56 protein-coding genes and 1 pseudogene (1 of these 57 cut by a window edge) are annotated in these 56,401 nt (G+C 71.5%); 18 read left to right on the top strand and 39 right to left on the bottom strand.

Translation table 11 applies throughout. The features are described 5' to 3' along the window. From DW297_RS04465 to DW297_RS04425, 9 genes are all read right to left on the bottom strand, one after another. A protein-coding gene (locus tag DW297_RS04465; protein WP_136029776.1) for an ABC transporter permease crosses the window boundary here: on the bottom strand, nt 1-1,198 show its 5' portion. The gene continues 263 nt to the left of window position 1, outside the view; only the first 1,198 of its 1,461 coding nucleotides appear in the window; the start codon lies at nt 1,196-1,198; its stop codon lies beyond the left edge, outside the window. Further along, on the bottom strand, nt 1,195-1,956 hold the full coding sequence (locus DW297_RS04460; protein ID WP_136029774.1) for an ABC transporter ATP-binding protein: 762 nt from the start codon (nt 1,954-1,956) through the stop codon (nt 1,195-1,197). The genes DW297_RS04465 and DW297_RS04460 overlap by 4 nt, the downstream gene beginning before the upstream one ends. Nucleotides 1,957-2,053: 97 nt before the next feature. After that, a complete protein-coding gene (locus DW297_RS04455; protein ID WP_136029771.1) occupies nt 2,054-2,689 on the bottom strand; it encodes a response regulator in 636 nt (211 codons plus the stop codon). Beyond that, on the bottom strand, nt 2,686-3,867 hold the full coding sequence (locus DW297_RS04450; RefSeq protein ID WP_136029769.1) for a sensor histidine kinase: 1,182 nt from the start codon (nt 3,865-3,867) through the stop codon (nt 2,686-2,688). The genes DW297_RS04455 and DW297_RS04450 overlap by 4 nt, the downstream gene beginning before the upstream one ends. Nucleotides 3,868-3,925: 58 nt before the next feature. Next, on the bottom strand, nt 3,926-4,717 hold the full coding sequence (locus DW297_RS04445; RefSeq protein ID WP_136029767.1) for a class I SAM-dependent methyltransferase: 792 nt from the start codon (nt 4,715-4,717) through the stop codon (nt 3,926-3,928). A gap of 37 nt (nt 4,718-4,754) precedes the next feature. After that, nucleotides 4,755-5,909, bottom strand: coding sequence for an AMP-binding protein (locus DW297_RS04440; protein ID WP_205814424.1), 1,155 nt, complete (start codon nt 5,907-5,909; stop codon nt 4,755-4,757). A gap of 23 nt (nt 5,910-5,932) precedes the next feature. After that, entirely contained in the window at nt 5,933-6,853 is a 921-nt protein-coding gene (locus DW297_RS04435; RefSeq protein ID WP_136029765.1) for a 1,4-dihydroxy-2-naphthoyl-CoA synthase, read from the bottom strand. Between the two features lie 73 nt (nt 6,854-6,926). Further along, a complete protein-coding gene (locus DW297_RS04430) occupies nt 6,927-7,910 on the bottom strand; it encodes a permease prefix domain 1-containing protein (protein WP_136029764.1) in 984 nt (327 codons plus the stop codon). A gap of 1 nt (nt 7,911) precedes the next feature. Then, nucleotides 7,912-8,244, bottom strand: a complete 333-nt coding sequence (locus DW297_RS04425) for a PadR family transcriptional regulator (protein ID WP_136029762.1) — start codon at nt 8,242-8,244, stop codon at nt 7,912-7,914. A 119-nt stretch (nt 8,245-8,363) separates the two neighbouring features. On the opposite strand from DW297_RS04425, the gene DW297_RS04420 reads away from it, so the two are divergent. Then, on the top strand, nt 8,364-9,350 hold the full coding sequence (locus DW297_RS04420; RefSeq protein WP_136029758.1) for an o-succinylbenzoate synthase: 987 nt from the start codon (nt 8,364-8,366) through the stop codon (nt 9,348-9,350). Here the strand turns inward: DW297_RS04420 and DW297_RS04415 are convergent. Further along, nucleotides 9,347-9,970: a TetR/AcrR family transcriptional regulator gene (locus DW297_RS04415; protein ID WP_136029756.1), complete on the bottom strand. Its 624-nt coding sequence runs from the start codon at nt 9,968-9,970 to the stop codon at nt 9,347-9,349. The genes DW297_RS04420 and DW297_RS04415 overlap by 4 nt on opposite strands. A 131-nt stretch (nt 9,971-10,101) precedes the next feature. Here DW297_RS04415 and DW297_RS04410 point away from each other — a divergent pair, with 131 nt between their 5' ends. The 3 genes from DW297_RS04410 to DW297_RS04400 are packed head-to-tail and all read left to right on the top strand — an operon-like array spanning nt 10,102 to nt 15,515. After that, nucleotides 10,102-12,936 carry an efflux RND transporter permease subunit gene (locus DW297_RS04410; protein ID WP_136029754.1) on the top strand — a complete coding sequence of 945 codons (2,835 nt, stop codon included), beginning with the start codon at nt 10,102-10,104 and terminating at the stop codon, nt 12,934-12,936. Further along, complete coding sequence (locus tag DW297_RS04405; RefSeq protein WP_136029751.1) at nt 12,933-14,906, top strand: YhgE/Pip family protein; 1,974 nt, start codon at nt 12,933-12,935, stop codon at nt 14,904-14,906. The genes DW297_RS04410 and DW297_RS04405 overlap by 4 nt, the downstream gene beginning before the upstream one ends. 18 nt (nt 14,907-14,924) lie before the next feature. After that, nucleotides 14,925-15,515: a 2'-5' RNA ligase family protein gene (locus DW297_RS04400; RefSeq protein WP_240744516.1), complete on the top strand. Its 591-nt coding sequence runs from the start codon at nt 14,925-14,927 to the stop codon at nt 15,513-15,515. A gap of 27 nt (nt 15,516-15,542) precedes the next feature. Here DW297_RS04400 and ccsB read toward each other — a convergent pair whose 3' ends face one another. Genes ccsB through DW297_RS04375 form a run of 5 tightly spaced genes read right to left on the bottom strand, consistent with a single transcriptional unit; the run spans nt 15,543 to nt 20,218 of the window. Next, nucleotides 15,543-16,523: a c-type cytochrome biogenesis protein CcsB gene (gene ccsB / locus DW297_RS04395; protein WP_136029750.1), complete on the bottom strand. Its 981-nt coding sequence runs from the start codon at nt 16,521-16,523 to the stop codon at nt 15,543-15,545. Between the two features lie 4 nt (nt 16,524-16,527). Continuing rightward, complete coding sequence (resB, locus tag DW297_RS04390; RefSeq protein ID WP_136029748.1) at nt 16,528-18,294, bottom strand: cytochrome c biogenesis protein ResB; 1,767 nt, start codon at nt 18,292-18,294, stop codon at nt 16,528-16,530. 37 nt (nt 18,295-18,331) lie between these two features. Further along, nucleotides 18,332-19,090 (bottom strand): cytochrome c biogenesis CcdA family protein, encoded by a 759-nt coding sequence (locus tag DW297_RS04385; RefSeq protein ID WP_136029746.1) that lies wholly within the window; start codon nt 19,088-19,090, stop codon nt 18,332-18,334. Nucleotides 19,091-19,106: 16 nt separating this feature from the next. Next, a complete protein-coding gene (locus DW297_RS04380; RefSeq protein WP_136029744.1) occupies nt 19,107-19,757 on the bottom strand; it encodes a TlpA family protein disulfide reductase in 651 nt (216 codons plus the stop codon). Between the two features lie 56 nt (nt 19,758-19,813). After that, a complete protein-coding gene (locus DW297_RS04375; RefSeq protein ID WP_136029742.1) occupies nt 19,814-20,218 on the bottom strand; it encodes a MerR family transcriptional regulator in 405 nt (134 codons plus the stop codon). A 52-nt stretch (nt 20,219-20,270) separates the two neighbouring features. Here DW297_RS04375 and DW297_RS04370 point away from each other — a divergent pair, with 52 nt between their 5' ends. Beyond that, complete coding sequence (locus tag DW297_RS04370) at nt 20,271-21,176, top strand: NAD(P)/FAD-dependent oxidoreductase (RefSeq protein ID WP_136029740.1); 906 nt, start codon at nt 20,271-20,273, stop codon at nt 21,174-21,176. A gap of 37 nt (nt 21,177-21,213) precedes the next feature. Here DW297_RS04370 and DW297_RS04365 read toward each other — a convergent pair whose 3' ends face one another. Then, nucleotides 21,214-21,855 carry a histidine phosphatase family protein gene (locus tag DW297_RS04365; protein ID WP_136029737.1) on the bottom strand — a complete coding sequence of 214 codons (642 nt, stop codon included), beginning with the start codon at nt 21,853-21,855 and terminating at the stop codon, nt 21,214-21,216. Between the two features lies 1 nt (nt 21,856). Beyond that, nucleotides 21,857-22,255, bottom strand: coding sequence for a DUF5684 domain-containing protein (locus tag DW297_RS04360; RefSeq protein WP_206251731.1), 399 nt, complete (start codon nt 22,253-22,255; stop codon nt 21,857-21,859). 117 nt (nt 22,256-22,372) lie between these two features. Here DW297_RS04360 and aspS point away from each other — a divergent pair, with 117 nt between their 5' ends. Continuing rightward, on the top strand, nt 22,373-24,154 hold the full coding sequence (gene aspS, locus DW297_RS04355) for an aspartate--tRNA ligase (protein ID WP_136029735.1): 1,782 nt from the start codon (nt 22,373-22,375) through the stop codon (nt 24,152-24,154). A 92-nt stretch (nt 24,155-24,246) separates the two neighbouring features. Here aspS and DW297_RS04350 read toward each other — a convergent pair whose 3' ends face one another. After that, nucleotides 24,247-25,029: a sulfite exporter TauE/SafE family protein gene (locus tag DW297_RS04350; RefSeq protein WP_136029787.1), complete on the bottom strand. Its 783-nt coding sequence runs from the start codon at nt 25,027-25,029 to the stop codon at nt 24,247-24,249. A 107-nt stretch (nt 25,030-25,136) separates the two neighbouring features. Between DW297_RS04350 and DW297_RS04345 the strand changes: the two genes are divergently transcribed. The 5 genes and pseudogenes from DW297_RS04345 to DW297_RS04325 all read left to right on the top strand — a co-directional run. Then, nucleotides 25,137-25,649: a GNAT family N-acetyltransferase gene (locus DW297_RS04345; protein WP_136029732.1), complete on the top strand. Its 513-nt coding sequence runs from the start codon at nt 25,137-25,139 to the stop codon at nt 25,647-25,649. Between the two features lie 159 nt (nt 25,650-25,808). After that, on the top strand, nt 25,809-26,954 hold the full coding sequence (locus DW297_RS04340; protein ID WP_136029730.1) for an ABC transporter substrate-binding protein: 1,146 nt from the start codon (nt 25,809-25,811) through the stop codon (nt 26,952-26,954). Beyond that, the gene (locus tag DW297_RS04335; protein ID WP_446724356.1) at nt 26,951-27,889 is read left to right on the top strand and encodes an ABC transporter permease; all 939 of its coding nucleotides are present in this window, start codon (nt 26,951-26,953) and stop codon (nt 27,887-27,889) included. The genes DW297_RS04340 and DW297_RS04335 overlap by 4 nt, the downstream gene beginning before the upstream one ends. Next, entirely contained in the window at nt 27,886-28,677 is a 792-nt protein-coding gene (locus DW297_RS04330; RefSeq protein ID WP_136029725.1) for an ABC transporter permease, read from the top strand. Before DW297_RS04335 ends, DW297_RS04330 begins: the two co-directional genes overlap by 4 nt. Continuing rightward, nucleotides 28,674-29,192, top strand: a pseudogene (locus tag DW297_RS04325) (ABC transporter ATP-binding protein); the annotation flags it as partial. The gene DW297_RS04330 and the pseudogene DW297_RS04325, both read left to right, overlap by 4 nt. A gap of 1,454 nt (nt 29,193-30,646) precedes the next feature. On the opposite strand, the gene DW297_RS04320 reads toward DW297_RS04325, so the two are convergent. Then, the gene (locus DW297_RS04320; protein WP_136029723.1) at nt 30,647-31,297 is read right to left on the bottom strand and encodes an MIP/aquaporin family protein; all 651 of its coding nucleotides are present in this window, start codon (nt 31,295-31,297) and stop codon (nt 30,647-30,649) included. Between the two features lie 255 nt (nt 31,298-31,552). Between DW297_RS04320 and DW297_RS04315 the strand changes: the two genes are divergently transcribed. Further along, nucleotides 31,553-32,908, top strand: a complete 1,356-nt coding sequence (locus DW297_RS04315) for an APC family permease (protein WP_136029721.1) — start codon at nt 31,553-31,555, stop codon at nt 32,906-32,908. After that, nucleotides 32,895-33,116, top strand: coding sequence for a multidrug transporter (locus tag DW297_RS04310; RefSeq protein WP_136029719.1), 222 nt, complete (start codon nt 32,895-32,897; stop codon nt 33,114-33,116). Before DW297_RS04315 ends, DW297_RS04310 begins: the two co-directional genes overlap by 14 nt. A gap of 62 nt (nt 33,117-33,178) precedes the next feature. Here DW297_RS04310 and DW297_RS04305 read toward each other — a convergent pair whose 3' ends face one another. From DW297_RS04305 to DW297_RS04270, 9 genes are all read right to left on the bottom strand, one after another. Continuing rightward, nucleotides 33,179-33,949: an SDR family NAD(P)-dependent oxidoreductase gene (locus DW297_RS04305; protein ID WP_136029717.1), complete on the bottom strand. Its 771-nt coding sequence runs from the start codon at nt 33,947-33,949 to the stop codon at nt 33,179-33,181. Then, nucleotides 33,946-34,158 (bottom strand): hypothetical protein, encoded by a 213-nt coding sequence (locus DW297_RS19170; RefSeq protein WP_240744515.1) that lies wholly within the window; start codon nt 34,156-34,158, stop codon nt 33,946-33,948. The genes DW297_RS04305 and DW297_RS19170 overlap by 4 nt, the downstream gene beginning before the upstream one ends. A 6-nt stretch (nt 34,159-34,164) precedes the next feature. Continuing rightward, entirely contained in the window at nt 34,165-34,560 is a 396-nt protein-coding gene (locus tag DW297_RS19165) for a hypothetical protein (RefSeq protein WP_240744514.1), read from the bottom strand. Between the two features lie 76 nt (nt 34,561-34,636). Next, nucleotides 34,637-35,647, bottom strand: a complete 1,011-nt coding sequence (locus tag DW297_RS04295; RefSeq protein WP_136029715.1) for a sugar ABC transporter substrate-binding protein — start codon at nt 35,645-35,647, stop codon at nt 34,637-34,639. 47 nt (nt 35,648-35,694) lie between these two features. Beyond that, complete coding sequence (locus tag DW297_RS04290) at nt 35,695-36,738, bottom strand: ABC transporter permease (protein ID WP_240744513.1); 1,044 nt, start codon at nt 36,736-36,738, stop codon at nt 35,695-35,697. Next, nucleotides 36,735-38,234, bottom strand: a complete 1,500-nt coding sequence (locus tag DW297_RS04285) for a sugar ABC transporter ATP-binding protein (protein WP_136029713.1) — start codon at nt 38,232-38,234, stop codon at nt 36,735-36,737. The genes DW297_RS04290 and DW297_RS04285 overlap by 4 nt, the downstream gene beginning before the upstream one ends. Then, nucleotides 38,231-39,286, bottom strand: a complete 1,056-nt coding sequence (locus DW297_RS04280; protein WP_136029711.1) for an NAD(P)-dependent alcohol dehydrogenase — start codon at nt 39,284-39,286, stop codon at nt 38,231-38,233. Before DW297_RS04280 ends, DW297_RS04285 begins: the two co-directional genes overlap by 4 nt. Then, the gene (gene xylB / locus DW297_RS04275) at nt 39,279-40,772 is read right to left on the bottom strand and encodes a xylulokinase (protein WP_205828227.1); all 1,494 of its coding nucleotides are present in this window, start codon (nt 40,770-40,772) and stop codon (nt 39,279-39,281) included. Before xylB ends, DW297_RS04280 begins: the two co-directional genes overlap by 8 nt. Then, the gene (locus DW297_RS04270) at nt 40,769-41,422 is read right to left on the bottom strand and encodes an SIS domain-containing protein (RefSeq protein ID WP_168442793.1); all 654 of its coding nucleotides are present in this window, start codon (nt 41,420-41,422) and stop codon (nt 40,769-40,771) included. Before DW297_RS04270 ends, xylB begins: the two co-directional genes overlap by 4 nt. 136 nt (nt 41,423-41,558) lie before the next feature. Between DW297_RS04270 and DW297_RS04265 the strand changes: the two genes are divergently transcribed. Beyond that, nucleotides 41,559-42,509 (top strand): sugar-binding transcriptional regulator, encoded by a 951-nt coding sequence (locus DW297_RS04265; protein WP_168387142.1) that lies wholly within the window; start codon nt 41,559-41,561, stop codon nt 42,507-42,509. Continuing rightward, the gene (locus DW297_RS04260; protein WP_136029704.1) at nt 42,509-43,129 is read left to right on the top strand and encodes a hypothetical protein; all 621 of its coding nucleotides are present in this window, start codon (nt 42,509-42,511) and stop codon (nt 43,127-43,129) included. Before DW297_RS04265 ends, DW297_RS04260 begins: the two co-directional genes overlap by 1 nt. Nucleotides 43,130-43,139: 10 nt before the next feature. Here the strand turns inward: DW297_RS04260 and DW297_RS04255 are convergent, their stop codons facing one another. Genes DW297_RS04255 through DW297_RS04245 form a run of 3 tightly spaced genes read right to left on the bottom strand, consistent with a single transcriptional unit; the run spans nt 43,140 to nt 46,804 of the window. Continuing rightward, complete coding sequence (locus tag DW297_RS04255) at nt 43,140-44,450, bottom strand: FGGY family carbohydrate kinase (protein WP_136029702.1); 1,311 nt, start codon at nt 44,448-44,450, stop codon at nt 43,140-43,142. A gap of 20 nt (nt 44,451-44,470) precedes the next feature. Beyond that, a complete protein-coding gene (gene corA, locus DW297_RS04250; RefSeq protein WP_136029700.1) occupies nt 44,471-45,487 on the bottom strand; it encodes a magnesium/cobalt transporter CorA in 1,017 nt (338 codons plus the stop codon). A 33-nt stretch (nt 45,488-45,520) separates the two neighbouring features. Beyond that, the gene (locus DW297_RS04245; RefSeq protein ID WP_136029698.1) at nt 45,521-46,804 is read right to left on the bottom strand and encodes a serine hydrolase domain-containing protein; all 1,284 of its coding nucleotides are present in this window, start codon (nt 46,802-46,804) and stop codon (nt 45,521-45,523) included. 99 nt (nt 46,805-46,903) lie between these two features. Here DW297_RS04245 and DW297_RS19160 point away from each other — a divergent pair, with 99 nt between their 5' ends. Together DW297_RS19160 and DW297_RS04240 are read left to right on the top strand one after the other, a co-directional pair. Then, nucleotides 46,904-47,218 (top strand): DUF2470 domain-containing protein, encoded by a 315-nt coding sequence (locus tag DW297_RS19160; protein WP_136044268.1) that lies wholly within the window; start codon nt 46,904-46,906, stop codon nt 47,216-47,218. Between the two features lie 54 nt (nt 47,219-47,272). After that, complete coding sequence (locus DW297_RS04240; RefSeq protein ID WP_240744512.1) at nt 47,273-47,920, top strand: biliverdin-producing heme oxygenase; 648 nt, start codon at nt 47,273-47,275, stop codon at nt 47,918-47,920. A 56-nt stretch (nt 47,921-47,976) separates the two neighbouring features. On the opposite strand, the gene DW297_RS04235 is transcribed toward DW297_RS04240, so the two are convergent. Continuing rightward, nucleotides 47,977-49,362 (bottom strand): ATP-dependent DNA helicase, encoded by a 1,386-nt coding sequence (locus DW297_RS04235; RefSeq protein ID WP_136029696.1) that lies wholly within the window; start codon nt 49,360-49,362, stop codon nt 47,977-47,979. A 115-nt stretch (nt 49,363-49,477) separates the two neighbouring features. On the opposite strand from DW297_RS04235, the gene DW297_RS04230 reads away from it, so the two are divergent. Beyond that, a complete protein-coding gene (locus tag DW297_RS04230; protein WP_136029694.1) occupies nt 49,478-50,551 on the top strand; it encodes a hypothetical protein in 1,074 nt (357 codons plus the stop codon). A gap of 9 nt (nt 50,552-50,560) precedes the next feature. Here DW297_RS04230 and DW297_RS04225 read toward each other — a convergent pair whose 3' ends face one another. The 7 genes from DW297_RS04225 to DW297_RS04195 all read right to left on the bottom strand — a co-directional run. Continuing rightward, nucleotides 50,561-52,585, bottom strand: a complete 2,025-nt coding sequence (locus tag DW297_RS04225) for a cytochrome c oxidase assembly protein (protein ID WP_136029691.1) — start codon at nt 52,583-52,585, stop codon at nt 50,561-50,563. An 82-nt stretch (nt 52,586-52,667) separates the two neighbouring features. Continuing rightward, the gene (locus tag DW297_RS04220) at nt 52,668-52,955 is read right to left on the bottom strand and encodes an HU family DNA-binding protein (protein ID WP_017203554.1); all 288 of its coding nucleotides are present in this window, start codon (nt 52,953-52,955) and stop codon (nt 52,668-52,670) included. 393 nt (nt 52,956-53,348) lie between these two features. Further along, nucleotides 53,349-53,654 carry a 30S ribosomal protein S14 gene (gene rpsN, locus DW297_RS04215; protein ID WP_017829734.1) on the bottom strand — a complete coding sequence of 102 codons (306 nt, stop codon included), beginning with the start codon at nt 53,652-53,654 and terminating at the stop codon, nt 53,349-53,351. Nucleotides 53,655-53,657: 3 nt separating this feature from the next. Beyond that, on the bottom strand, nt 53,658-53,828 hold the full coding sequence (gene rpmG, locus DW297_RS04210; protein WP_017203558.1) for a 50S ribosomal protein L33: 171 nt from the start codon (nt 53,826-53,828) through the stop codon (nt 53,658-53,660). Beyond that, nucleotides 53,828-54,064 carry a 50S ribosomal protein L28 gene (rpmB, locus tag DW297_RS04205; RefSeq protein WP_025102729.1) on the bottom strand — a complete coding sequence of 79 codons (237 nt, stop codon included), beginning with the start codon at nt 54,062-54,064 and terminating at the stop codon, nt 53,828-53,830. The genes rpmG and rpmB overlap by 1 nt, the downstream gene beginning before the upstream one ends. A 140-nt stretch (nt 54,065-54,204) precedes the next feature. Then, nucleotides 54,205-54,912, bottom strand: a complete 708-nt coding sequence (locus DW297_RS04200) for a DNA-3-methyladenine glycosylase (protein ID WP_136029780.1) — start codon at nt 54,910-54,912, stop codon at nt 54,205-54,207. A 16-nt stretch (nt 54,913-54,928) separates the two neighbouring features. After that, nucleotides 54,929-56,401: Ig-like domain-containing protein (locus tag DW297_RS04195; RefSeq protein ID WP_240744511.1), on the bottom strand; the 1,473-nt coding region annotated here is incomplete at its 5' end.

Raw genomic sequence — 56,401 nt, 5'->3', positions numbered from 1 at the left:
CCAGCAGCACCAAGCGGCGCACCTGTCCGTTGGAGAGGCCGATCGACCGGAGCAGCCCCAGCTCACGCCGACGCTGCACGACCCCGATCGTGAGCAGGTTGACCAGGCCGACCGCGGCGATCACCGCCGACACCGCCACGAGCACCATCATGATGGCCGCGAAGGCGTCGAACGGCGCGAAGAACTCCGGCGGGATCTCCTCGGTGGTCTGGCTCATCATGAGGCGCTTGGCGGACTCGAGGGCCACGGCGAACATGGTCACGAGGGTCACGCCCATCACGACGCCGATCGCCATGCGCGACGAGCGCTCCGGGTAGCGGAGGGCGTTCTCGGCCGCGAGCCGTGCGGTTGCGCTCGATCCGAACAGGCGACCGACGAGCCGCAGCACGGGCGGCATGAACAGCACCGACCCGAGCGCGAGCCCGGTGAACGACAGGATGCCGCCGAAGAACGCCACGACCACGCCGAGTGGGGTCACGAGCCCGAGGATCACGCCGCCCGCGAGCAGCGCGGCACCCGAGATCAGCAGCACCCACGCCCCCACGTGGCGCCCCGTCCGGCCCGAGACCTCATCGTGCGTGCGCTCGACCGCTCCGCCGAGCGCCTGCAGCGGCGTGACCGCGAGCACGCGGCGCGACCCCACCCACGCGGCCGCCCACGTCGTGAGCGCGACGCCGATCGCCGGGAGTGCGAGCGCGGGCTGCGCGAGTGAGAAGTCCGTCGGGGCGTTGGCGACGAACCGTCCCCCGATCTCGACGGCCGCCGCGGAGAGCGCGAGACCGGCGAGGAGCCCGATGGCGGCACCGAGCAGACCCACCATGAGTCCCTGTCGTCCGACCTGTCCGCGCTGCGAGCGCGCGGTGGCACCGATCAGGCGCAGCAGGGCGATCTGACGGGTGCGGCCGGCGATGATGGTCGAGAACGTGTTGGCCGTGACGATCGCGGCCACGTACATCGCCACCGCCGTGAGCAGCACCGAGAGGATCGCGACGACGACGGCGAGGGTGCCGCTGTCGCCGATGAACGGGTCGGACTGGAGCACCGCGCCGATGTAGGCGGTGATCTCGACGAGGAAGACGCCGAAGGCGGCGGACAGCGCCGCGACCAGGATGCTCGCACCCATGCCGCGGTCGCGCAGCCAGCCCAGGCGAGGACCGGTCGCCCTGGTCTCCGGGACGACGGTCGCGACGGCGGTCATGCCGTCACCTCGGCGGCCAGCATGTACGCGGAGATCTGCTCGGCGGTCTGGCGGGGGTGGTCGGCGACGATGCGACCGTCGCCCAGGTACAGCACCCGGTCGGCATGGCTCGCGGCGATCGCGTCGTGCGTGACCATCGCGATGGACTGGCCGTGCTCGCGGCTCGCGGAGGCGAGCAGGCGCAGCACCTCCCGGCCGGTCTTCGAGTCGAGGTTGCCGGTGGGCTCATCGGCGAACACGAGGTCGGGGGCCGTGGCGAGCGCCCTGGCGATCGCGACGCGCTGCTGCTGGCCGCCCGACAGCTGGTGGGGACGGTGCCCGAGGCGCGGCCCGAGACCGAGGGTGTCGATGAGGCCGTCGATGCGGGCCCGCTCGATCGCGCTCGGCCGGCGACCGTCGAGCTCGAACGGCAGCAGGATGTTGCCGAGGGCGTCGAGCGTGGGCACCAGGTTGAACGCCTGGAAGATGAAGCCGACGCGGCGGCGGCGGAGCAGCGTGAGGTCGAGGTCGCTCAGCCCCGTGATCTCGGTGTCGCCGATCCACGCCCGGCCCTCGGTGGGGCTGTCGAGCCCGGCCATGATGTGCATGAGCGTGGACTTGCCGGAGCCGGACGGCCCCATGATCGCGGTGAACTGGCCGCGGCGGATGCCGACGCTCACGTCGTCGAGCGCGTGGACCGTGCCCTCACCGGAGCCGTAGGTCTTCTTCAGGTGCTGGACGCGGGCGGCGAGCCCGAGGTCGCTGGTCGTGATCTCCATGTCCTCGACGCTATTTCCGCCGTCCAGGGCACCGCGTCGGCCATCGGGAGCATCCCGATACATCGGAAGGATGATCTCGCGGAGGACGCGGTCGCGCTCAGGCCAGACCGTGCTCGAAAGCGAACACCACCAGCTGCACGCGGTCGCGCAGCGCCAGCTTCGTGAGGATCCGGCTGATGTGTGTCTTCACGGTCGCCTCGCTCAGGAACTCCCGCGCCGCGATCTCCGCGTTCGACAGACCCCGCGCGGCGAGCGCGAAGATCTCCCGCTCGCGCTCGGTCAGCTCGCCGTACTGCGGCGGGACGGGGCGGGGCGCCTCGGCGAAGTGCGCGAACAGCTCGCGGGTCGCCGACGCCGCGATCACGCTGGACCCCGCGTGCACCGTGCGGATCGCCGCGAGCAGGAACTCCGGATCGGCGTCTTTGAGGAGGAAGCCGCTCGCGCCCTGCCGGATCGCGCGGGCCGCGGCCTCGTCGAGGTCGAACGTGGTGAGCATCACGATCCGCGGAGGCTCCGGCCGGGCGAGGATCTCCGCGGTCGCGGTCAGGCCGTCCATCACCGGCATCCGGATGTCCATCAGCACCACGTCGGGCCGCGTCGTGGCGACCACCGCGAGCGCCTCCCTGCCGTCGCCCGCCTCCCCCACGACCTCGAGGTCGGGCTGCGAGGCCACCAGCATGCGGATCCCGGCGCGGAACAGGGCCTGGTCGTCGACGAGCACGACTCTGATCACTGGGAGGCTCCGATCGGCAGGCTGCTCTGGACGACGAACTGCGCACCACGGCGCTCGGTGTGCAGACTACCGCCGACCAGCTGCGCGCGCTCCCGCATCCCGATCAGTCCGTGCCCGCCCGGTGCGGACGGCGGGGCGTCGGCCGCCACCGTGTTGCGCACCTGGATGTCCACGCGGTCGGGGAGCCAGGCCAGGTGCACGTCGACCGCCCCGTCGCCGTGCCGGATCGCGTTCGTCAGGGCCTCCTGCAGGATGCGGTAGACCGCGAGCTGGATCGCCCCCGGCGGCTCCCCCGGCGGCATCGGGTCGACCGTGACGCGCGGCTCGATACCTGCCTGGCGCACCTGCGCGAACAGCGTCTCCAGATCGGCGAGGGTGGGCTGCGGACCGTCGCCCTGGCGGTGCCGCAGCTGGGTGAGCAGCATCCGCACGTCGCTCAACGCACCGCGGGCCGTCTGGGCGATCGTGCCGAGGGCCTCGGTCGCCATCTCGGGCTTCACGGCCGCGGCGTACCGGGCCCCGTCGGCCTGCGCGATCACGACCGCGAGCGAGTGCGCCACGATGTCGTGCATGTCGCGGGCGATGCGCACGCGCTCCTGCTCCTCCGCCGCGAGCGCCTCGGCCTGCAGCTGCGCCGCCCTGGTGCGCCGCGACCGCAGCACCACGCGCCACAGCAGACCGCACACCCACGCGAAGCCGAGGGCCATGATGGATGCCGCGAGCAGCAGCGTGCCGCCCGTCACGAGCTCCCACCCGGTGCCGGTGCCGAACGCGACCCCGCTGACGAACACCATGTAGAGCGCCGCGATCACGCCGCCGACGATCACCGAGCCGAGGCCCCACCACAGCACGCGGCGCGACCCCCAGGCCGACGTGGCGTACAGCGCCAGCAGGATCGCGAGGTCGATCGGCAGCGGCCCGAAGCCGGCGAGCATCTGGACGATCGCGCCGGCCCAGGCGCCCACGAGCGCCAGCCCGGGAGACAGCCGGCCGATCGCCACCGCGCCGAACATCAGGAGCCCGGCGACGACCACCGCCGCCACCGCGGCGCCCGCGACCGGCTCTCCGGTGACCGGCGGCGCGTAGAACACCACCGACATCGGAGTGAAGATGACGAACAGCAGCACCGCCCCGACGATGTCGAGGATGAGCGCCGTGCGGGAGAGCGGCCGGATCACTCCCCCACGCTACGCGAGCACGCCGGGCGAGACATCCGTCTGCCGATGTATCCGCCGCTCACGCCCGCGCGAGGATCTCGCCGTGCGGCACGAGGAACCAGCCGTCGCCGTCGCCCGCCCACCGCCGCCACGCCTCGCTGATGTCGCGCAGGTCGGCCGGGGTCGCCAGGCCCTCGTCCACGAGCTGCCGGGCGAGGGCGGACTCCAGGATGCGGTCGGCCCACATGCCGCCCCACCAGTCGCGCTCCTCCGGGGTCGCGTAGCACCACGTGGACGCGGTCGCGGTGACCTCGCCGAAGCCCGCCGCGCGGGCCCACGCCAGCAGCCGCCGCCCCGCGTCCGGCTCGCCCCCGTTCGCACGCGCGGCCCGGCGGTAGAGGTCGAGCCACCGGTCGAGCTCCGGCAGCACCGGGAACCACAGGAAGCCCGCGTAGTCGGCATCGCGCGCGGCGACGAGGCCGCCCGGCACGGTCACACGCCGCATCTCCCGCAGCGCCTGCACCGGATCGGCCACGTGCTGCAGCACCTGATGCGCGTGCACCACGTCGAACGTGTCGTCGGCGAAGCTCAGCGCGTGCACGTCCTCCACCGAGAAGGAGAGGTTGTCGAGGCCGCGCTGCGCCGCCAGGTCGCGCGAGAGCGACAGCGCCGACTCGTCGATCTCGGTCGCGGTGACGTGTGCGACCGCCCCGGCGAAGTCGACCGTGATGCTGCCGGGACCCGCCCCGACGTCGAGCAGTCGCGTCTGCGCGGTGAGGTGCGGGCGGAGGTACGCGGCCGAGTTGGCGATGTCGCGCACGTTGTGCGAGCGGAGGACGGATTCGTGGTGTCCGTGCGTGTACGTGGCCATGCGCCCCAGTCTGGCAGGACCGCGGGCGGGCGACGCCTCAGTGCAGTTCCGCGACCGACCGGCGGATCGCCTCGCGGTCGGGCTTCCCCGACGACAGCACCGCGAGCTCGTCGACCAGGACGAGACGCGAGGGACGGGCGTGCGCGCCGATCTCGGCCGCCACCGCCTCGCGCGCCTGCCCCAGCTGTTCCGCCTCGCTGCGCCGCAGCACCTCGCCCCGCGGCGCGACGATCACCGACGCCTCACCCCAGCGCTCGTCCGGCACCGGCACCACCACCGCCTCGTGCAGCCCCGGCACGCGCCGCACGATGCCCTCCACCCTGTCCAGCGAGATGTTGATCCCGCCCGACACGATCACGTTGTCCGCCCGGCCGTGCACGCGCACGACCCCGTCCTCCACGAGGCCGAGGTCGCCCGTGCGGTACCACCGGATGCCGTGCTCGTCGTGCAGGAAGGTGCGAGCCGTGAGCGAGCCGTCGCCCAGGTAGCCCTCCGCGAGCATGGGTCCGGCGATGCGGAGCTCGCCGTCGACCACCCGCACCGCGACCGTGTCGAGCGGCACGCCGTCGTACACGCAGCCGCCGCTGGTCTCGGTCGAGCCGTAGGTGCGCACGATCCGCACGCCCAGGTCGCCCGCGCGCTCCCTGAGCGGCTCCGGCAGCGCCTGCCCGCCCACGAGGATCGCCCGGTACGCCTGCAGTGCCGCGCGCACGGCGGTGTCCTCCGCCGCGTCGAGCAGCGTGGCGATCTGGGCGGGCACGAGCGAGGTGTACAGCTCGGGAACACCCGCCGCACCCGCCGGGCGCAGCATGGCCAGCGTCGCCTCGGCAAACGACACCGGGGAGAAGCGTCCCTCGATCTGCCGCGGCTCCGTCCCGGCGAGGAGCGAGCGCACCATGACCTGGAGTCCGGCGACGTAACCGGCCGGGAGCGCGAGCAGCCACCGCCCCTCGCCGATGCGCGCGGCCGTGGCCTCGGCGCTCGCCCGCAGCGCCTCCGCGCTCAGGGCCACGCGCTTGGGGATGCCGCTCGACCCCGAGGTCGCGATGACCGCCGCTATGCCGTCCGCCACGTGCTCCGGAGCGCCGCCCAGCATGCCGAAGCCGAGCGCCGGGCCGCCGTCGAGCGCCCGCTGGAGTGCGTCCCGCAGCTGTCCCGTGTCTTCCGCGTCGGTCGGGATCAGGGCGGTCATGCGTGCCTCCGGGATGTGCTCGGTCAGTAGTGCCAGGGGAAGGAGGACCAGTCGGGCGCGCGCTTCTCCAGGAACGAGTCGCGACCCTCGACCGCCTCGTCGGTGCCATAGGCGAGACGGGTGGCCTCTCCCGCGAACACCTGCTGGCCCACCAGCCCGTCGTCGACCGCATTGAACGCGAACTTCAGCATGCGGATCGCGGTGGGCGACTTGGTGAGCACGGTGCGCGCCATCTTCAGCGCCTCGCGCTCCAGCTCGGCGTGCGGCACCACACGGTTCACAGCGCCCGCCTCGTACGCCCGCTGCGCGGAGTACTCCTCGGCGAGGAAGAACACCTCGCGCGCGAACTTCTGCCCGGTCTGGCGCGCCATGTACGCGGAGCCGTAGCCGGCGTCGAAGCTCCCCACGTCGGCGTCGGTCTGCTTGAACCGCGCCTCTTCGGCCGACGCGATCGTGAGGTCGCACACGACGTGCAGCGAGTGTCCTCCGCCGGCCGCCCATCCGGGCACGACCGCGATGACCACCTTCGGCATGAAGCGGATCAGGCGCTGCACCTCCAGGATGTGCAGGCGCCCGACGGCCGCACGCGACTGCCCGTCGACCAGGGCGGTCTCGGAGTCGGAGTACTTGTAGCCGTCGCGGCCGCGGATGCGCTGGTCACCGCCGGAGCAGAACGCCCAGCCGCCGTCCTTCGGGCTCGGGCCGTTGCCGGTGAGGAGCACCGCGCCGATGCGGGCGTCCTGCCGGGCGATGTCGAGGGCGCGGTACAGCTCGTCGACCGTGTGTGGCCGGAACGCGTTGCGCACCTCGGGCCGGTCGAACGCGATGCGGGCGACACCGCCGTCGCGCGACACGTGCGCGGTGATGTCGGTGTAGTCCTCGGCGCCGGGCGCGAGCACCCATTCGGACGGGTCGAACAGGTCGGAGACGAAGGCATCGGTCACGTCTCCCAGCCTATTCCCCGCCTCCGAGCGACGCGGAGTGCACCCACCCGGTCCGGGTGGGTGCACTCCCTGGTCAACGCCCCTGTCGGCGTGCCTTGCGCCAGCCGTCGACGATGTCCCAGCCGACGCCCAGTGCGATGCCGAATCCGAGCAGCACGGCGAGGATGCGGAAGATCCCGCCCTCGTCGGCGGCCTCGGCGTCACCGGCGGCGAATCCGTCGCCGCCCGCCGCGACGATGTGCGCGAGGAAGTCCGGGTTCACCAGGTCGCCGGTGAGGAGCAGGGTCAGGGTCCAGGCGAGGAAGGCCACGGCGAGGACCGTGTTCACCACGGCGAGCGCGGTGCTCCACCCGCGGCGACGGTAGACGACGATCGCGAACACGGCCTCGGCGACGATGAGGAGGAACAGCACACCGATCCCCCACGGCCACAGACCGGGGTCGAGGATGGGCAGTGCCTCGCCGTCGACCACCACGAAGCCGCGGAACCGATCCCAGAGCAGGGCGCCCACCGCGAGCCCGAGGAACACGAGCGAGGCGATCAGCTCGTTGCGGCCGACGCCGTCGTCCGACGCCTCGGGCAGCTGGTCGACGTCCCACTTCATCCCGGCGTCGGTGCCCGACCGTTCCAGGATGACGAACACGAGCGTGGTCCAGAAGCAGACGTGCAGGATGGTGCCCCCGGTGGCCAGGACGGCGCTGGAGATCACCTCGCCGACCGGGGCTCCCGCGATCGTCTGTCCGAGCGCCACGCCGCCGAGCGCGCAGACCGGCACGATCATCAGCAGCAGCTTCAGCAGCCGCCACCAGGCGAGGTAGTACCGCGGGCCGATCAGGTGCAGCGGGCGGTCGGCGTATCCCGCGGCGAGGGCTCCGGGATCCCCCAGCGCCGTCAGCGCGGCGCGCTCGGCCTCCTGCGGGTCCTCCCCCAGGTCGATGCGGGCCTCGACGGCGTCGGCGATGGACGCCTCGAGCTCGGCACGCACGTCGCCCTGCGTCTCGGGCGGCAGACTGCGGATCGTCGCGCTGATGTAGCGCTCGGTGAGAGTGGCGGTCATGTCAGTTCTCCTCGGTGGTGAGGGAGGCGATCGCGGCGGTGAGCGCGCGCCATTCGTCGGTGAGGGTGTCGGCCAGGCGCATGCCGGCCTCCGAGGTGCGGTAGAACTTGCGCGGCCGTGCCTCGTCGGTGTTCCACTCGCTCGTGAGGTACTCCTGCTTCTCCAGCCGGCGGAGCAGGGGGTACAGCGTGTTCGCGTCGGTCGCGAAGCCGCGGCGCTCGAGCTCTTCCAGCAGCCCGTAGCCGTAGCCCGCCGTGCGGAGCAGCTGCAGGCAGGCCAGCACCACGGTGCCGCGGCGCAGTTCCTGCAGGTGCGTGTCGAGCGTCTCGTTCATGTCGATCACATTACTGTGCGTCACACACCATTGTCAATGGCACGTGTTCGTGCGGCGTACGCTCCGGGTCGTCGGCGCGTGGATCCGTCCCCGCGCGGCCCGTGGCGCAGAATGAGGGCATGATCCCTCCGCTCGCAGAACTGCTCGACACGGCCAGGGTCGTCGCCCTCCCGATGCACACCCGGTTCCGCGGCGTCGACACCCGCGAGGCGCTGCTGTTCGAGGGGCCGGAGGGGTGGGCCGAGTTCTCGCCGTTCGTGGAGTACGACGACGCCGAGGCCGCCACGTGGCTCGCCGCCGCGATCGACTACGCCTGGCGCGCGCAACCGGCCCCCGTGCGCGATCGCATCGGCGTGAACGCGACGGTGCCCGCGGTCGAGCCCGGCCGCGTGCCGGAGGTGCTCGCCCGCTTCCCCGGGTGCCGCACCGCGAAGGTCAAGGTCGCCGAGCCGGGACAGCTGCTGGCCGATGACGTCGCCCGGGTCCGCGCCGTCCGCGAGGCCATGGGACCGGAGGGGCGCGTCCGCATCGACGCCAACGGGCTGTGGAACGTGGACGAGGCCGAGCACGCGGTGCACGCCCTGGCGGAGTACGACCTGGAGTACGTCGAGCAGCCGTGCGCGACCGTGCCCGAGCTGGCCGAACTGCGCACCCGCGTGAAGTACATGGGCATCCCGGTGGCCGCCGACGAGAGCATCCGCAAGTCGGACGACCCCCTCGCCGTCGCCCGCGCCGGGGCCGCGGACATCGTCGTGATCAAGGCGCAGCCGCTGAGAGGCGTCACCCACGCGCTGCAGATCGTGACGGCAGCGGGACTCCCGGCGGTCGTGTCCAGCGCGCTCGACACCGCGGTCGGTCTGTCACAGGGCGCCGCACTGGCGGCCGCGCTGCCCTCACTCGGCTTCGACTGCGGCCTCGGCACGGGCTCGCTGTTCCTCGACGACGTGGCCGACCTCCGCCCGGTCGACGGCGCGATCCCGGTCGGGCGCGTCACCCCGGACGCGGATGCACTCACGCGCCTGGCCGCGGCGGACGAGCGGCGCGAGTGGTGGCTGGCCCGCCTGGCCCGCTGCCACCACGAGCTCGCGACGCGGAACCCGGGCTAGGACTCGACGAGCAGTTCCACGAGGCGACCGAGCTCCTCGCCGCCGGAGTGGCGCAGCTCGGCGTCGTCGCGGCCGGCCATCGCTCCGCGCACGGTCATGCCCTCCCAGATGATCATGAGCATGCGCGCGGCGTCGGTCGCGGGCAGGCGCAGCCGCAGCGACCCGGCCTCGACGATGTCCTCCACGATCCGGGCGATGCTGCCGACCATCTCGCGCTCCTGCGCCAGATAGGCCTCACCGAACGCGGGATCGCGCAGCGCGCGGATGCGGATCTCGCTCATGAGCATCACGCCAAGCCGGTCGTCGCTGCCGAGCTCCATGATCTGCTGCACGAGGTCGGTCGGGTCGCACCCGTCGCCGAGCTCGCCCTCCGCGCGCATCTGCTCGACGCGCGTGCGCACGGCGGCCACGCGTGCATCGGCCACCCGCGCGGCGAGCATCAGGAACAGCTCGTCCTTGGAGTCGAAGTTGGAGTAGAACGCACCGCGCGTGAAGCCCGCGCGCTCGCAGACCGCCTCGACCGACGCCCCCTCCAGGCCCACCTCGGCGAACACCTGCGCCGCCGCGTCGAGCAGGCGCGCCCTCGTGTTCTCACGGCTGCGCGTGGCCGTTGCCGCCATGCGTTCCCTCCCGGTGCGATTCGCCTCGTGTTCACACCCGGCACACAGAATCGCGATGCCGGATCACCTTACGATACATCTATGTATTGGATACACCTGTGTATCCAGCTCACCCCCACCGAGGAGAACCCGTGTCCACACTCCTGTCGTCCCTCGGACGCTGGTCGTTCCGGCACCCCTGGCGCGTGCTGGTCTCCTGGCTCCTCGCCCTCGGCATCGCCGGCGCGGGTGCCGTCGTGCTCGGTGCGGGCACGGACAACACGTTCTCCATCCCCGGCACGGAGTCGCAGGCGGGCCTGGAGCAGCTGTCCCGCTCCTTCCCGCAGGTGAGCGGCACCAACGCGCAGTTCATCGTGGTCGCCGCCGACGGCGACAGCATCGACGACGACGCGTACCGCGAGCCCATCGACGACGCCGTGTCCGCCCTCGGCGATCTCGACCAGGTGCTGGCGGCGACCTCGCCGTACGACGAGATGGTCGACGGCATGATCAACGACGACGACACGGCGGCGATCGTGCGCGTGCAGTTCGACGGCGAGTCCACCGACGTGTCCGACGAGACGAAGGACGCCCTGCGCGCCGTGGTCGCTGACCTCGGCGCCGAGCTGCCCGATGGCGCCCAGACGTCGCTCGGCGGCGACCTGTTCGCGATCTCCATCCCGGGCGTCACGCTCACCGAGGCCGTGGGTCTGCTGATCGCCCTGCTCGTGCTCATCGTCACGTTCCGCTCGTTCGTGGTCGCCGGGCTGCCGCTGCTCACCGCGATCCTCGGCGTCGGCATCTCCATGGCGGGCATCTTCACCGCGACCGCGTTCGCCACCGTCTCGTCCACCACGCCGCTGCTCGCGCTCATGCTCGGGCTCGCCGTCGGCATCGACTACGCGCTCTTCATCGTCGCGCGGCATCAGGATCAGGTGCGCGATGGCGTCGACCCCGAGGAGTCCACCGCGCGCGCCGTCGGCACCGCCGGTTCCGCCGTCGTGTTCGCCGGCGTCACCGTGCTCATCGCGCTGATCGGCCTCGGCTTCGCCGGGATCCCCTTCCTCACCACGATGGGCATCGCCGCCTCGGTCGCGGTCGCGGTGGCCGTCGCGATCGCCGTGACCCTCACGCCCGCCCTGCTCGGCTTCCTCGGCCACCGCGTCGCCGGGCGCCCGAAGAAGCCCCGGGCGAAGACGTCGCGGAAGACGAAGAAGGTCAGGGCGGCCACGGCCCGCGCGGCGTCGGAGGCCGCCGACGGCGCCGAGGCGCCCCCGGCCGAACCCCGCCCTCGGGGCAGCCGCCGCTGGGTCGCCGGCGTCACCCGACGCCCGATCCTCGTGTCCCTCGCGATCGTGCTCGGTCTCGGCGTCGTCGCCGTCCCGGCACTCAGCCTCGACCTCGCGCTGCCGAACGCGGGCGTGCTGCCGAAGGACTCCGAAGCGCGGCAGACCTACGACCTCGTGGGCGAACAGTTCGGTCCCGGGTTCAACGGCCCGCTCATCCTCACCGGCACCATTGTCACCTCCACCGATCCGCTCGGTCTGATGGAGGACCTGGGCGACGCGGTCGCCGAGGTCCCGGGGGTCAAGGAGGTCGCGCTCGCCACCCCCAACGAGACCGCCGACACCGGCATCGTGCAGATCATCCCGGAGACGGCGCCCGACGACCCCGCCACCGCCGACCTCGTGCGCGAGCTGCGCAGCCACCACGACGAATGGCTCGACGAGTTCGGCATCGACCTGAAGGTCACCGGCTTCACGGCGGTCGGCATCGACATCTCCGACCAGCTCGGAGCCGCCCTGCTGCCGTTCGGCATCTTCGTGATCGGCCTGTCGCTCATCCTCCTCACGATCGTGTTCCGCTCGCTCTGGGTGCCGATCACCGCGGCCGCCGGTTACCTGCTGTCGATCGTGGCCGCGTTCGGCGTGGTGGGTGCCGTGTTCGAGTGGGGCTGGTTCGCCGACGCCCTGCACGTCGCGAAGGTCGGCCCCATCATCAGCTTCATGCCGATCATCCTGATGGGCGTGCTGTTCGGCCTCGCGATGGACTACCAGGTGTTCCTCGTCTCGCGCATTAGGGAGGACTTCGTGCACGACCCCGACGCGAAGAGCCCGGACCGGGCGACCCGTCGCGCGGCCGCGCTGCGCGCCGTGCGGAGCGGCTTCTCCGGCTCCGCGAAGGTCGTCACGGCCGCCGGACTCATCATGTTCGCGGTGTTCGTGGCGTTCGTGCCCGAGGGCGACTCGTCGCTCAAGCCCATCGCGCTCGGGCTCGCGGCCGGCATCGCGATCGACGCGTTCCTGGTGCGGATGACCCTGATCCCCGCGCTCATGGCGATCCTCGGCGAGCGCGCGTGGGAGATCCCGGCCTGGCTCGAGCGCATCCTGCCGAGCGTGGACATCGAGGGCGAGGCGGTGGAACGCGAACGACACCTCGCCGCGTGGCCCGGCGACGGCTCCGTCGTGGCAGCCGACGACCTGACGGTGGGCGGCGACATCGCCGCGCTCGACGGCCTGTCGCTGCGCCTCGCACCGGGGAGCGCGGTGGTGGCCACCGGGCTCGACGCCGCCACGCTGCGGGTGCTCGCCCTCACGATCGCCGGACGGGTGCCGCCGGGCGAGGGTCGCCTGCGTGTGGCGGGGCACCTGCTCCCCGGTCGCGCCGCGTGGGTGCGTGCCCACGTCGGCTGCGTGCTCGTGGACGACCAGGACGCGTCGGCCCCCGACCTCGCCGAGGCGCTGCGCGGACGCACCGAGCTCGTGGTGCTCGACGGCATCGACCGACTCGACGGCGCCGCCCGGGATCAGCTCGCGGCCCGACTGCGCGACACCGCGGCCCGCCGCCCCCTCGCCGTGTTCGCCACCGCGGTCGACGCGACCGCGGCGCGCTCCCTCCTCGCGGACGCCGGATGGTCGTCCGCCGACACCCTGGACCTCCGCGACCCGCACCGGGCCGCCGCCGACACCACCGAGGTGACCGCATGACCCTCCCCCTCGAGCGCGCGCGCTCCCGCAAGCCCATCACGTGGCTGACGATCCTCGGCGTGCTGCTGCTGCCCGCCGCGATCGGCGGCATCCTCATGGCCGCGCTGTACAACCCCACGGAGCGGCTGGAGTCGATGACCGCCGCGATCGTGAACCTCGACGAGCCGGTCGAGATCGACGGGCAGGTCACCCCGCTCGGACGACAGCTCGCCTCCGGGCTGGTCGAGGGCTCCGACGACCTCGACTCGAACCTCACGTGGGTCATCTCGAACGAGGAGGATGCGGCCGACGGGCTCGCGGACGGCTCGTACCAGGCCGTCATCACGATCCCCGAGGACTTCTCGGCCGCCGCGACCTCGGGCGGGCAGGCCGTGGCGGACGGCGGCGGCGATGCAGAGCAGGCGACGATCCGCGTCACCACCCCCGACGACGGTCTCGTCGCCGACGACCTCATCACGAGCCAGATCGCGAACGTCGCCGCGTCGACCCTCGGCACCATGCTGTCGGAGGCCACCACCGAGAACATCCTCGTGGGCTTCACCACGATCGGCGACCAGATCGGCGACGCTGCCGACGGTGCACTCCAGCTCGCGACGGGCGCCCGCGACGCCGCCACCGGGGCGGCGGAGATCCCCGACGGCGCGACACAGCTCGCCTCCGGCGCTGCACAGCTCGGCACCGGCGCCTCCTCGCTCGCGTCGGGGCTCGACACGATCGCGGGCAAGACGCGCGAGGCCGCGGCCGGCGCGGGGCAGATCGGCAGCGGACTCACCGCGGGTGCCGCGCAGCTCCAGGCCAGTGTCGCCCCGACGCAGCAGCTCGTCGGCGGGATCCAGTCCGCCGCCGGGTCGGCGCAGACGGCCGGCACCGACGCAGCGGCGCTCGCCCAGAGCCTCGGCGCCCTCGCGGCGAGCGCGTGCACGCCGCCCGTGACCGACCAGGCGCAGTGCGACCAGCTCACCGCGCTCGCGACCCAGGCCGGGTCGGTGGCGCGGTCGGCGGGCACCGCGGCGGGCATCCTCACCAGCCCGGAGGTGTCGGGCGGCGTGGCGGCGCTCCCCGGCACCCTCGGCACCCTCGCATCGAGCATGGGGCAGGCCGGGACCGGGGCGACCCAGCTCGCGGACGGCCTGACCCAGCTCGCCAGCGAGGGCATCGGCCCCTCGGCGGCCGGGGCACGGGCTCTGGCGACCGGCGCGACCCAGCTCACGGACGGCGCGAACCAGCTCGCGGAGGGTTCCACCGAGCTCGTCGCCGGCCTCGACACGCTCGCCACCGGCACGGGCGATCTCGCGGGCGGCCTGCGCACCGCGGCCGACTCGCTCCCCTCGTTCAGCGACGACGAGTCCACCTCGCTCGCGTCGGTGATCGCCGACCCGGTCGCGGCGGACGCCCCGGAGAACGCGATCTTCGGCCCGACCGCGATCCCGCTGCTCACCGCGGTCGTGCTGTGGTTCGGCGGCCTGGCGTCGTTCCTGGTGCTGCGCGCCCACACCGCCCGCACCCTCACCTCCCGCCGCTCCTCCGCGGCTCTGGCCCTGCGCGGGTTCTGGCCCGCCGCGGCCATCGGCGCCGCGCAGGGTCTGCTGGTGTCGCTCATCGTGCAGACCGTGGCGAGCTACGACGCCGCCCAGTGGTGGGCCTTCGCCGGCACGGCCGTGCTCGCCGGGGTCGCGTTCGCCGCCGTGAACCAGGCGCTCGTGGCCGTGTTCGGCGGGATCGGGCGCTGGATCGCCGCGCTCGTGGGCGTGCTCGCGGTCGCGACCGGCCTCATCTCGACCGTGCCCGACTGGCTCGCCGCGATCGGTGCCGCCCTGCCGACGGCTCCCGCGTTCACGGGCCTGATCTCCGCGAGCGGCCCGGCGGTGGCCGCGCTCATCGTGTGGGGCGTGCTGTCGCTCGTCGCCACGACCGTGGTGGTCGCGGTCCGCCGCACCACCACGGCGACCGCGGTCCTCGCCCCCGCCTGACTCCCCTAGGCTCCTGCCATGCGTCGACCGTTCATGGACACCCCCGAACAGCTCGCCGGCCTGGAAGGGCAGCAGTACGTCGTGCTGCGCCCCACCGCCGCGGTCGCCGAGACCTATCGGAATGTCCAGGACGCGTCACTCGCTCGCCTCGCCGCCCCGATCCGGCGCCCGCACACCGGTCACGTCACTCTGCGTGGATTCGCCGAGCCCGATCGGCGCGACGAGCTCGCGGCGCTGATCCGCACCTGGGCGTCGCAGCAGACCCCGATCGAGGTCAGAGCCGAGGCCACGGACGAGTTCTCCGCTCCATGGCAGATCCTGATCGTGCGTCTCGCCCGCACCGCGTCACTCGTCTCGGCGTACTCGACCCTGACGACCGCGCTGGACGAGACGGACTTCCGCCGGCTGGGCGAGCTGCCGCTGGAGGACTGGACCTTCCACCTTTCGGTGATCTACGGCAAGACTCTCGACCCGGCCGAGTGGAGACGATTCGCCGAGGCCGAGTCCCGCGTCTTCGAGCCCGCTGTCACCGAGACCATCACCGAGGCCGAACTGGTCTGGTACGACCGCGGCACCGAGCACGCCGAGGTCCTGCCGCTCGGCGGCTGAGACCTGGCGTTGCCCGGGGGCAGCGGATCAGCTCAGGCCGGAGTAGGCGTGCAGGCCCTTGAAGAACACATTGACGATCGTGAAGTTGAAGATCACCGCGGTGAAGCCGACGATCGACAGCCACGCCGAGGGGTTGCCGCGCCACCCGCGCGTCGCCCGCGCGTGGATGTAGCCCGCGTAGAGCACCCAGATCACGAACGTCCAGGTCTCCTTCACGTCGAAGCCCCAGAAGCGGCTCCACGCGTAGTACGCCCAGATCGACCCGGCGATGAGGGTGAACGTCCACAGGATGAAGCCGATGATCGAGAACATGTACGCCAGGCTCTCCAGGCGCTCCGCGGTCGGGAACGTGCGCAGGAAGCCCGGTCCCGTCTTGGCGGCGCCCTCGCCGAGCAGACGCTCGCGGCGGGACTGCATCAGCTGGATCACCGACAGCGCGAACGCCAGCGCGAAGAACGCGGTCGCCAGCGACGCCACGAACACGTGGATGATGAGCCACACGCTCTTGAGCGGGTCCATCAGCGGCGAGACCTCGACGTAGAAGTTCGTCGCCCCCAGCCCGAGGAGCACCACCACGAGCCCCGTGATGAACGTGCCGAGGAAGCGCAGATCGAGGCGCGTGAGCACCACGAGGTACACCGCGATGATGAGCAGCGTGCCGACCATCGCGAACTCGTACAGGTTGGCCCACGGCACCCGGCCGGCGGCGATGCTGCGGGTCACGGTGGCCGCGAGGTGGAACACGAACCCGAGCACCGTGAGCGACGTGCCGATGCGCGCCATCACGAAGCGCTGCGGGGCAGCGGTCGCGGCCGGGGCCCCGGTCGCGGGGGATGCCGCGCCACGGACGCCGCCCGCCGCCACCAGTTCGCCCTCCCGCACGGAGACGGCGTCGGCGGAGGCCTGGGAGCGGCGCGCGAGATCGAAGGCGTACGCCACGAAGGCGGCCGCATAGATCGCGATCGCGGTCCACAGCAGGACAGGCGAGATCACGGTGAGCTCGAGCATGGTGTCAGTCTACTTTCGTGGTGTCGGCGGCCGGGGGTGCGGTTTCCGCGGACGCGGTCTCGGCCTCCGCGTCGTCGGGGGTGCGGGCGACGGTGCCGCCCGCGGCGTCGAGCAGTCGGGCGTGACCGTCGCGGATGTCGTCAACGGCCCGCGCGAGCGTCGGGTCCTCGCCCCGGGCGAGCGCTGCGTACTCCAGCTCCACCGCGCCGTCGGCGGCCGTGGCCTTGACCCACACGCGCCGTCGCGGCACGAACAGCGCGAGCATGAGCCCGGCCAGCGCGAGGATGGCGAAGCCCAGCACGAACACGCCGGATTCGTCGCGGTGGATCTGCAGGGAGGCGAAGCGCTTCACCGACTGGGAGGCATCGGTCGCGCCCTCCGGCGACTCGTCCTCGAAGGTGACCGAGCCGAGCCCGTTCGGCAGCTCCGCGGTCTCGCCCGGCGCGAGCTCGATCGACTCGACGTCGGTCGAACGCCCCGTGAGCTTGGTCATGTCGGAGGTGTCGAGCACGTACACCGAGCGGGGCACCCCGTCGTTGATGCCGAGGTCGCCCGTGTACACGTCGAGCGTGAGGGTGGGGTTGGTCAGGTCGGGGTAGCCGGAGAAGAACGCACCGGAGTCGAGCACACCCGTCGTCGGGTAGAAGAAGCCGACGAGGCCCACCTGCTCGGCGAGGCCGTCCGGCACCTTGAGCACCCCGAGCGAGGTCATGTTCGTGTCCTGCGGGAGGAACGGGGTGCTGCCCGTGAACACGACCGTGCCCTCGGGGTCGCGCACGGTGACGGTCGGCGCATAGCCGTTGCCGAGCAGGAACACGTCGTCGTCGGCGACGCCCAGCGGCTCGTTCACCTTGACGGAGCCCTCGCGCTCCTCACCGTTCTCGAGGATGGTCATGTTGGCCGAGAAGTTCCCCGCCTGACCCGAGCCGGGCTCGCCGAACGGCTGGTACGTCACGTCGAACGAGTCGAGGCGCATCGAGTAGGGCGCGAACGCGTCGTCGGTCACGAAGCGGCCGCGGTTCATGGAGTCGTAGTCGAGCAGGGTGTTCGCGAACGTCTCCCCCTCCACCAGCACCCGCTGCCCGGTGTACGCGAAACCGCCGCCGACGCCGATCGTCACGAGCACGCCGACCAGAGCCAGGTGGAACAGCAGGTTCCCGGTCTCGCGCCAGTACCCGCGCTCGGCCGACACCGAGAACGTGCGGCCGCGGTCGTAGCGCTCCACGCGGTAGCCGAGCGCCTTGAGCTGCGTCGTCGCGACATCGATCGCGGCGGCCGCCTCCGCCTCCGCGTCACCGGTGCCCGTGCCGGAGCCGGCGACCGGGTCGCGCGTGACCGACCGGTGGTCCTCCAGGCGCTGGAGCCGGGCGGGAGTCCGCGGCGGACGCGCACGCAGCGCCTTCGCGTGGTGCTTGATGCGCGGGATCACGCAGCCCACGAGCGACGTGAACAGCAGCAGGTAGATGGCGGAGAACCACGGCGACAGGTAGACGTCGAACAGCTTCAGGCCGTCGAGGATCGGGAACAGGTCGGGGTTGTCGCGTTCCCACTGCGTGACGCCGTTCGGGTCGGCCATGCGCTGGGGGAAGATCGAGCCGGGGATGGCGGCGATCGCGAGCACGAGCAGCAGGATCAGCGCGGTGCGCATCGACGTCAGCTGACGCCAGCCCCACCGCAGCCAGCCGACGACCCCGAGCCGCGGCTGGGTGATCGAGTCGTCGCCGTCGACGTGGTCGGACGGACGGAGCGGATCGCTGGAGTCGCTGTTCACGGCACCCTTGTTCTTCGTGGTGGTGTGCTCTGCGCGGTCAGAGCGGGAGGATGACACTGCCGATCACCGCCGTCAGCCGGGACATGATGTCGGTCCACAGCCCGGTGACCATCAGCACACCGAGCAGGATGAGCATGACGCCGCCCACGATGTTCACGATGCGCACGTGGCGGCGCAGGAAGCCGATCGCCCTGGTCGCCCAGCCGAAGCCGAGGGCGACCAGCAGGAACGGGATGCCGAGGCCGAGGGAGTACGCCAGGCCGAGGAAGCCGGCGCGCACCGGGTCGCCGGCGTTGAACGACAGCGCCAGGATCGCGGCGAGCGTCGGCCCCATGCACGGCGCCCAGCCGATGCCGAGCGCGACACCCAGCAGCGGGGCGCCGATGATCCCGGCCTTGGAGTCGACGTGGAAGCGGAACTCGCGCTGCGCGAAGCCGAACAGGCCGAGGAACACCAGCCCCATCGCGATGATCACGACGCCGAGGATGCGCGTGATGAGGTCGCCCCAGCGCAGCAGGAACGCGCCCGCCGTGCCGCCGAGCACCGTGAAGAGGATGAACACGACCGTGAAGCCGAGGATGAACAGCAGCACGCCCAGCACGAGGCGACTGCGGGTCGCGGTCTGCGTCGTGCCGTCGGCCGAGCCCCGCGGGGCGACCGCTCCGCCCAGGAATCCGAGGTAGCCGGGGACGAGCGGGAGCACGCACGGCGACACGAACGACACGAGCCCGGCGAGCATCGCCACGGGCAGCGCGAGCCAGAGGGCGCCGGAGCCGATGATGACGTCGGGGTTCACGGCGCCTCCGCGCGGGTCACGAGTCCTCCGCGAGGGCGTCCTTGACGAGCGTGGAGAGCACGGAGGTCCCGTCGATCGGCCCGATGATCTTCGCGGCCACGCGGCCCTGCTTGTCGAGCACGAGGGTGGTCGGGGTGGCCGAGATCGGCACGGCCTCCGCGAACGCGAGCTTGGCCTCCGCGGTGTCGACGTCGATCAGGCTCGGGTACGTGACGCCGTACTCCTCCGCGAACGCGGTGGCCGTGTCGGCCTGGTCGCGCGTGTTGACGCCGATGAAGGACACGCCCTGGTCCTCGTACTCCTTCCAGACGCTCTCCAGATCGGCCGCTTCGAGGCGGCACGGGGCGCACCCGGCGTACCAGAAGTTGACGACGGTGACGTCGCCGGCGACGTCGGCGCTGTCGAAGTCGTCACCGGTCTCGGTGACCCCGCCGAACTCGACGGGTTCGCCACGTTCGGCGACCGGGATCTCGACGATCGCGCCGTCCGCGGCGACGTAGCCGGTGTTCTCCCCGCTCAGGAAGGACTCGCTGACGGCGTCGGGGGCGCACGCGGTCAGGCCGACGGCGAGCACCGCGGCGAACGCGGCTCCGACCGCTCGGCGGGCATGCCGGGGGTGGGAGGTGCGGCCGCGGCGAATCGGAGGGATTCTGGGGGCGAGGGGCACGGCTCCGAGTTTACGCAGAGCATCCTATGCATCGGCCGGGTACCCCCCGGGGGGAATCAGAGGCGCGCGAGCACGTCGGCGACGCTCGCGCGGAAGCGCGGGCACGTCGCGATGTCGTGCGCACGGCAGCCCATCGCGTGCTCGGTCATCTCCCGCGAGCGCCGCATCTCCTCCATGCGCCGGTCGAGGTCGTCGAGGTGCTGCTGCAGCACCTGGTGCCGGCCCGCGCTGCCGTCGTCGAGCAGCACGGCGATCTGCTCGAGGCTCATGCCGGCCGCCTTGCTGCGCTGGATCACGGCGATCCGCACGACCTCGTCCTCGCCGTAGCGTCGCCGACCTGCCGCATCACGCGGCGGGCGGAGCAACCCGACCGACTCCCAGTGCCGCAGCACGTGGGTGGGCAGGTCGAAGCGGGCGGCGACCTCGCCGACGGACCAGGGGTGGCTGTCGCTTGACTTCATGTTGACATGAAGTCACACACTGGCGAGGAAGGCAAGAAGAGAGGACGACACCATGCACGACGCGATCGTGATCGGGGCGGGACCGGCCGGGCTCCAGGCGGCCCTGACCCTCGGACGCATGCACCGCTCGGCGCTGCTGCTCGATTCGGGCGAGTACCGCAACGGGACGGTGCAGCACATGCACAACATGATCGGCGAGGACGGCACACCCCCGGCGGAGCTGCGCGCCCGCGCCCGGCGGGAGCTCACCGCCTACGACACGGTGACCGTGCGCGACACCGCGGCGCAGCGCATCGAGGGTTCCGCCACGGAGGGCTTCCGCGTGACGCTCGCCGACGGCTCGGTCGAACGCGGACGACGCGTGGTGCTCGCGACCGGCGTGGCCGACGACCTTCCCGCGGTGCCGGGACTCGCGCCGCTGTGGGGGCTGAAGGCGTTCACCTGCCCGTTCTGCGACGGCCACGAGCACGCCGGTCGTCCGATCGCGATCCTCGGCCCCGCCCCGCGCGCGGAGCACCTGATCGGACTGCTCGGGCCCGTCGTCGGCGACATCACCGTGGTGCCGGTGGACGCGCCGCTCGGCGACGACGACCGCGCTCGGCTCGAGGGCCTCGGGGTGCGGGTCGCCGGGCCTGCGGCCGAGGTCTCGGAGCACGGCGCGGGGGTGCGCGTGCGCACGGCCGACGGCGACCTCGACGTGGCCGGGGTCTTCGTCGCCGCGGCCTCGGCGCGCCAGCGCGCCCCCTTCGCGGCCGACCTGGGACTGCGGATGCTCGACTCCGGTTCGATCGAGATCGACGAGCTCGGGCACACCTCGGTCGGCGGCGTCTTCGCGGCGGGCGACCTCGCCCATCGCGCGACCCTCCCCGGGCCGATGGCCGCGGTGCTGCTCGCCGCCGCGGCCGGTCAGCTCGCGGCGATCGGCGTCATCCGGTCACTGCTGGAGGACGCCCGCTGAGACCGAGGCCACGGGCGCGTGCGGTGACGGCGGCGGGTCAGACCGCGCCGACGTCGACCGCGTCGCCCGTGGCGGCGGGCTCCGCGTAGGCGACCTCGCGCCACACGTCGCCCACGCGCTCGAACGAGGTGACGCTCGACAGGGCGCAGCGCCGCGTGCGGGGGTCGTGCTGCAGCGGAAGCCCCGCCACGCGCAGGTGCGTGATCCAGATGGGCGCCTGGTGCGACACCATCACGATGTCGCCCTCGGTCGTGCTCTCCAGTGCGGCCGTCCACGCCTCGTCCATGATCCCGAGCATGCGCTCCGCGATCGACGCGTACGGCTCGCCCCAGCTGGGGACCGACGGCTGCCGCAGATGCCACCAGTTGAGCGGGTTCATCAGCGACCGGCGCATGCGGGTGCCCTCGAAGACGTTCGTCGGCTCGATCAGACGGATGTCGATCTCCGGCACCAGGTCGAACCGCTCGGCGAACGGCTCCGCCGACTCCTGCGCGCGCTCCAGCGGTGAGGCGTACAGCGCCGCCACGGGGTCGCCGAGCTGCGCCACGTGCGCGGCCGCCGACGCCGCCATCCCGCGGCCCGCGCGGCTCAGGTGATAGTCGGGCAGCCGGCCGTACAGCACGCGGGCGGGGTTGTGCACCTCACCGTGCCGCACGAGGTGCAGTCGCGATACCCCCACGTCAGATCTCGCGGTAGCGGGAGTCGCCGAAGCCGAGGATGAAGTATCCGATGAACGAGAACACGAAGAGGAGGAAGAAGGAGAAGACGCCGCCCTTGCCGAAGCGGGCGCCGACCTTCACGGCCACGACGATCGCGAGCACCACGTTGGCGATCGGCACCAGGTAGAGCAGGACCCACCAGCCCGACATCCCGGCGATGCGCAACAGGAAGATCGCGTTGACGATCGGGATGAGGGCGAGGATGCCCGGATATCCGGCCTTGGTGAACACCTTCCACCAGGCGACGGCGAGGAGGATGTAGAAGATCAACGCCACCACGCCGGTGGTCCCGGAGAGGATCTGGCCGAGGAAGTCGGGGACGACCGGGACGTCGGCCGCGGGGACGAGAGCGAGGTTCATGGGGGCACCTTCCGTTCACAGACACCCTACTGAGGGACGGGCCGTCCCGTGAGAAGGGGTCGCGCACCCCCGTAGACTGGGCGGGTTCTCCATTTCCCAGATCAGAAGGAATACTCCGTGCTGCGCACCCACACCGCAGGCTCCCTGCGCGCCGAGAACATCGGTCAGACCGTCACCCTCACCGGGTGGGTCGATCGTCGTCGTGACCACGGAGGCGTCGCGTTCATCGATCTGCGGGATGCCTCGGGCATCGCCCAGGTGGTCATCCGCGACGAGGAGGTCGCCCACCCGCTGCGCAACGAGTTCGTGCTCAAGGTCACGGGCGAGGTCTCGCGCCGCCCCGAGGGCAACGCCAACCCGAACCTCCCGTCGGGCGAGATCGAGGTCATCGCGGCCGAGGTCGAGGTGCTGAACCCCTCGGCTCCGCTCCCCTTCCAGGTCTCCACGGCGCTGGCCGACACCGAGACCGTGGGCGAGGAGGCGCGTCTCAAGTACCGCTACCTCGACCTGCGCCGTCCGGCCGCGGCCTCCGCGCTGCGTCTGCGCTCCGACGTGTACAAGGCCGTCCGCGACGTGCTGCACGCCGACGGCTTCACCGAGGTCGAGACCCCCACCCTCACCCGCTCCACCCCCGAGGGCGCCCGCGACTTCGTGGTGCCGGCGCGGCTGCACCCGGGCAGCTGGTACGCGCTGCCCCAGTCGCCGCAGCTGTTCAAGCAGCTGCTCATGGTCGGCGGCGTGGAGAAGTACTACCAGATCGCCCGCTGCTACCGCGACGAGGACTTCCGCGCCGACCGGCAGCCCGAGTTCACGCAGCTCGACATCGAGATGAGCTTCGTCGAGCAGGAAGACGTGATCGCCCTCATGGAGTCGCTCATCGTGGCGATGTGGAAGACGATCGGCGTGGAGGTGCAGACCCCGCTGCCGCGCATCACCTACGCCGAGGCGATGGCGAAGTACGGCTCCGACAAGCCCGACCTGCGCTTCGGGCTCGAGCTCGTCGAGGCGACCGAGTACTTCGCGGACACCCCGTTCCGGGTGTTCCAGGCCGAGTACGTCGGCGCGGTGCGTATGCCCGGCGGCGCCTCGCAGCCGCGCAAGGTGCTCGACGCCTGGCAGGACTGGGCCAAGCAGCGCGGCGCCCGCGGTCTCGCCTACGTGCTGTTCAACGAGGACGGCACCCTGGGCGGCCCCGCCGCGAAGAACCTGTCCGAGGCGGAGCAGGCGGGTCTCGCGGAGTTCGTCGGTGCCGAGCCGGGCGACTGCGTGTTCTTCGCCGCCGGATCCGCCAAGGAGAGCCGGGCGCTGCTCGGCGCCGCGCGCGTGGAGATCGGCCGCCGCCTGGGTTACCTGAACCCGGACGAGTTCGCGTTCACCTGGGTCGTCGACGCCCCGATGTTCGAGCCCGCCGCCGACGCGGTGGCCTCGGGCGACGTCGCGGTGGGCGCGGGCGCCTGGACGGCCGTGCACCACGCGTTCACCGGCCCGAAGCCCGAGTTCGAGGACACGTTCGACACCGACCCCGGCTCGGCCCTCGCCTACGCGTACGACATCGTGTGCAACGGCTCCGAGCTCGGCGGCGGCTCAATCCGCATCCACCGCGAAGACGTGCAGAAGCGGGTCTTCGAGGTCATGGGCATCAGCGACGAGGTCGCGCAGGAGCAGTTCGGCTTCCTGCTCGACGCGTTCTCGTTCGGCGCTCCCCCGCACGGCGGCATCGCGCTGGGCATGGACCGCGTGCTGCAGCACCTGTCGAAGACCGAGTCGATCCGCGACGTCATCGCCTTCCCGAAGTCGGGCAACGGGTACGACCCGCTGACCTCCGCGCCCGCCCCGATCACCCCGGAGCAGCGCGCCGAGGCCGGTGTGGACTACGAGCCCGACGACGACGCGGCCTGAGCCGCTCGCGCACGATCAGGCACTCGCGCCGGTTCGGGCGGTTCCCCACGGAACCTGCCCGACCCGGCGTCGTCGTGTGAGCCGCGGACGGTTCAGCGGAGCGAGGCGAGAGCCGGGACGATGTTCTCGTTCCACACGTCCACGCCCAGCTTCGCGATGAGCGCGACGACCACCACGAGGAACACCACGCGGATGAACGTGGTGCCGCGCGAGATCGCCATGCGCGACCCCAGGTAGCTGCCAGCGACGTTCGCGACCGCGAGGATGCCGCCCAGCAGCCACAGCACCGACCCGTGCGGGATGAACAGCAGCAGCGCGCCCAGGTTCGTGGCGAGGTTCACGATCTTCGCCTTCGCGCTGGCCTGCAGGAAGTCGTAGCCGAGCAGCGCTACGAGGGTGATCACCAGGAACGTGCCGGTGCCCGGGCCGATCATGCCGTCGTAGAAGCCGATGCCGAGGCCGGCGAGGCCCGCCATGAGGTGGTGCTTGTGGCCGTGGAAGCGCAGCCGGGTCGCGGCGCCGAGCTGCGGGCGGAGCGCCGTGAACAGGGCGACCGCGAGGAGTGCGACCACGATGATCGGCTTGAACGCGGCGGGCGGGAGCACCGTGGCGACCGCGGCTCCCCCGAACGAGCCGAGCATCGCGATCACCGCCATGGGCAGAGCCGTGCGGATGTCGGGTTTCGCGCGACGGTAGTACGTGACACTGCTCGTCGCCGTGCCGAACACCGACGCGAGCTTGTTGGTGGCCAGGGCCTGCACCGGCGCGATACCGGGGATCAGCAGCAGCGCGGGCAGTTGCAGCAGCCCCCCGCCGCCCACGACCGCGTCGATCCAGCCGGCGCAGAACGCCGCGACGATCACGAGGATCAGCATCCCCCAGGTGAGCTGCTCGAGCCCGAGCACCGTGCCGATATCCACCCGGCCATGATTCCAGAGAGTGCACCCTCCTCCCGCATCCGCGCCCCTGAGAGACTGGTGCCATGCTCGACGCCCTCCCCCTGCCCTTCCCCTTCCCGTCGCGCGTCGGCGAGGCCGTCCTGCGGCGGGCCACCCTGGACGACACCGATGCGGTGATCGCGCTGCTCGCCGACGACCCCATCAGCGCCGCCCGCGGTGATGTGGCCTCCGACGAGGATCGCCCCGCCTATGAGCGCGGCCTGAGGGAGATCCTCTCCGAGCCCTCGAACGACCTGCTGGTGGTCGAGCTCGGCGGGGCCGTCGTCGGCACGCTCCAGCTCACGTCGATCCCCGGCATGGCACGGCGCGGTGCCCGTCGCCTGCTGGTCGAGGCCGTCCGCGTGCGCAGCGACCTGCGTTCGGCGGGTCTCGGCGGGGCCGTGATGCGCTGGGTCGGGGAACAGGCCGCGCCCGCGCTCGGCGCCGCGATGGTGCAGCTGACCTCCGATGCCGCACGCACCGACGCGCACCGCTTCTACGAGCGTCTCGGCTACGTCGGCTCGCACCGCGGCTTCAAGCTCACCGTCCCGCACTGACCGGCGACCGCGCCGGCCCGCCTGTCGGTCCCGCGCCCGCGCGCCACCCATCGGACACCGTCCGTTCACCGCGGCCGCCATGAGCGGCAACCTCCGGCTCGTAGTGTCCTCTCGCAACCCGACCCCGGCGAACCCGCGCCGGGCACCGAGAGGATACTCATGGCACGCTTCACCCGCCGCGCGCGCATCGGCGCCGGCATCGCCCTCGCCACCACGGCCGCGCTCGCACTGAGCGCCTGCTCCGGCGCCGCCGACGCGTCGGGCTCCGGCTCCGGAGAGCCCGACGTCGACGCGTCGGCGGCCACGTCGGTGGCCGACTTCGGCACGTTCGCCGATCTGGAGGCCGCCGCCAAGGCCGAGGGACAGCTCAACGTCATCGCGCTCCCGCGCGACTGGGCGAACTACGGCGAGATCCTCGATCTCTTCGCCGAGAAGTACCCCGAGATCACGATCAACGAGGCCTCGCCCGACGTGTCCAGCGCGGAGGAGATCCAGGCCGCCGAGACGAACAAGGGCCTCGACACGGCGCCCGACGTGTTCGACCTCGGCCTCACCGTGGCCCTGCAGAACACCGACGCCTTCGCGCCGTACACGGTGCAGACGTGGGACGACATCCCCGACGAGCTCAAGGAGCCCAGCGGGCTGTTCGTGGGCGACTACGGCGGGTACATGTCGATCGGCTACGACTCGTCGAAGTACGACGCACCGTCCGAGCTCGACGACCTGCTCTCCGCCGACTACAAGGGCGCGGTCGCGATCAACGGCGACCCCACGCAGGCCGGTGCCGCGTTCGCCGCGGTGGGCCTCGCGACCGTGCAGTCGGACGGCACGCTCGACGACTTCCAGCCGGGCATCGACTTCTTCTCCGAGCTGCAGAAGGCCGGCAACCTGCTCAAGGTCGACGTGACCACCGCCACCATCGCCAGCGGTGAGACCCCGGTGGTGTTCGACTGGGACTACCTGAACGCCGCCCACACGGCCGACAACCCCGACTGGAAGGTCGTCGTGCTCGACGGCACCGGTTACGCCGGCTACTACAACCAGGCCATCAACGCCGACGCCCCGCACCCGGCCGCCGCGCGACTGTGGCAGGAGTTCCTCTACAGCGACGAGGTGCAGAACCTGTGGCTGAAGGGCGGCGCCCGTCCGGTGCGCATGGAGGCCATGACGGAGGCGGGCACGATCGACGCCGACCTCGCCGCCGCGCTGCCCGAGGCACCGGCGGAGACCGTCGTGCCGACCGAGGAGCAGTCGACGAACGCCGGCACGCTGCTCGGCGAGAAGTGGGCCGCGGCGGTCCAGTGACGACCGTCGTCGCACCGGGGGCGGACGTCGCGGCGTCCGCCTCCGCCACCACCGCCGGGCCCGCGCGTGATGCGGGGGCCCGGCGGTCCGCGCCGTCGTTCGCGTGGCTGGGGCTGGTCCCCTTCGCGGCCTACGTGGTGCTGTTCCTCGCCGTGCCGACGGTGCTCGCCGTCGGCTCGGGGTTCTTCGATGACGACGGCGCGGTCACGATGGCGAACGTGGAGGCACTGGGCGACCCCGTGGTCCTGAGGACGTTCGCGAACTCGGCCGGGCTGTCGCTGCTCACGGCCGCGGTCGGAGCGGTCGCGGGGGCCCTGGTCTGCTACGCGCTGCTCGGCGCTCCGCCCGAGGGCGCCGTGCGCCGGGCGGTCGATGCAGCAGCCGGGGTGCTCGCCCAGTTCGGCGGGGTGATGCTGGCGTTCGCGTTCATCGCCACGATCGGCATCCAGGGGGTGGTCACGGTCTTCCTGCGCGACACGCTCGGCGTCGACATCTTCGCGAACGGCACCTGGCTCTACGAGCTGCCCGGGCTCGTCCTGCCCTACATCTACTTCCAGGTGCCGCTCATGGTCATCACGTTCATGCCCGCCCTCGCCGCCCTGCAGCCGCAGTGGGCCGAGGCGAACCTCACGCTGGGCGGCACGCGGGCGAGCTTCTGGCTGCGCATCGGCCTGCCCGTGCTCGCGCCCTCGTTCCTCGCCAGCCTGCTGCTGCTGTTCGCGAACGCCTTCTCGTCGTACGCGACCGCCGCGGCGCTGGCCAGCCAGGGCTCGCAGATCGTGCCGCTGCAGATCCGTACCGCCCTCACGAGCGAGACGCTGCTGGGGAGGGAGAACCTCGCCGGGGCGCTCGCCCTCGGCATGATCGTGGTGGTCGGCGTGGTGATGGGCCTGTACTCGCTGATCCAGCGCCGGGCTGCGCGGTGGCGCTCGTGAACCGTCTCGCCCCGTCGCGCACCACGCGCTGGGTGATCGGTGTGCTCGTCGGCGCGTTCTTCGCTGTACCGCTCGTGTCGACGTTCCTGTTCACGCTCCGTGGTGCCGACGGACCGTCGTTCGAGCACTGGGCCGCGCTGTTCGACCCCGCCGCGGCGGCCGCGCTCCGGCCGATCTGGACGGGACTCGGCAACTCGCTGATCCTCGCCGTCGTGACCGTCGCGATCGTCCTGCTGGTGCTCGCCCCGACGATGATCCTGGTGAACCTGCGCTTCCCGCGGCTGAAGCCCGCGTTCGAGTTCCTCGCGCTCCTGCCCATCTCGATCCCGGCGATCGTGCTGGTGGTCGGCCTCGCACCCCTCTATCTGCAGATCGGTCGTACCCTCGGCACCGGCACCTGGACGCTCGCGTTCGCCTACGGCATCACCGTGCTGCCGTTCGCCTTCCGGTCGATCCAGGCGGCGATCGACGCGGCCGACCTGCGCACGCTGTCGGAGGCGGCCCGTTCCCTCGGCGCGAGCTGGCCAGCCGTGGTGCTCCGCGTGCTCGCGCCGAACCTCCGCCAGGGGCTGCTGGCCGCGTCGCTGCTGTCGATCGCCGTGGTCCTGGGAGAGTTCACGATCGCCTCCCTCCTGAACCGTCCGGTGTTCCAGACGGCGATGCTCGTCGTGCAGAAGCAGGACCCCTACGCGCCGGCGATCTTCACCCTGCTGGCGCTGCTGCTCGTCTTCCTCCTGCTCCTCCTGATCGGCCGCGTCGCGCGCGGCTCCCGAAAGGCCCGCTCATGACCCTCGACCACGCCCTCCCCCGCACGAAGGACAACCTGCTGCTCGCGCGGGCCGGCGAGGGCACCCGCGTGCAGCTCCAGGGCATCGTGAAGCGCTACGGCGGCACGACCGTGCTGCACGGCGTCGATCTCGACATCGCGCCGGGCGAGTTCGTGTCGCTGCTGGGCCCGTCCGGATGCGGCAAGACCACGCTGCTGCGCGTGCTCGCCGGGCTCGAGGTCGCGGATGGCGGTGCGGTCCTGCTCGGCGGCGGAGACGTCTCTCGGGTGGCGACCAACAAGCGCGACATCGGCATGGTGTTCCAGTCGTACTCGCTGTTCCCGCACCTGCGCGTGGTCGACAACACGGCCTTCGGTCTGCGACGCCGCGGAGTCGGCCGGGCCGAGGCGGCACGACGGTCGCTCGACGCCCTGGCTCTCGTGGGTCTCGCCGACCTCGCCGATCGCTTCCCGCACCAGTTGTCGGGTGGGCAGCAGCAGCGGGTCGCCCTCGCGCGGGCGCTGGTCACCGAGCCCCCCGAGCACGGCGGGTTGGACTTGCCCACCACGTACGGCACGAGCAGGCCATCGAGCCTCAGCGGTGCATACACGGCGTCGCTGTTCTCCTGATCGAGACACTGGGCTGTGGAATCGTTCCAGTTCCAGTACTCGACCCACGACGCCTGGGGTGAGATGAGCGCACCCTGCTGCGGCACGAACAAGTTGCCGATCGAGAAGCTCGTGCCGTCGGCCGTGTCGGTCACCGTCGAGTTCCACCAGCCGGGGCGTCCGGGGATCTCCGCGACGCGGAAGACATACGTCCGACCGGTGGTCCACGGACGGAACACCCGGACGGATCGGCCGGGCGCACCGTCGGTGTCGCCGGCCATCACCCCGTGCAGGCTCGGATTGACCTCGGCGTCGGTCGCCCCCCAAAGGGAGAACAGCCACTGCCTTCCGTTCGTGTTCCCGTAGGTCTGCACGCCGGTGTAGCCGCCCGACGTTCCAGAGATCCCGAACTGGTGGCTCCAGAAGATGTTCGCGGTCATCGTCGGCATCACCCGCAGCAGCGTGCTGAACTCGGCGACTCGGCCTGCGGCCGTCGCGCGGGGGTACGCGTAGAGCCCGGGCACTCCGGTTCCGTTCGTGTCGGCCTTCGGGTCCGGGGGCACGTCCACGATCCGGAAGGGCGATGAGAGCGCCCGGTGATGCGCGGCACCGGCGCTGAACGAGCTGGCCGACACCAGGTCGGCCACGAGCACCGTCTGCGCGTTCCATCCCGTCGGGACGGCGGCGTTGCTCACCCCCGCCACCGAGAACGTCAGGTCCGCCGGCGCTGCGAGGTCGCGCGCGAGGCGGTAGACCGCGTACGCGAACTTCCGCAAGCCAGTGTTCGGGTTGTAGTTCTCCGTGTAGTACTCGTCGGGGTCTCGCACCCAGAGGCCGTCCGAGGTGCTCGCTCCGACGGCCGGACCGCGGAAGAAGGCGAAGCCCGACGGGAAGATCCCGGCGTCCGCGCCGATGAACAGGCGGGATCCCGCAGGAAGCGAGACCCCGGGCGCCAGCTGCAGACGGAAGCGCGCCTCCAGCAGGTAGTTCTCCGGCCATGTCGGATCGCCGGTGTCGCGATCGCTCCCCGCCGGAGGCGAGTCGAAGCCGACGAACGACACGGTCACTCCATCCGGGACGGAGTCCGCGGCCGCGGAGACCGGTGCGGCGGTGGAGGCGAGCGCCGCCATGGCCACCCAGGCCGCGCTCTTGGCGAAAGTCCGCCTGCTGATTTCTTCGGTTCCCATGCGAGGGTCCCCCTATCTCGGGTCGATCTTCGCCGGTCGCGTTCGACCGGCCCCCGCTCGGCCTCCGCAGGATGCCACGGCGTCAGAGAGCCCACCTGATCGCTCGCTGATTATTCTCCGGACGGTCGCCCCCTGACCCCTGACACACAGAAGCGCCGCACCCCCGAGGGGATGCGGCGCTCCGGTGTCACGGTGTCACTCGGCGGCGGCGATCTTCTTCGCGTCGTCGGTGTTGAGCACGCGGAACAGGACCGCGGCGATGATCGCGCCGACGGCCGGGGCCACGATGTAGAGCCACAGCGAGCTCCACGCGAAGTGGCCGCTGACCGAGAGGCCGAGGGCCACGGCGGGGTTGAAGCCGCCGCCCGAGATGGAGCCGACGGTCGCGGCGCCGATGAACACGGTGGCGCCGATCGCGAGGCCGTAGAACGAGTTGCCCGCGGTGTCCTTCGACGTGGCGGAGTTCAGCACGACCCACACGAGGATGAGCGTGAACAGCGCCTCGACCAGGAACGCCGGGCCGACCTCGATCACCATGGCCTTGTCGCCCGCGGGCCAGACGGCGAGCGCGGCGAGGGCGGCGAGCGCGCCACCCACGAACTGGGCGATCAGGTAGGCGATGAAGTCGGCGACGCTCAGGCCGCCGCGGAGGAAGACGCCGAGCGAGACGGCGGGGTTCAGGTGAGCGCCGGAGATGTGGCCCGTGGAGTACACGAGCACCATCAGGGTGAAGCCGATCGCGAGCGGCGTCAGCGGGCTGCCGCTGTTGACGGCCGCGATGATCGCGAGGACGAAGAGGAAGGTGGCGATCGCTTCGGCGATGGCCTTCCGCGGTGTACCGGTCATGAGTGTGCCCTTTTCTGTGGAACCGAAGGCGGCCACCCCGTCCGCTCGGCAATTCGTAGCCGACGACCCGCCTTGCGGCACTGAGGATAGCGGCCGCGGTGGGCCGGGAGGCGGAGCCGCGCGGTCTTTTCTGGGAAAACGCTGGACGGGGCGCTGTCACACCCGAGGACGGTGCCCGTCCGCGGTCTTCGCGCATGTTCCGCACCCCTGTCAAGCCCGTCGCCCGTGGCCGTCCGCTCCCCCTAGCGTGCGAGCATGACCTCCCAGACTGCGCCCGCGACCGAGGCGCCCACCAAGCTGCGGCGCGCCATCACCGGCCCCCTGCTCTACGCCTTCATCCTCGGCGACGTGCTGGGCGCGGGCATCTACGCGCTCATGGGCGTGCTGTCGGGCAAGGTCGGCGGCCTGCTGTGGGCACCCCTGGTGCTGGCGCTGCTGCTGGCGCTGCTCACGGCGGGCTCCTACGCCGAGCTCGTCACGAAATACCCGCGCGCGGGCGGGGCCGCGGTGTTCGCGGAGCGCGCCTTCCACAGCCCGCTGGTGTCGTTCCTGGTGGGCTTCAGCATGCTCGCGGCCGGGGTGACCAGTGCCGCCGGGCTGGCTATCGCCTTCGCCGGTGATTACCTCAGCACCTTCGTCGACCTGCCGACCATCCCCGTCGCGATCGCCTTCCTCGCGCTCGTCGGCCTGCTGAACGCCCGGGGGATCCGCGAGTCGATGGGCGCGAACCTCGTGATGACCGCGATCGAGCTCAGCGGTCTGGTGATCGTGATCGTCGTCGTCGCGATCTTCGTGGGCGGCGGCGGTGGCGACGTGTCGCGCGCGATGGCCGCGCCCCAGGGGTCGAACGTGGCGATCGCCGTGCTCTCCGGAGCCGTGATCGCGTACTACTCGTTCGTCGGGTTCGAGACCTCGGCGAACATGATCGAAGAGGTGAAGGACCCGCGCCGCACGTACCCGCGGGCGCTCTTCGCCGCCCTGATCACCGCCGGCGTCGTGTACGTGCTCGTGGGGCTCGCGAGCGCGATCGCCCTCCCGTCGTCCGAACTGCAGGAGTCCAGCGGCCCGCTGCTCGCCGTGGTGGAGGCGACCGGGGTGAACGTGCCGTCGTGGCTGTTCAGCCTCATCGCCCTCATCGCCGTGGCCAACGGCGCCCTGTTGACCATGATCATGGTCAGCCGCCTCACGTACGGCATGGCCGAGCAGAACCTGTTGCCGTCCGTGCTCGGACGCGTGCTGCCGAAGCGGAAGACCCCGTGGGTCGCGATCCTCACCACGACCCTCGTCGCGATGGGCCTCACGCTCGTCGGCGACCTGGCCACTCTGGCCGAGACCGTGGTGCTGCTGCTGCTCGTCGTGTTCCTCAGCGTGAACGTGTCGGTGCTGGTGCTGCGGCGCGACCGCGTGGAGCACGACCACTTCCGCGTGTGGACCTTCGTGCCGGTGCTGGGCGTCGGGTCGTGCATCCTGCTGCTCACCCAGCAGCGTGCGCAGGTGTGGCTGTTCGGCGCGATCCTGCTCGCGGTGGGCGGGGTGCTGTACGCCGTGGCACGCTGGACGCGTTCCCGTTCGACGACCGACGACCAGAAGGAGCATCATGAGCACGCCTGACCACGACCGCACCGGCGACGACCGCGAGAGCTTCGAGGAGAACCGGCACGACCAGCTCACCTCGGCTCCCGACGCGACCGAGGCCGACGCCGCCCCCCGCATCGACGTGAGCGAGCACGACGGCACCACGCGCGTCGACATCCGCGACGACGCCGAAGTGCGCCCGGGCCCCGGCCCCGGCATGCCCGAGGCCGACGGCGAGGACTGACCCCGCACGCACGAACGCCCGCTCTCCTCCCCCGGGAGCGGGCGTTCGCGTGTGCGCCGCGATCAGAACAGCGTGTAGCCGCCGTCGACCACGAGCACGGCGCCCGACATGAAGCTCGCCGCGTCGGAGGCGAGGAACACGACGGACGGGCTGACCTCACTGGGCGTGGCGTAGCGCTGCTGAGCCGAGTCCTCGATCCAGAAGCGGCGGAAGCGCGGCTCGTCCACCGGCGACATGTCGGTCTTGATGTATCCGGGCGCGACGGCGTTGACCCGCACGCCGGACGGGGCCCACTCGGCCGCGAGCGACTTGGTGAGGTGGTGCACCGCGGCCTTGGAGGCGTTGTACGCCGGCTGGAACTGCGGACGGTTCACGATCTGCGCCGAGATCGAGCCCACGTTCACGATCGACCCGGAGCCGCGGGCGACCATGTGCGCGCCGACGGTCTGTGACATCCACCACAGGGCCGTGAGGTTCGTGTCGATCACGTGCGACCACTCGTCGTCGGTCACCTCGAGCGCCGGACGGTGGATGCACGCCCCGGCGTTGTTGATGAGGATGTCGAGGCGTCCGCCCGCGGCGTCGATGGCCTCGGCGGCGATGCGGTCGACCGACGCACGGTCGGTCAGGTCGCCCAGCACCACCCAGGCCCGGCGCCCCACGGCCTCGATCTCCGCCGCGGTCTCGCGTGCCGCCGCTTCGTCGCGGCCGTGCACGACCACGTCGGCTCCGGCCTCGGCGAGCGCGCGGGCGAACTCCCGTCCGAGGCCGCGCGTGGCGCCGGTGACGAGGGCGGTGCGGTCGGTGAGGGCGAATGTGTCCATGACGCTCATGCGTCGTCTCCTTCGGTCGGGGTGAGGATCGCGTCGGCCCGGTGGCGGGTCGCGCGGATGAGGTCGGCGTTGGGGCCGTCGACGTGGGTCGCCCAGGCGACGGCGTCGTCGTGGGAGCGGCCGTGGGCCTCGTGACGGGCGACGAGGCGGCGCACGCGCAGTCCGTCGGGCACGTCGAGGTACCAGACCTCGTCGAGCAGCGGGCGCACGCGCTCCTAGCCGCCCGCGTCGTGCAGCAGGTAGTTGCCCTCCACCACGATCACGCGGTCGGAGGCGGAGAGCGGGAGGGCGCCGGCGACCGCGGCGTCGAGGTCGCGGTCGAAGCGCGGGGCGAGCACGGCCTCGCCCGCGCGGAGTCGGGTGAGCAGGGCGGCGAAGCCGTGCACGTCGAAGGTCTCCGGGGCGCCCTTGCGGTCGCGCAGTCCGAGACGGTCGAGGTGCTCGTTGGCGAGGTGGAACCCGTCCATCGGCAGCACCGGCTGCCCCAGGGCGGCGGCGAGCGTGGACTTGCCGGCGCCGGGCGGCCCGACGACGCCGAGCAGGAACGGACGTGCGTCGCGGGAGAGCTCGCGCACCCGGACGGGAGCGTCGGCGGCGGTCAGTGCGCGCATCGGGGTCTTTCGGGGAGGGGACGGGCGGGGGCACGGGCCGGGGGAACGGGCGGTCGCCCGCTCCCCCGACGCGGTGTCACTGGTCCAGCAGACCGGCCTCCTTGTACAGGTCGATGTACTCCTGCACGTTGTCCTTCGTGATCAGCGGGTTGCCGATGTCGACGTTGACCTCGTCCTCGGCGCCCGTGAGCAGGTCGTGCACGGCCTTGAGGTTCAGCTGCGCCAGCTCGCGGGCGTTCTGCAGCGAGGTCGCCGTCATGGTCCCCGCCTCGATGAGCAGCGTGGCCTCGGGGGTGCCGTCCACGCCGAACGCGAGGATGCCGTCGAAGCCGCTCTTGCCCTTCACGGCCTCGAGCGCGCCCGACGCCATGTTGTCGTTCATCGAGATGATCGCGTCGATCTGCGGGTTCGCGAGCGACCAGTCCTCCATGAGGGTCATGGCCTCGTCCTTGTTCCAGTTCGCGATGTCCTCCGCGACGATGTTCACGTCGGTGCGCTTCTCGAAGAACTCCTTCTGCCACGCGTCACGGCGGGCCGTGCTGTGGAAGTTGCCCGCCGGGCCGTTCAGCACCACGACGTTGGCGCCGTCGGGGATCTGCTCGACCGCGAGCTCGGCGACCACGGCGCCCTGCTTGTACGGATCGGCGTCGACCGAGTTGCCGCCGCTCAGGCCCTCGACGCGCGGGTTCGTGGTGATGGTCACGATGCCCGCGTCGATGGACTGCTGGATGTACGGCAGCTGCGCGTCGGCGTTGTTCGCCTGGATGATGATCGCGTCGAACCGGTTGGCGATCGCGTTCTCGATCATCTTGTTCTCGATCTCGTCGTCGGCCTGGCCGTCGAACACCTCGAGAGTGATGTCGTCGTAGTTGCCGGCTTCCTGCTTCATCTCGTTCGCGAGCCACGCGGCGAACGAGTCGGCCTGGGCGCGGGCGATGTACGCGACGCGGTACTCGTCCTTGTCCTCGGAGGCGCCTCCGCCGCCGTTCCCGGCCGGGTTCCCGGTGGTGACGGCGCAGCCGGCGAGGCTGATCGCCGCGGCGGCAGCGGCGCCGAGCGCGATGATCCTGCGGGTAAGACTCTTCATTGTCTTCTCCTGTTTTCTGTGGGTGGGTGAAGCGATGGACGGAGGGGTCAGGACGAGGTCCTGCCGCCTCCCGGATCGGATGCGGACGAGGAGGCTCCGACGGGGAAGGGGTCGCCCTTCGCGTCGGACTTGAGGATGGTGGTCTTCGCCTTGCCGCGCTTGCTGAAGACGTCGTAGGCGACGGCGACGACGATGATGGCGCCCATCACGATCTGCTGGATGTACGAGCCGATCCCGATGAGGTTCATGATGTTGCCGAGGATGCCGACGATCAGCGCGCCCGCGAGGGTGCCCATGACCGTGCCGACGCCGCCCGAGAAGCTGGTGCCGCCGATGATCGGGGCGGTGATGGCCTGCAGCTCGTAGCCGACGCCCGCGTTGGGGAGCCCGGCGTTGACGCGCGACATGAAGATCACGCCCGCGATGCCGACCAGGGCGCCGTTGACGAGGAACGCCTGGTACTTCACCCGCTCGACCGAGATGCCGGCAGCGCGAGCCGCCTCCTCGTTGCCGCCGACCGCGTAGACGGAGCGGCCGTAGCGGGTCTGGTTCATCAGGTACCAGATCACGATGGTGACGCCGATGAGCACCAGCACCGGGATGGGCAGCCAGCCGAGGTTGCCCTGGCCGATGAGGATGAAGTCGCCCAGCTGCAGCACGTTCTGCCCCTGCGTGAGCTCGAGCACCGCGCCGCGCGCCATCAGCATCATGCCGAGGGTCACGATGAACGCGGGGGTCTTCAGCGTCGCCACGAGGAACGCGTTGACGAGGTTGCAGAGCATGCCGATGAGGATGCCGGCGAGGATCGCGAGCAGCAGGTTGCCCGTCGACTTGTAGACCAGCACCGACACGACGCCCGCGAACGCCATGACGGCACCGGCCGACAGGTCGATCATGCCGCCGATGATGAGCGTCATCGCGCCGAACGCGAGGATCGTGATCACGGCGACCTGGCGGAGCACGTTGAAGATGTTGTCGGAGCTCAGGAAGTTCGGGCTCAGGAAGCTCGCCGCGACGATCACCACCAGCAGGATGATGTAGATCGAGAAGCGGTTCACCTCGAGTCTCTTCAGGTTCTGGAGCATTGTCATGCCACCTCGATTTCATTCATGGCGTAGGTGAGGATGGTTTCCTGCGAGAACTGATCGGGCGTCAGCTCCGCGGTGAGGCGTCCGGCCGACATCACGTAGATGCGGTCGCACATCCCGATGAGCTCGGGCAGCTCGGAGGAGATCATGAGGATGCCGCGGCCCTGGCGGGCGAGCTCGGTCATGATCTTGTAGATCTCGAACTTGGCGCCGACGTCGATGCCGCGGGTGGGCTCGTCGAGCAGCAGCACCTTCGGGTCGGCGATCAGCCAGCGGGCGAGGAGCACCTTCTGCTGGTTGCCGCCGCTGAGGTTCGCGATGCGCGTCTGCAGGCTGGGCGCCTTGACGTTCATCTTCTGGAAGTACTCGGTGACGAGCTTCTCCTCCTCGCGGCGCCGCGCGAAGCCACCGCGGATGACCTTGCGCAGGCTCGCCAGCGTGGCGTTCTTCATGATGCTCAGCTGCGGGACGATGCCGACCAGGCGGCGGTCCTCCGAGAGCATCGCGACGCCGGCCTTGATCGCGTGCGTGGGGTTCTTGATCTTCACGGTCTTCGTGTCGACCTCGATCTCGCCCGCGTCGAGCTTGTCGAGCCCGAACACCGCACGGATGACCTCGCTGCGTCCGGCGCCGATGAGCCCCGCGAGCCCGACGATCTCGCCCGCGCGGATGTGCAGGTCGATGTCCTCGAACATGTGCGCGGCGGAGAGCCCGGTGGCGCGGAACACGGTGTCGCCGATCTCGACCCGCTCCTTGGGGTAGGACTGGTGGTCGAGGTCGCGGCCCACCATCTGCGCGATCACCTGACTGGAGGTGATGTCCGCGGCGGGCTGCGAGCTGACGACGGTGCCGTCGCGCAGCACGCTGATGTCGTCGGCGAGCTCGAAGACCTCGTCCATCTTGTGCGAGATGTAGATGATCGACTTGCCCTGGGCGCGCAGGTCGCGGATCTTCGCGAACAGCGACTCGACCTCCTTGTGCGCGATGGCCGAGGTCGGCTCGTCCATGATCAGCACGTCGGCGCTGTGGTAGACCGCGCGCAGGATCTCCAGGGTCTGGATCTCCGACACGGTGAGGGTGCCCAGGCGTCGGTTGATCGAGAAGTCCAGGCCCTCCTCGGCGAGGATGCGGCGGGCCTCGCTGCGGATGAACCGCCAGTCGACCTTGCCGTACTTCATCGGCAGCCGGCCGAGGAAGAAGCTCTCCGCGATCGTCATGCCCGGCACGTAGTTGAGCTCCTGCGAGATCATCGCGATGCCGCGGGCGCGGGCGTCGATGGGGTTCTTGATCCGCACCTCCTCGCCGCGCACCCGGATCGTCCCGGCGTCGGGCTGGTAGATGCCGTTGATGATCTTCATGAGCGTCGACTTGCCGGCACCGTTCTCGCCGCACAGGGCGTGCACGGTGCCGGGGCGCACGTCGAAGGAGACGTCGTCGAGGGCCTTCACCCCGGGGAACGACTTCGACACCCCCTCGACCGACAGCAGCGTCTCGCTCATGACGCCGCCTTGACCGACGGCTCGTCCACGCGCCGGGTGCGGGGCAGGACGATGCGCTTGAGCGAGTCGATCGACCCCTCGCCCGACAGCGCCTCCTCGACCTGCTCGATGCCGTACACGTGGGTGACGAGCGAGTCGAGCTCGACCTGGCCGGACTCGAGCAGGGCGCGGGCGATCGGCCAGGTGCCGGTGTAGCGGAAGATGCCGGTGACGTTGAGCTCGCGCATCGCGACCTCGGGCACCGAGAGCGGGAACTCGTCGGCGCTGCCCACCAGCACCACGGTGCCGCCCGCGCGGGTGGAGCGGATGCCGTTGACGATCGCGGGGGTGGCGCCCGAGGCGTCGATGAAGACGTTCGCCGCCAGTTCGACGGTGGACTCCGCGGCGGGGTCGACCACGCGGGCGCCGTAGGAGGCGGCGAGCTCGCGGCGGGCCGGGTTGATGTCGGCGACCACGACGTCGACTGCGCCGAACGCCTTCGCGACCTGCGCGGCGATGATGCCGATGGGGCCGCCGCCGGCGATCAGCACGGTGTCGCCCACCTTGATGCCGCCCTTCTGCGCGGCGGCGATGCCCACCGACAGCGGCTCCATGAGCGCGGCGGCGTTGTCGCTGATGGCGTCGGGCACCTCGTAGGCGAAGTCGTCCTGGATCAGCACGTAGTCGCAGAAGGCGCCGTCGATCGGCGGGGTGGCGTAGAACTCCATCTGCGGGCAGAGGTTGTAGTCGCCGGCGCGGCAGAAGTCGCACCGGCGGCACGGGCGCTGCGGCTCGATGGCGACGCGCTGCCCGACGCGGGCGGGGTCGACGTCGGCGCCGACCGCGACGATCCGGCCGCTCACCTCGTGGCCGAGGATCAGCGGGCTCTCGACGACGTAGGGTCCGATGCGTCCGTGCTCGTAGTAGTGCACGTCGGATCCGCAGACGCCGACGCTCGCGACCTCCACGAGCACCTCGTCCGCGGCGGGCGTGGGGACGGGGCGCTCCTCGAGCACCAGGTCCTTCACCCCCCGCAGCACGCTGGCGGTCATCGTGGACGGGATCTCAGACATGAGTGTCCTCTCTCTCGGGGGAAAGCGGGTGGGCCGCGGCCGGCTCGGCCTGCAGGTCGGCGAGGTGCAGGTAGCGGTCCCACACGTCGCTGCGGTCGGCGGCGGGCTCGGTCACCGAGGTGGTGGCGGGGCGCCAGGCCGCGGTCACGGCGGCGACCGTCTCGCCGCGGTGCACGGCGGCGGCCTGGATCGCGGCGCCGCGCGCGGTGCCCTCCGGCGCGTCCACGGTGTGCACGGGCCGCTGCGTGAGGTCGGCGATCACCTGCCGGTAGGCGAGCGAGCGGGCGCCGCCGCCGATCGCGATGGTGAGGCCCGTGGTGGGGATGCCGAGCGCCGCGAGGGCCCGCTCCCCGCGGACGAGTCCGAGCGCGACGCCCTCGAACGCGGCGAGGGCGAGCTGCTCGCGTCCGGTCGCGGTGGTGAGTCCGGCGAGCATGCCCCGGGCGGACGGGAGCCGGGGCGAGCGCTCCCCGTCGAGGTAGGCGGCCAGCACGGGTCGCTCAGGGTCGAGCGGGGCGGCGAGGGCGAGGTCGGTGAGCTCGCGGTGGTCGACGCCGAGCAGCCGCGCGATCGTGTCGGTCACCTTGGTGGCGTTGAGCGTGCAGACGAGCGGCAGGTAGCCGCCGGTCACGTTGGCGACACCGTCGACGGCCCCGGTCACGTCGGCGACCGGGTCGGGCGTGGTCGCGAACACGACGCCCGAGGTGCCGAGGCTGTACGCCACGTCGCCCTCGCCGAGCCCGATGCCCTGGGCGGCGAGGTGCTGGTCGCCGCCACCCGCGCTGATCTGCGCGTCGCGGTCGATGCCGAGCGCGTCGGCCGCGGCGGGGAGGATGCGCCCGGCGGCCTCGTCGGGTCCGAGCACCTCGGGCAGCAGCGGCGCCCAGTCGCGCTCGCCCACCGCCTCGTCGAGGATGTCGGTGCGCCAGCGTCCCGTCGCGGCGGAGTAGTAGCCGGTGCCCGAGGCGTCGGAGCGGTCGGTCACGCGGCGCCCGGTGAGGCGGTACGTGAGCCAGTCGTGCGGCACGGAGAGGTGACGCGCGCGGGCGAGGGTCTCCGGCTCGGTCTCGGCCAGCAGCGCGAGCTTCGACACGGTGATGGCCGCCGACGGCACGATCCCGATCTGCTGCGCCCACCAGGCGGCGGGGTGACGCGCGAGCAGCGCCGCGGCCTGCGGGGCGGAGGTGGTGTCGTTCCACAGTCGCGCGGGGCGCAGGACGCGTCCGTCGGCATCCGACACGACGAGGCCGTGGCACTGCGCACCGACGCCGACCGCGACGATCCGCACGTCGGCGCCGCGGCGGGCCTCGGCCATCGCGGCGACCAGGGCCGCCCACCACGCCTCGGGGTCCTGCTCGCTGACGGGCGGGTGGGTCACGGGGTGGGGGGCGCGCCCGGTGGCGACGAGCGCCCCGGTGGCGGCGTCGCGCAGCTCGACCGTGCACGACTGGGTGGAGCTGTCGACTCCGGCGACCACGTCGATCATCGCGCGACCTCCTCGAACGGGGGGACGGTGAGGCGGGAGGGGTCGGCGGGGAGGTCTTCGAGGCGTCCGACGGCGCCCGCGGGGTGCGTGGTCATGAACTCCGCCCACGTGTAGCCGCGACCGCGCATGAGCACCTCGGCGAGCGCGTCGCCCCACGCGGACTGCGCGATCGTGATGCCGGTGGCCACGATGCCGCCGATGTCGGCCGAGGGCTGCACGGCCACGGCGACGCTGTGGTCGGCGAGCCGCGCGAGGGGGGTGTCGTGGCTGCGGGTGAGGGCGATCACGCGGGCGCCGCGGCCGCGGGCGATGCGGGCGAGCTGCACGACCTCGTCGGAGGCGCCGCCGTTGGAGATCAGCAGCACGAGGTCGTCGGCGGTGATGGCGCCGGAGGCCCCGTGCAGCCCGTCCATCGGGGAGAACGGCAGCGACGGCGTACCGGTGACGGACAGGATGTGCGCCATGCGCCGGGCGACCGTGCCGGAGGTCCCAGAGCCGCCGATGAACAGCTTGCCCGTGGCGGACAGGATCATCGAGGCCGCGGTGACCAGGGTGCCGTCGATCGTGTCGATCAGTGCGCGCACGGCCTCGGCCTCGGCCTGGAGCCGCCCGCGCGCTACCGCCAGGATGTCGTCATCGACGTTCAACACGTTCTCCCTCGATCGCGCCTCGCACATGCTGCGCTCATCTGTGATGCTTGGATGTACGTTTGAGCATAGGAACCGTCGCAAGCCGGAGGAAAGGCAGCCGTCACATATGTCACAGTTTCGTGATTTCAACGCTCAAATGAGCGATGCGACGAAGAGCGTGGATCAGGATCGCGCCCTCATGGCGGCCGTCGCCCGGGCGCACTACCTGGAGGACCGCTCCCGCGTCGACATCTCCGACGCCCTCGGCATCTCGCGCTTCAAGGTCGCCCGCCTGCTCAGCCGCGCCAAGGAGGAGGGCATCGTCACGATCGAGATCCACGACTGGGGTCTCCCCGACGTGGAGCTGAGCCAGCGCCTGCAGGACAAGCTCGGCCTGGAGCGCTGCCTCGTCGTGCGCTCGCACGGAGACGACGATGACGTGCGCCGCCAGATCGGCGCCGCCGCCGCCCGCGCGCTCAGCGAGACGCTGCAGGAGGACGAGGTGCTCGGCGTCACCTGGGGCCGCACGCTCACCGCCACCGCGAGCCAGTTCGCGCACCTGCCGCGCCTGTCGATCGTGCAGCTCACCGGTGTCGTGGCGGGCGACCTCGCCTCCTCCCCGATCGAGGTGGTGCGACAGACCTCGCGTCGCGCGGGAGGCGCGGTGTACCCGATCTTCTCGCCGCTCATCGTGGACGACCGCGAGACCGCGATGAGCCTGCGCCGGCACCCCGACATCCGCTCGGCGATCGACCTGTTCCCCTCCGTCACCACGGCGCTGCTGTCGGTCGGAGCATGGGACCCGCCCGTGTCGCAGGTGCGCGACGTGCTGCCCATCGACGACCTCGCCAACGCGCTCAGCAAGGGGTGCGTCGCCGACATCGCCGGCATCCTCATCCGCAGCGACGGGACCCCCGTCGACACGGAGTTCCAGGACCGCTGCATCAACATCTCGTACGAGCAGCTCCAGAAGGTGCCGCGCGTGGTCGCCGTCGCGGGAGGAGCCGCGAAGGCCGACGCGATCCGCACCGTGTCGCGGGTGGGACTGATCAGCGAACTGTTCACCGACCACGCCCTCGCCCAGGCCGTGCTGGCGGACGACGAGTGATGCGGATCGCCGGGTCGCTGTGGTCCGTGGCCCCGGACGACCGCCTCGACACCGCACTGCGACTGCGCGACGCGGGCCTGGGCCGGCTGCACTGGGACACCACCGACGGGCGGTTCGCCGCGGCCGGGGGCTTCACTCCGGACGACGCCGCCGCGCTGGCCGCGCAGACGGGCATGACGGCCGAGGCGCACGTGATGGCGCACCGCTCCGCGCGCGAGGTCGACGCGTGGGCCGACTTCTGCGACCTCGTGATCGTGCACGTCGAGAGCGCCGACTGGAAGGATGCGGTCGCGCGGATCGAACGCCGGGGCGTGCGCGCCGGGCTCGCCGTCTCCCCGCAGACGCCCGCGACGGCCGTGCCGCTCGACCTGCCCGTGCTGTGCATGTCGATCGTGCCGGGGCAGGCCGGGAGCACGTTCGACGAGCGGGTGCTGGCGAAGCTCTCGGCCCTCCGCGATGCCGCGCCCGCACGACCCCTCGGCGTGGACGGCGGCGTGCGCCGTGAGCACGCGGAGGCCTTGTCCGCGGCCGGCGCCGACTGGGCCGTGGTCGGCACCGACCTCGTGTTCGACGGCACCGCGGCGTGGTCCGACCTGCTGCGGCCCGCCGCTGAGGCCTGAGCCGCGCGGGTCAGGCCGCGGGCGGCAGCTCGTGCCCGAGCGTGCGGGCGGCCTGACGTGCCATGCCCCAGGCGACGAACTCACCCGCGGGCGGTGCCGTCATCGGGATGTCGAGGATGAGCGGCGCGATCTCCCTGACCGCCGCCGACCGGGCGCCGCCGCCGATCAGGATGCCCCGCGCCGTCGGCACCCCGAGCGCGCGGATCGCGTCGAGGCCGTAGCGCAGGCCGCCCAGCACGCCCTCGAACGCGGAACGCGCGAGGTTCTCGCGCGTGGTGACCGCGAGGGTCATGCCGAACAGGGTGCCCGTGGCGTCGGGCAGGTTCGGCGTGCGCTCCCCCTCGAAGTACGGCTCCAGCACCAGTCCCCCGGCACCCGGGTCGGCGGCGAGCGCGAGCCGCCCGAGCTCCTCGTGGTCCACCGCGAGCAGCGTGGCCAGCGTGTCGAGCACGCGCGCCGCGTTCACGGTCGCGACGAGAGGCAGGTGGCCCCCGGCCGCGTCGGCGAAGCCCGCGACCATGCCCGACGGGTCGATCGTGCGGTGGGCACTCGTGGCGAACACCGTGCCGCTCGTGCCGATCGACACCACCACGTCGCCCACGGCCGCGCCGAGCCCCAGCGCCGCACCGGCGTTGTCGCCCGACCCGGGACCGACCCGGCGCCCGTCCGCATCGGTCACGGCCGCGTCGTGCGCGAGCACGCGAGGCAGGATCGCGTCGTGGCCGAGCGCGGCGGCGAAGAGCTCGCGGTCGTAGCCCGCGTCGGTCCAGTAGCCGGTGCCCGAGGCCTCGGAGCGGTCGGTGACCAGCTCGTCGAGATCGGCTCCGCGCGGCGCGTCCGGTCCGAAGCCGCGCAACCGCCAGGTGAGCCAGTCGTGGGGCAGGGCGACCGCTCGCACGTGCGCGGCGTGCTCCGGCTCGTGCTCGCGCAGCCACCGCACCTTGGTGAGCGTGAACGACGGCACGGGCACCAGGCCCGTGCGCTCGGCGAGGGCGGCGGCGCCGTGCTCCGCGATCAGGGCGGCCGCCGCGTCTGCCGAGCGCAGGTCGTTCCACAGCAGGGCCGGTCGCACGACCCGTCCCCGGCCGTCGAGCGCGACCATGCCGTGCTGCTGTCCGCTGATCGCCCAGGCCCGCACGTCGTCGAACCCGCCCGCCGCGGCGATCGCGGCCTGCAGCGCCCGCCACCACTCCTCCGGGTCGACCTCGGTGCCCGGCGGGTGCGGTGCACGCCCCTCGCGGATCACCCGACCGGAGAGGGCGTCGGCGATGACGACCTTGCAGGACTGGGTCGAGGAGTCGATTCCCGCCACGAGTTCCATCCTGCGATCATCCCACGGCGTCAGAGCCATCCCTTGTTCTTGAACGCCGCGTAGAGTCCGAGGCCCATCGCGACCATGAGCGCGAGCGCCATCGGATAGCCGAGCAGCCAGTGCAGCTCGGGCATGTGGTCGAAGTTCATGCCGTAGATCGTGCCGACCAGGGTCGGGGCGAACAGGATCGCCGCCCAGCCGGAGATCTTCTTCACCTCTTCGTTCTGCCGGATGCTGAGCTCGGTCATGCGCCGCATCTCCTCGTTCTGGCGGCGCGCGACGATGGTCGACTCGACCGTGAGCGCGTTGTCGAGCACGGTGCGGAACGTGGTCGCCCTGTCGCTCACGCGCAAGGTGTGGTCGAGCACGTCGCGCAGGTACCGCTGCAGCTCCTCGCTCACCCGGTACTTGTCGGAACCGCGCAGGAGCGCCTCGAGCATGCCGACGAGCGGCTGGGTGGCGCGCTGGAAGTCGATCACCTCGCGGCCCAGGTCGTAGATGCGCTGCGTGGCGTCCACATCCTCCTCGAACAGCTGGCTCTCGATCTCGTCGATGTCGTTCTCGAGGCCGGCGAGCACGGGGGCGTACTCGTCGACCACCTCGTCGAGGATCGCGTACAGCACGGCCTCCGGCCCGTGGGAGAGCAGCGCGGGGTTGGCCTCGAGGCGGCGGCGCACCCGCGCCAGATCCGGGGCCTCCGCGTGGCGGATGGTCACCACGAAGTCCGGCCCGACGAGCACGTGCACCTCGCCGAACTCGACCTCCTCCAGGTCGTCGAGGTAGCGGGCGGGTCGCAGCACCATGAACAGCACGTCACCGTAGCGCTCGAGCTTGGAGCGCTGGTGGCCGGACAGCGCGTCCTCCACCACGAGCTCGTGGAGGGCGAACTCGTCGGCCACGGCGCGGATCTCCTCCGGACTCGGCCGGTACAGCCCGATCCAGCTCATGCCGCGTCGCTCGCGCATGCGCTCGAACGTCTCGCTGAGGGTCCGCGGGTTCTCCGTGCGGACGCCGTCCACGTAGATCGCGTTGTCGACGATCGCCACGACGACCCCTTCCGATCAGCCGGTGCTCACTGCTCACTCCTCCGCGGGCGCGACGCACGGGAGCGCAGCGTCCGTGGTGGCCTGGTGGTACTGCTCCGCGGTGAACGGCAGCCCGAAGTCGGGGGCGGTCTGCCCGGACGCGGCGGGGGCCTTCGACGCGATGGCCGCGAGCTCCCACGACAGCTGCTGGGCGAACAGCGCCCCGGCGGTGGAGTCGTTCAGCACCACGGCGACCGTGAACCCGGTGGCCGGGTCGGAGTAGGCGGCGGTCGCATAGCCGGGGGTCCAGCCGTGCTGGCCGACCATCGAGCCGACGAGGTAGGCACCGCCGGTGGCCTGGAACCACGACGCGGCGGTGTCGGACACGGGCAGCGGCGAGCCGAAGCGCGCGGGCTCTTCCTTCGTGCGCAGCGCCTGCGCGGCCTCCGCCTGGGCGTAGCGGCCGAGGTCGGTGATGGTCGACACGACGCCGGAGTCGGTGAAGCCGGAGCTCGACGAGAGGGTGGTGATGTCGACCGGGGCCGCGCAGTTGAAGCCGCCCTCGACAGCCGACATGTAGTGGCCGTTCATGGCGGGCTCGGGCACCGGCGGGGCGGCCTGCGGCGTGGGCAGCTCGGTCTGCGTGAGGCCGAGGGGCTCGGTGACGTACTCCGCGATGAGCTCGCGCGCGGTCATGCCGGTGGCGCGCTCGAGCGCGAGGCCGAGCAGCAGGTAGCCCGCGTCGGAGTCGCGGAAGGTCGTGTGCGGGGCCACCCTGGCGCGGCCGAGGCCGTAGCCGGCGAGCTCGAGCGGAGCCCACACGCGCTCGGGGGTGTTGATCCAGGCGGCCTTGGCGGTCTCCTCGGACGACCCGGCGCCGCTCGTGCCGTTGCAGAGGTCGAGCAGGGTCACGTCGGTCATGTCCGCGACGCCGGAGACGTAGGTGGGCACCTTCGCGTCGAGCTCCACGGTGCCCTCGTCGGCGAGCGCGTACAGCACGTCGCACGTCATGAGGCGCGTGACGTCGGCGATGCGGAACGACATGTCCGTCGTCAGCTCGGCTCCGCCCTCCTTGTCCTGCGTGCCGGCCGCCGCGACCCAGCTGCCGCTCCACGGCACCCAGACGCCGACGATGGCTCCGGACGCACCCGACGCGGTGAGCGCGTTGTCGACCGCGGTCTGCATCGCCGCGACGGTGTCGTCGGGCAGGGAGGCGTCGACCTGGTCGGGCGGCGTGTAGCTGAAGGAGTCCTCGGACGAACAACCGGTGAGGACGAGCCCGAGCACGACGGCCGTGGCCGCTGCGGCGCGCCACCGGCGCGACGAGAGAAGCTGCATGTGAAGGAACCCCCGAGGACGTATCTCCCGAGTCTAGAGCGAGGATGCTGGAAGTCCGCCTCGCGGGACCGCGCCGATCGCGGCCCGTAGGGTGTGAGGGTGCCCCACGACTTCGCTCCCGACGTGATCGCCGCCGTGCTCCGCCACATGAACGGCGACCACACCGACGACAACCTGCTGATCGCCCGCGCCTTCGCCGAGCCCGCCGACCAGGAGCCGACGGCGTCCGTCATGACCGGCTTCGACGGCGAGGCCGGCGTGTGGGAGGTCACGCGCGGCGGCTCCACCTCGACGCTGCGCGTGCCGTGGCCCGGCGGCCCGATCACGGAGCGCCCCGAGGTGCGACGCGAGGTCGTGGCGCTGTACGACGCGGCGTGCGCGCGCCTGGGCGTCGAGCCGCGGCCGCACGACTGACTCCGCACCGACCCGGACTTCCGTCCAAGGTTAGGCTGCCCTTACACTGGGGCCATGCCCGAGATCCTCTCCTTCTCCGCCGCCCTCCGCGAGCGCTCCTCCGGGTCGCACTCGCGCAGCGAGACGGCCGGCTTCATGTCCGACCTGCTCAAGGGCGAGGGCTCCCGCGAGGACTACATCGCGCTCGTCGCGCAGCACTACTTCATCTACGAGGCGCTCGAGAGCGCGGGCGACCGCATGCGCACCGACCCCGTCGCCTCCGTGTTCCTCAGCGACAAGCTCACCCGCCTCCCCGCGCTCGAGGCCGACCTCGAGTTCCTGCTCGGCGCGGACTGGCGCGACCGGATCACGCCGCTGCCCACCACGCAGCGCTACGTGGAGCGCATCCGCCAGGTGGGCGCGACCTGGGCCGGGGGCTTCGTCGCCCACCACTACACGCGCTACCTCGGCGACCTCTCCGGCGGCATCTTCATCGGCCGCGTCATGTCCCGCCGCTTCGGCTTCGAGACCAACGGCGTCGGCTTCTACCTGTTCGACGACATCGCCGACCCGTCCGCCTTCAAGGACGTGTACCGCGAACAGCTCGACGCCGCCCCGTGGGACGAGGCGGAGCGCGAGCGCGTGATCGACGAGGTGCTGCTCGCCTACCGGTTCAACACGGAGCTGTTCGAAGACCTCGACCGCGCCCGCGCCGCCGCCTGAGCGCCCTCACCGGTCCCTGAGCGAGCGCCCGCGAGACGAAGGGCGTCCACCGCGGTTCAGCCCGTGGGAAGCTCCGGCGTCGACGCCGCCAGCCACGCGTCGCGCATGAAGCGCCGCACGTCCTCGTCGACCCGGATGTCGCTCGGCCGCAACGGTCGCGACAGGTACAGCCCGTCGAGCGAGGTCAGACGGCTCAGCGCCACATAGGTCTGCCCCGGCGCGAACGCCCCGGAGCCGAGGTCGATGATCGCGCGGTCATAGGTCTTGCCCTGCGACTTGTGGATCGTCACGGCCCACGCGAGCCGCAGCGGGAACTGCGTGAACTCCGCCACCACGTCGCGGGACAGCTTCTTCGTGTTCGGGTCGTAGGCGTAGCGGAACCGTTCCCACACGGCCGGCTCGACCTCCACCTCCTCGCCGTCGATCTCCACCCGCACGGCCCCGCCGAGAATGCGGGTGACGGTGCCGATGGTGCCATTGACCCAGCGCGGCGGCTCGCCCGACATGGCGGTGTCGTTGCGGAGGAACATCACCTGCGCGCCGACCTTGAGCTTGAGCTCCGACTCGGCAGGCAGGGCAGCCTCGCCGCGTCCGAAGTCGCCGTTGATCTCGGCGCGCGCGGTCTGCTCCTTGCCGGGGAGGGCGGCGAGGTGACGGCCGTTGATGCCGTTCACGATGTCGTTGCGCGTCGCGAGGGTGATCATCGGCACCTCGCCCGGCTCGGGGTCGGGCGGCGTGCGGGCACCCTGCGCGTTCAGCACCCCGGCGATCTCCGCGGTCACCCGGCCGTAGCGCACGGCGTTGAGCATCGCCTTGAACCCGTCGTCGGACTGCCGGTGGATCTGCACCAGCTCCCGCACGTGCAGCTCGGCCCTGGTGTCGACCTGGAACAGGCCCTCCTGGTCGGAGAGCCCGGAGCCGCCCGACCACACCTTCGCGTCGAAGAACCAGAAGGAGCGGTAGTGGTCCTTCACGTAGCGGGCCTCGTCGCCGCGCGGCGGGACGGGCGCGAGCTGGTACGGGTCGCCGAACATCACCACCTGCACACCGCCGAACGGTTCGCCCCTGCGTCCGCGGGCCTGCCGCAGCGAGCGGTCGATCGCGTCCATGAGGTCGGCGTTGACCATCGAGATCTCATCGATCACGAGGGTCTCGATCGCATTCAGGATGCGCCGGGTGGCATCGTTCTGGTCGATGTCCGCGTCGCCGATCAGCCCGATCGGGAGCCGGAACAGCGAGTGGATCGTCTGCCCCTCGACGTTCAGCGCGGCGACGCCGGTGGGCGCGCAGATCGCGATCTGCTTCTTCGTGTTCCAGGCGAAGTGCTGCAGGAGCGTCGACTTGCCGGTGCCGGCGCGGCCGGTGATGAACACGTGCTCCCCGGTGTCCTCGATGAGGCGGAACAGCTCCTGCTGCTCCTCGGACAGGGCGGGAAGGGACACGGTTCTCTCAGGGCTGCAGGGGCGGACGGGGGCGCCCACCCATGCTACGTCGCGCCGGGAGTCGCGGGGCGCCGACGCTCGGCGTCCCCCCAGGACTCCCTCCTAGACTGACGCCATGGAGCGGGCCGGGAGGAGCACGCCCCGGCGTGCGCGCCTGGGCGTGGATCTGACCATGCTCGCCGTCGTCGGCGTGATGCTGTTCGCCGCGATCGGGGCGGGCGGCGCGACCCTCTACCAGCAGTTCTACGGCCCCTCGGCGTTCGTGGTCCGCTACCTCGACCTGCTCGCGTCCGGCCGCGCGGCCGATGCGCTCCGGGTGCCCGGTGTCGCCATCGACCGCGAGACGCTCGAGAAGGCCGGCATCGACCCCCGCGCCTCGGAGGCGATGCTGCGGCGCTCCGCGCTCGGCCCCCTCACCGACATCGAGGTGAAGTCCGAACGGCCCTCCGGCGAGGGCACTGCCGTCACCGTCGGCTATACGGCCGGTGGCCATCACGGCACCACGACCTTCCAGGTGCAGCAGGACGGCTGGGCCGGCGTCACCCCCGCCTGGCGGTTCACGACGAGCCCTCTCGCGGTGGTCCAGCTCACCGTGCGCGGCTCCGACCGCTTCGCCGTGAACGGGTTCGAGGTCGATCGTCGGCAGGTGTCCGTCGCGGGGGCCGAGGCCCAGCCGCTCGACCCCCTGCCGCTGCTCGTGTTCACCCCCGGCGTCTACTCCGTCACGGTCGACACCGCGATCTCGACGTCGTCCGGCCACGGAGTGCTCGCCGACAAGCCGCTCGCCGTCACGCCGCTCGACGTGCAGACCGAGCCGACTCCCGAGTTCGTGTCGGTGGTGCAGCAGCGCGTCGAGGAGTTCCTCACGCAGTGCACGACCCAGGAGGTGCTGCAGCCCACCGCGTGCCCGTTCGGCCTGCGCGTGACGAACCGCATCTCCGCACCGCCCACCTGGTCGATCACGAGTCAGCCCCAGATCGCGGTCGTCCCCGCCGAGGACGGTCAGTGGCAGATCCCGCCGGCCGATGCGGTGGCCCACGTCGAGGTCGAGATCCAGTCGCTGTTCGACGGCTCGGTCGAGCCGGTGTCGGAAGACGTGCCGTTCCGCGTGAACGGCACCATCGCGATCCTCCCCGACGGCTCCGCGTCGATCAGGGTCGGCTCTCCCGACGAGCCCGCCGAGGACTGACGCCGGGGATCAGCGCCGGTCGCGCTGGGCCTGGCGCTCCGCCGCGCGCTGGTCCCGCGCCGCGAGCTCGGCGAGGCGCGCGTTGTACTCCTCCAGCTCGGCGTCCCCCGTGCGGTCGGCGTGCCGGTCGCGACGCTTCTGCAGCTTGGTGTCGCTGCGGCTCCACTGGATCGCGACCGTGATGGCGAGGATCAGCGTCGGGATCTCTCCGATCGACCAGGCGATGCCGCCGCCCACGTACTGATCGGTCATGGGATCGGCGCCCCAGTCGCGGCCCATCGCGCCGAACCAGTCGGCGACCATCAGCCCTTCCTGCATCATGATCGCCATGCCGAAGAACGCGTGCATGGCCATCACGGCGATGAGGGTGATGAGCCGGCCGGGGTACGGCAGCCGGTACGGCACGGGGTCGGCGCCGATCAGGCTCATCACGAACAGGTAGCCCGAGATCAGGAAGTGGATGACCATCCACTCGTGCCCGAGGTGCTCGTACATCGACCAGCGCACCAGGTCGGTGAAGTAGAACGCCCACAGCGAGACGATGAAGATCGCGGCCGCGACGAACGGGTGGGTCACCACGCGCGCGAACGGCGAGTGCACGGCCCACATGATCCACTCGCGGCCGCCGCGGGTGCCGTCGTCGCGCTTGTGGATCGCGCGCAACGCCAGGGTGATCGGTGCACCCGAGACGAGCAGCAGCGGGATCGCCATCGAGAGCATCATGTGCCCGAGCATGTGCACGCTGAACAGGTACTCCTGATACGCGTTGATGGGCCCGCCCGTCACCCACACCAGCATCAGCATGCCGAGCACCCAGAAGACGGTGCGGTGGATCGGCCAGCGGTCGCCGCGCAGCCGCAGCCGCCGCACGCCCGCGAGGTAGAGGAAGAGCCCGAACCCGGCAGCCACCAGCCACAGCACGTCGATGTCCCACGCCGTGAACCACCGCGCCAGGGTGAGCTCGGGGGGAAGCAGGGAGCCGGTGAGGATCTGCGCCGGGGTCTGCGCGAACGCGGCGGTCTCGCCCGTGGGCGGAGGGGTGCGCGCGAGGGCCGCCGCTGCGCCCGAGGCGAGCCCCATCAGCGCGACCTCGCCCAGCACCAGCAGCCAGAACCAGCGGTTGGCGCGGTCACCGTCGAGCTTCGGGATGAGTCGGGCGCGGTACCAGGCGCCGAGCAGGCCCATCCCGACCAGCAGCACGGCCTTCGCGATCACGATCGTGCCGTAGGGCGTCGACCACACCGCCTCCCAGGACCCCACCGCGACGATCGACCGGGTGAAGCCGGAGAGCGCCACGACCGCGAAGGCCGCGATGGCGAGCGAGGAGTAGCGCGACACCAGGCGGGCGCGGTCGATGCCGGACTCTCCGCGCAGCAGCACCAGCAGCAGCAGGCCGCCCAGCCACACCGCGGCCCCGATGGTGTGCAGCAGGATCGAGTTGACCGCCATGTTGTGGCCGTCGAGGTCGCCCGCATGGCCCTGGGTCGCCAGCGGCAGGAACGACACCGCGGCGAGCAGGGCCGTGATCAGGGTGGGCGTCCAGGACCGCCAGGCGAACGCGAGCACCGTGATCACGGCGCCGAGGATCGTGGTGATGAGCCACGACTGTCCGAGCGGCAGCTCCAGCAGGAACCGTCCGAGCTGTGCACCGAACTCCCGCTCGATGCTGAGCTTCGGGTTGAACGCCGCCATGAAGGCGAGGAAGCCGGCGAGACCGGCCGAGACCGTGAACACCGCGGCACCGATCGACGCGATGTTCAGGGCCCTGTCGAACGACCGCTCGCCCGCGCGGAGTGCGAACAGAGCGAGCACGAGCGACCCGAGCATGAGGGCGCCCGAGATGTTCATCACGAGCTTGGCGATCGGTGTGCCCCACAGCACCACGGGCCCCGGGTCCTGCAGCAGGGGCGGCTTGGCACCGCCGCCGATGAGCAGCGCCCACACGAGGGCGACGAGACCCGCCGCCAGCAGGATGACGACGCCGGCGACGCGATACGCCGACGTCGTGCTCGGCGTCTCGGTGCGGGAACTCACCCCTCCAGCCTAGGCGCGCTGGACGGGGGGAAAGCACGAAGGCCGCTCCCGGATCGGGAGCGGCCTTCGAACGGGTGCGGTCTTACTTGACGGCAGCCTTGAGCTTGGAGCCGGCGGTCACCTTGACGCGCTTGCCAGCGGGGATCTTGATCTCGGCGCCGGTCTGCGGGTTGCGGCCCGTGCGAGCAGCGGTGTCGACCTGCTCGAAGGAGATCCAGCCCGGGATCGAGACCTTGCTGCCCTTGGCGACAGCGTCGGAGACCGTGGCGAACAGCGAGTCGAGGACACCGGAGACGGTGGCCTGGCTCTGGCCGGTGGCGGAAGCGATGCTCGCGACGAGCTCGGTCTTGGTGATGGACTTGTCAGCCATGTCATCCTCCAGCGACGAAGGACCGTCGCATCGTTGTGGGTGCGAGAGGCGGGTGCCTCCCGTTGGTCGAGTGACCGCCTTGAATGTACCAACCACCACCCGGATTTCCGCGTCATTTCGCGGGTTTTGACCAATTACCCGGCGTGTCGCGCCACTTTGGTCACACGTGTCACAGAATTCGGGAGGCTCATGCCCTCGCGCGGGACGGCGCCGACGATCACGGGATCGGCGTCCGCGAGCGCCACCCACCCCTGCCGGCCTGCCCCGATCTCGCGGCACTCTCGCGATCACCGGAGCGCGTCGGCGCTCACCCGGGCCGCGAACCGCGGAGACGCGGGGGCACGCGAAAGGGGCGAGGATCCGAAGATCCTCGCCCCTTTCGACGGCGGAGACTTACCAGCTCGACTTGGTCACGCCGGGCAGCTCGCCACGGTGTGCCATGTCACGGAAGCGGACACGCGAGATGCCGAACTTCGTGAGGACACCGCGGGGGCGGCCGTCGATGACGTCGCGCGAACGCACGCGAGCCGGCGACGCGTTGCGCGGCAGCTTCTGCAGGCCGACGCGAGCGGCCTCGCGGGCCTCGTCGGTGGCGTTCGGGTCGACCAGGGTCTTCTTCAGCTCGGCACGACGCTCGGCGTAGCGCTCGACGATGACCTTGCGCTGCTCGTTGCGCGCGATCTTGCTCTTCTTAGCCATGGATCAACGCTCCTCTCGGAATTCGACGTGCTGACGGATGACCGGGTCGTACTTCTTCAGCACGAGGCGGTCGGGGGTGTTGCGGCGGTTCTTCTTGGTCACGTACGTGTAACCCGTACCCGCCGTGGAACGCAGCTTGATGATCGGACGGACGTCCTGAGCCTTCTTGGCCATTAGAGCTTCACACCCTTCGCCTGGAGGTCCTTGACGACGTTCTCGATGCCGCGCGCGTCGATCACCTTGATGCCCTTGGCGGACACGTTGAGCGTGATCTTACGACCGAGCGAGGGCACGAAATAGGTCTTCTTCTGCACGTTCGGGTCGAAGCGGCGCTTCGTCCGGCGGTGCGAGTGCGAGACGTTGTGACCGAAGCCGGGAACAGCTCCGGTCACCTGGCACACTGCTGCCATGATGATGACTCCTTCATTACCGTGAGGCCGGACGGCCCCACCCAAGATCCCTTGTCTGCACGCAACCTCGACCCGCCGATCTCTCGGCCGCGGAAGGGGAAGCATGCGAACTACGCACAGGAGCGTGCGCAGACAAAGAGTCAGTCTAGCACGGGCAGGGTCGTCCCCAGTGCCGCGGCCTCGGCGGCACCGCGCCCCCACCGAAACGCCGACACGGTCGGGTCGCCCGGGATCCAGAACCGCCACGGGAAGGCGTCCGTCCCCGCGACCCCCGCGACCCCGACCCTCGGCCCCTGCGACACATCCGCGACCGGCGCGCCGAGCCACAGCTCCGCGCGGGCGCCGTTGTGCTCCGCGCCCGTGACCGCGTCGATCCCGTCGTGCAGCGCGTGGCGCAGGCCGACCGCCTGGCCCAGTCGCCCCGGCCCCCTGGCGAGGTCGCGTCGGGCCGTGCGCCCCAGCGGGAGCGGGGCACCGCGGCGGACGGCCGCAGCGTCCTCACCGGCCACCACCTCTCCGGCGCGCAGCAGCACCCCGTCGCCCTGCCCCTCCGGACCGCACGCCACGTTCACGCACGAGTGGATCCCGTGGCTCAGGTAGACGTACAGGTGGCCCGGCTCGCCCCACATCGTGGCGTTGCGGGCGGTGCGACCCATGCGCGCGTGCGAGCCGGGGTCGACGCGGTCGCCCGTGCCCTGCCCGTGATACGCCTCGACCTCGGTGACGCGCACGCGGACCTCCACCGGCACACCGCCCTCGATCACCACGGTGCGCAGTTCCGCGCCGAGCAGGGTGGGCGCCACCTCGACGGCGGAGCGCATCACGTCGTCGCGGGTCACGCGTCGCAGCGGAACGGCCGACACGTCAGAACCGCGGCGCCGTCTGGCACCAGGAGGCGTCGAAGCCGGTGAGGGCCACGAGCTCCTTCCCGGAGTCCAGGTCGATCAGGTGGGTCTCCAGCCGCCCCGGAAGCGGCAGCAGCATGCCGTCGTAGGGGTTGTTCGCCATGTCGGGGGCGACCACGACGGCCGCGTACTGCCCGCTCGGCGACGCGCACGCCTGGAGGATGGCGTCGCTCGACCCCACCTCGACCAGGGGTTCTGCGACCCCGTCGTCGTCCACGCGGACCACCGCCTGCCCGATCGGCAGTCCCGAGTCGTCGCGCGACACCACGTGCCGCAGCGTGCCGCCGGGGAACGGCGTGATCGTCGTGGCCGTGCCGTAGTCGGGCGTCGAGGCCGCGAGCGGCTGCTCCGAGCCGTCGGTGAGGTTCAGCTCGACCACGGTGCCGTCGAGACGCTCCACGATCGCGGTGTAGGTGCCGCGCGAGATGCCCTGAATGGTGGTGGCGAGCCCGAGCGACTGCACTCCCGTGTCGGCGGAACGGTCGACGAGGGCGAGCGCGCCGTCGAAGTCGATGAAGAGCACGGCGGCGCTGTCCGGCACGAACTGCCACACGAAGACGCTCGCCTCCTCCCCTGCGACCTCGATGATCTGCGGCTCGTCGTCGCCGCTCAGCGACTGGGTCACGAGCACGCTCGCGCGGCCCTCGCTGTCGCCGAGCTCGCGGTCGGAGTAGCTGTAGCCGACGAGGTTGCCGCGCTCGGAGACCTGGATCTCTCGGACATAGCCGTCGCCGGGCAGCGTCAGCTCGCGCTGGTCCTCACCGTCGCGGTCCATCACCAGCAGGTGCGAGCCGTCGTCTTCCTCGACCGAGGCCACGAGGCGCGTGGAGGTGGCGCGGAAGTCGTTGATCCGCGGATGCGAGAACACCGGCACCGCCTTCTCGCCGCTGAGGTCGGTGCGGAAGATCGTGTCGTCGCCGTCGACGTCGCGCCGCAGCAGGAACATCGTCGAAGCGGGCGTGGTGAAGCTCGTCGTGAGCTCGGCGGACGGACCACCGCTCGCACCGACGGCATCGGACACCGTCACGGTGTACGTCGTGTCGTCGTCGAGCGGCACCGTGAAGCGCACCCCGATCCCGCGGCCGGCCGCGTCGACCGTGAACGGCACAGCCGGCTCGACCGACACCTGGTCCGCCTCGACCGCGGCGAGGGGCTGGTTCGCGGTGAGGATCAGGCGACTGCCGGACGATTCGATCGCCTGGGCCGCGTCGACCTGCACCTCCGAGATGCGCGGACCCTGCAGCAGGCTCACGACGCCGAAGCCGGTGCCGACCAGCACCAGCACACCCAGCACGGCACCGATCGTCAGCAGGAACCGACGTGACATCCGCGGCCCGGCCGCCGCACCGGCGCGGTCGCTCGCCGCGGGCGGGCCATCGGCGGGACGCCAGCCCGGCGCGGCACCCTCTGACGACTCGGCCGCGGGCGGCGT

It is taken from the genome of Microbacterium sp. PF5 (assembly GCF_004794315.1).
In the GTDB taxonomy this organism is placed as follows: Bacteria; Actinomycetota; Actinomycetes; order Actinomycetales; family Microbacteriaceae; genus Microbacterium; species Microbacterium sufflavum.
The sequence above is the reverse complement of the archived record's forward strand: the minus strand, read 5'-3'. Positions and strand labels throughout refer to the sequence as shown.

Coding starts and splice junctions, on each gene's coding strand:
- DW297_RS04315 (WP_136029721.1), top strand. CDS start 31,553: ATGACCTCCCAGACTGCGCCCGCGACCGAGGCGCCCACCAAGCTGCGG.
- DW297_RS04375 (WP_136029742.1), bottom strand. CDS start 20,218: ATGAAGTCAAGCGACAGCCACCCCTGGTCCGTCGGCGAGGTCGCCGCC.
- DW297_RS04255 (WP_136029702.1), bottom strand. CDS start 44,450: ATGGAACTCGTGGCGGGAATCGACTCCTCGACCCAGTCCTGCAAGGTC.
- DW297_RS04370 (WP_136029740.1), top strand. CDS start 20,271: ATGCACGACGCGATCGTGATCGGGGCGGGACCGGCCGGGCTCCAGGCG.
- DW297_RS04230 (WP_136029694.1), top strand. CDS start 49,478: ATGGAGCGGGCCGGGAGGAGCACGCCCCGGCGTGCGCGCCTGGGCGTG.
- DW297_RS04430 (WP_136029764.1), bottom strand. CDS start 7,910: ATGACCGCCACTCTCACCGAGCGCTACATCAGCGCGACGATCCGCAGT.
- DW297_RS04310 (WP_136029719.1), top strand. CDS start 32,895: ATGAGCACGCCTGACCACGACCGCACCGGCGACGACCGCGAGAGCTTC.
- DW297_RS04405 (WP_136029751.1), top strand. CDS start 12,933: ATGACCCTCCCCCTCGAGCGCGCGCGCTCCCGCAAGCCCATCACGTGG.
- DW297_RS04260 (WP_136029704.1), top strand. CDS start 42,509: ATGCGGATCGCCGGGTCGCTGTGGTCCGTGGCCCCGGACGACCGCCTC.
- DW297_RS04425 (WP_136029762.1), bottom strand. CDS start 8,244: ATGAACGAGACGCTCGACACGCACCTGCAGGAACTGCGCCGCGGCACC.
- DW297_RS04400 (WP_240744516.1), top strand. CDS start 14,925: ATGCGTCGACCGTTCATGGACACCCCCGAACAGCTCGCCGGCCTGGAA.
- DW297_RS04445 (WP_136029767.1), bottom strand. CDS start 4,717: ATGGCCACGTACACGCACGGACACCACGAATCCGTCCTCCGCTCGCAC.
- DW297_RS04265 (WP_168387142.1), top strand. CDS start 41,559: ATGAGCGATGCGACGAAGAGCGTGGATCAGGATCGCGCCCTCATGGCG.
- DW297_RS04220 (WP_017203554.1), bottom strand. CDS start 52,955: ATGGCTGACAAGTCCATCACCAAGACCGAGCTCGTCGCGAGCATCGCT.
- rpmB (WP_025102729.1), bottom strand. CDS start 54,064: ATGGCAGCAGTGTGCCAGGTGACCGGAGCTGTTCCCGGCTTCGGTCAC.
- DW297_RS04460 (WP_136029774.1), bottom strand. CDS start 1,956: ATGGAGATCACGACCAGCGACCTCGGGCTCGCCGCCCGCGTCCAGCAC.
- DW297_RS19165 (WP_240744514.1), bottom strand. CDS start 34,560: ATGCGCGCACTGACCGCCGCCGACGCTCCCGTCCGGGTGCGCGAGCTC.
- DW297_RS04320 (WP_136029723.1), bottom strand. CDS start 31,297: ATGACCGGTACACCGCGGAAGGCCATCGCCGAAGCGATCGCCACCTTC.
- DW297_RS04340 (WP_136029730.1), top strand. CDS start 25,809: ATGGCACGCTTCACCCGCCGCGCGCGCATCGGCGCCGGCATCGCCCTC.
- DW297_RS04360 (WP_206251731.1), bottom strand. CDS start 22,255: ATGAACCTCGCTCTCGTCCCCGCGGCCGACGTCCCGGTCGTCCCCGAC.
- ccsB (WP_136029750.1), bottom strand. CDS start 16,523: ATGCTCGAGCTCACCGTGATCTCGCCTGTCCTGCTGTGGACCGCGATC.
- DW297_RS04415 (WP_136029756.1), bottom strand. CDS start 9,970: ATGGCGGCAACGGCCACGCGCAGCCGTGAGAACACGAGGGCGCGCCTG.
- DW297_RS04345 (WP_136029732.1), top strand. CDS start 25,137: ATGCTCGACGCCCTCCCCCTGCCCTTCCCCTTCCCGTCGCGCGTCGGC.
- DW297_RS04245 (WP_136029698.1), bottom strand. CDS start 46,804: ATGCAGCTTCTCTCGTCGCGCCGGTGGCGCGCCGCAGCGGCCACGGCC.
- DW297_RS04440 (WP_205814424.1), bottom strand. CDS start 5,909: ATGACCGCCCTGATCCCGACCGACGCGGAAGACACGGGACAGCTGCGG.
- DW297_RS04285 (WP_136029713.1), bottom strand. CDS start 38,234: ATGAGCGAGACGCTGCTGTCGGTCGAGGGGGTGTCGAAGTCGTTCCCC.
- DW297_RS04305 (WP_136029717.1), bottom strand. CDS start 33,949: ATGAGCGTCATGGACACATTCGCCCTCACCGACCGCACCGCCCTCGTC.
- DW297_RS04240 (WP_240744512.1), top strand. CDS start 47,273: ATGCCCGAGATCCTCTCCTTCTCCGCCGCCCTCCGCGAGCGCTCCTCC.
- rpmG (WP_017203558.1), bottom strand. CDS start 53,828: ATGGCCAAGAAGGCTCAGGACGTCCGTCCGATCATCAAGCTGCGTTCC.
- DW297_RS04350 (WP_136029787.1), bottom strand. CDS start 25,029: ATGCTGATCCTCGTGATCGTCGCGGCGTTCTGCGCCGGCTGGATCGAC.
- DW297_RS04295 (WP_136029715.1), bottom strand. CDS start 35,647: ATGAAGAGTCTTACCCGCAGGATCATCGCGCTCGGCGCCGCTGCCGCC.
- DW297_RS04290 (WP_240744513.1), bottom strand. CDS start 36,738: ATGACAATGCTCCAGAACCTGAAGAGACTCGAGGTGAACCGCTTCTCG.
- DW297_RS04420 (WP_136029758.1), top strand. CDS start 8,364: ATGATCCCTCCGCTCGCAGAACTGCTCGACACGGCCAGGGTCGTCGCC.
- xylB (WP_205828227.1), bottom strand. CDS start 40,772: ATGATCGACGTGGTCGCCGGAGTCGACAGCTCCACCCAGTCGTGCACG.
- rpsN (WP_017829734.1), bottom strand. CDS start 53,654: ATGGCTAAGAAGAGCAAGATCGCGCGCAACGAGCAGCGCAAGGTCATC.
- DW297_RS04280 (WP_136029711.1), bottom strand. CDS start 39,286: ATGTCTGAGATCCCGTCCACGATGACCGCCAGCGTGCTGCGGGGGGTG.